At 37.3% G+C, this 53,839-nt stretch carries 52 protein-coding genes, 1 other RNA gene, 1 riboswitch and 1 other annotated feature; of the genes, 24 read left to right on the top strand and 29 right to left on the bottom strand.

Annotation, left to right across the window (positions count from 1 at the left end):
- The coding region (locus ACLIBH_RS09985) for a Ger(x)C family spore germination C-terminal domain-containing protein (RefSeq protein ID WP_439316567.1) at positions 1-302 on the top strand (302 nt) is incomplete at its 5' end.
- Positions 303-495: 193 nt separating this feature from the next.
- Here ACLIBH_RS09985 and ACLIBH_RS09990 read toward each other — a convergent pair.
- Positions 496-1,572, bottom strand: coding sequence for an undecaprenyldiphospho-muramoylpentapeptide beta-N-acetylglucosaminyltransferase (locus ACLIBH_RS09990; protein ID WP_439316568.1), 1,077 nt, complete (start codon positions 1,570-1,572; stop codon positions 496-498).
- Positions 1,573-1,653: 81 nt separating this feature from the next.
- Between ACLIBH_RS09990 and ACLIBH_RS09995 the strand changes: the two genes are divergently transcribed.
- Entirely contained in the window at positions 1,654-2,997 is a 1,344-nt protein-coding gene (locus ACLIBH_RS09995) for an MATE family efflux transporter (RefSeq protein WP_439316569.1), read from the top strand.
- Positions 2,998-3,492: 495 nt separating this feature from the next.
- On the opposite strand, the gene odhB is transcribed toward ACLIBH_RS09995, so the two are convergent.
- The 5 genes from odhB to queG all read right to left on the bottom strand — a co-directional run bounded on the left by odhB (position 3,493) and on the right by queG (position 10,675).
- Positions 3,493-4,716 (bottom strand): 2-oxoglutarate dehydrogenase complex dihydrolipoyllysine-residue succinyltransferase, encoded by a 1,224-nt coding sequence (gene odhB, locus ACLIBH_RS10000; protein ID WP_439316570.1) that lies wholly within the window; start codon positions 4,714-4,716, stop codon positions 3,493-3,495.
- Entirely contained in the window at positions 4,703-7,564 is a 2,862-nt protein-coding gene (locus ACLIBH_RS10005) for a 2-oxoglutarate dehydrogenase E1 component (protein WP_439316571.1), read from the bottom strand. Before ACLIBH_RS10005 ends, odhB begins: the two co-directional genes overlap by 14 nt.
- Positions 7,565-8,095: 531 nt before the next feature.
- Positions 8,096-8,569: a tRNA (uridine(34)/cytosine(34)/5-carboxymethylaminomethyluridine(34)-2'-O)-methyltransferase TrmL gene (gene trmL / locus ACLIBH_RS10010; protein ID WP_439316572.1), complete on the bottom strand. Its 474-nt coding sequence runs from the start codon at positions 8,567-8,569 to the stop codon at positions 8,096-8,098.
- Between the two features lie 51 nt (positions 8,570-8,620).
- Complete coding sequence (locus tag ACLIBH_RS10015; RefSeq protein WP_439316573.1) at positions 8,621-9,475, bottom strand: amidase domain-containing protein; 855 nt, start codon at positions 9,473-9,475, stop codon at positions 8,621-8,623.
- A gap of 63 nt (positions 9,476-9,538) precedes the next feature.
- Positions 9,539-10,675, bottom strand: a complete 1,137-nt coding sequence (gene queG / locus ACLIBH_RS10020) for a tRNA epoxyqueuosine(34) reductase QueG (protein WP_439316574.1) — start codon at positions 10,673-10,675, stop codon at positions 9,539-9,541.
- Positions 10,676-11,359: 684 nt separating this feature from the next.
- Here queG and dat point away from each other — a divergent pair.
- Positions 11,360-12,229, top strand: coding sequence for a D-amino-acid transaminase (gene dat, locus ACLIBH_RS10025; RefSeq protein ID WP_439316575.1), 870 nt, complete (start codon positions 11,360-11,362; stop codon positions 12,227-12,229).
- Positions 12,230-12,460: 231 nt separating this feature from the next.
- Entirely contained in the window at positions 12,461-12,667 is a 207-nt protein-coding gene (locus tag ACLIBH_RS10030) for a hypothetical protein (RefSeq protein WP_439316576.1), read from the top strand.
- 389 nt (positions 12,668-13,056) lie between these two features.
- Here the strand turns inward: ACLIBH_RS10030 and ACLIBH_RS10035 are convergent, their stop codons facing one another.
- From ACLIBH_RS10035 to ACLIBH_RS10050, 4 genes are all read right to left on the bottom strand, one after another.
- Entirely contained in the window at positions 13,057-14,013 is a 957-nt protein-coding gene (locus ACLIBH_RS10035) for an alpha/beta hydrolase (protein WP_439316577.1), read from the bottom strand.
- Positions 14,014-14,871: 858 nt separating this feature from the next.
- Complete coding sequence (locus ACLIBH_RS10040; protein ID WP_439316578.1) at positions 14,872-17,034, bottom strand: YhgE/Pip family protein; 2,163 nt, start codon at positions 17,032-17,034, stop codon at positions 14,872-14,874.
- A 434-nt stretch (positions 17,035-17,468) separates the two neighbouring features.
- Positions 17,469-18,764 carry a Zn-dependent hydrolase gene (locus ACLIBH_RS10045; RefSeq protein ID WP_439316579.1) on the bottom strand — a complete coding sequence of 432 codons (1,296 nt, stop codon included), beginning with the start codon at positions 18,762-18,764 and terminating at the stop codon, positions 17,469-17,471.
- A 162-nt stretch (positions 18,765-18,926) separates the two neighbouring features.
- Entirely contained in the window at positions 18,927-19,766 is an 840-nt protein-coding gene (locus ACLIBH_RS10050; protein ID WP_439316580.1) for an SAM hydrolase/SAM-dependent halogenase family protein, read from the bottom strand.
- A 116-nt stretch (positions 19,767-19,882) separates the two neighbouring features.
- Positions 19,883-20,149: a binding site (T-box leader), on the bottom strand.
- 443 nt (positions 20,150-20,592) lie between these two features.
- Between ACLIBH_RS10050 and ACLIBH_RS10055 the strand changes: the two genes are divergently transcribed.
- Entirely contained in the window at positions 20,593-21,543 is a 951-nt protein-coding gene (locus ACLIBH_RS10055) for a DMT family transporter (protein ID WP_439316581.1), read from the top strand.
- A 112-nt stretch (positions 21,544-21,655) separates the two neighbouring features.
- Here ACLIBH_RS10055 and ACLIBH_RS10060 read toward each other — a convergent pair whose 3' ends face one another.
- The gene (locus ACLIBH_RS10060; protein WP_439316582.1) at positions 21,656-22,594 is read right to left on the bottom strand and encodes a c-type cytochrome; all 939 of its coding nucleotides are present in this window, start codon (positions 22,592-22,594) and stop codon (positions 21,656-21,658) included.
- Positions 22,595-22,740: 146 nt separating this feature from the next.
- Positions 22,741-24,126, bottom strand: coding sequence for a DHA2 family efflux MFS transporter permease subunit (locus tag ACLIBH_RS10065; RefSeq protein ID WP_439316616.1), 1,386 nt, complete (start codon positions 24,124-24,126; stop codon positions 22,741-22,743).
- A 609-nt stretch (positions 24,127-24,735) separates the two neighbouring features.
- On the opposite strand from ACLIBH_RS10065, the gene ACLIBH_RS10070 reads away from it, so the two are divergent.
- Positions 24,736-24,861: a hypothetical protein gene (locus tag ACLIBH_RS10070; protein WP_439316617.1), complete on the top strand. Its 126-nt coding sequence runs from the start codon at positions 24,736-24,738 to the stop codon at positions 24,859-24,861.
- 94 nt (positions 24,862-24,955) lie between these two features.
- Here the strand turns inward: ACLIBH_RS10070 and ssrS are convergent.
- The 3 genes from ssrS to ACLIBH_RS10085 all read right to left on the bottom strand — a co-directional run bounded on the left by ssrS (position 24,956) and on the right by ACLIBH_RS10085 (position 25,732).
- Positions 24,956-25,137: non-coding RNA, 6S RNA (ssrS, locus tag ACLIBH_RS10075), on the bottom strand.
- A gap of 178 nt (positions 25,138-25,315) precedes the next feature.
- Positions 25,316-25,588 carry a sporulation protein gene (locus tag ACLIBH_RS10080; RefSeq protein WP_439316583.1) on the bottom strand — a complete coding sequence of 91 codons (273 nt, stop codon included), beginning with the start codon at positions 25,586-25,588 and terminating at the stop codon, positions 25,316-25,318.
- A 3-nt stretch (positions 25,589-25,591) separates the two neighbouring features.
- Positions 25,592-25,732 carry a small, acid-soluble spore protein L gene (locus ACLIBH_RS10085; protein WP_439316584.1) on the bottom strand — a complete coding sequence of 47 codons (141 nt, stop codon included), beginning with the start codon at positions 25,730-25,732 and terminating at the stop codon, positions 25,592-25,594.
- 150 nt (positions 25,733-25,882) lie between these two features.
- On the opposite strand from ACLIBH_RS10085, the gene ACLIBH_RS10090 reads away from it, so the two are divergent.
- Complete coding sequence (locus tag ACLIBH_RS10090) at positions 25,883-27,067, top strand: RtcB family protein (RefSeq protein ID WP_439316585.1); 1,185 nt, start codon at positions 25,883-25,885, stop codon at positions 27,065-27,067.
- 109 nt (positions 27,068-27,176) lie between these two features.
- The gene (locus ACLIBH_RS10095) at positions 27,177-27,572 is read left to right on the top strand and encodes a general stress protein (protein ID WP_439316586.1); all 396 of its coding nucleotides are present in this window, start codon (positions 27,177-27,179) and stop codon (positions 27,570-27,572) included.
- 90 nt (positions 27,573-27,662) lie between these two features.
- Here ACLIBH_RS10095 and ACLIBH_RS10100 read toward each other — a convergent pair whose 3' ends face one another.
- Complete coding sequence (locus ACLIBH_RS10100) at positions 27,663-29,030, bottom strand: hypothetical protein (protein ID WP_439316587.1); 1,368 nt, start codon at positions 29,028-29,030, stop codon at positions 27,663-27,665.
- Positions 29,031-29,779: 749 nt separating this feature from the next.
- A riboswitch (SAM riboswitch) is annotated at positions 29,780-29,887 on the top strand.
- Positions 29,888-30,001: 114 nt separating this feature from the next.
- On the opposite strand from ACLIBH_RS10100, the gene ACLIBH_RS10105 reads away from it, so the two are divergent.
- The 8 genes from ACLIBH_RS10105 to ACLIBH_RS10140 all read left to right on the top strand — a co-directional run bounded on the left by ACLIBH_RS10105 (position 30,002) and on the right by ACLIBH_RS10140 (position 38,060).
- Positions 30,002-30,817, top strand: a complete 816-nt coding sequence (locus ACLIBH_RS10105; RefSeq protein ID WP_439316588.1) for a MetQ/NlpA family ABC transporter substrate-binding protein — start codon at positions 30,002-30,004, stop codon at positions 30,815-30,817.
- A 57-nt stretch (positions 30,818-30,874) separates the two neighbouring features.
- Positions 30,875-31,891, top strand: coding sequence for a methionine ABC transporter ATP-binding protein (locus ACLIBH_RS10110; RefSeq protein WP_439316589.1), 1,017 nt, complete (start codon positions 30,875-30,877; stop codon positions 31,889-31,891).
- Positions 31,892-32,563: a methionine ABC transporter permease gene (locus ACLIBH_RS10115; protein ID WP_439316590.1), complete on the top strand. Its 672-nt coding sequence runs from the start codon at positions 31,892-31,894 to the stop codon at positions 32,561-32,563.
- Between the two features lie 12 nt (positions 32,564-32,575).
- Positions 32,576-33,352 carry an enoyl-CoA hydratase/isomerase family protein gene (locus tag ACLIBH_RS10120; RefSeq protein ID WP_439316591.1) on the top strand — a complete coding sequence of 259 codons (777 nt, stop codon included), beginning with the start codon at positions 32,576-32,578 and terminating at the stop codon, positions 33,350-33,352.
- Between the two features lie 13 nt (positions 33,353-33,365).
- Entirely contained in the window at positions 33,366-34,502 is a 1,137-nt protein-coding gene (locus tag ACLIBH_RS10125) for an alpha-hydroxy acid oxidase (protein WP_439316592.1), read from the top strand.
- A 73-nt stretch (positions 34,503-34,575) separates the two neighbouring features.
- A complete protein-coding gene (locus ACLIBH_RS10130; protein WP_439316593.1) occupies positions 34,576-35,766 on the top strand; it encodes a CaiB/BaiF CoA transferase family protein in 1,191 nt (396 codons plus the stop codon).
- A 410-nt stretch (positions 35,767-36,176) separates the two neighbouring features.
- Complete coding sequence (gene purU / locus ACLIBH_RS10135) at positions 36,177-37,070, top strand: formyltetrahydrofolate deformylase (RefSeq protein WP_439316594.1); 894 nt, start codon at positions 36,177-36,179, stop codon at positions 37,068-37,070.
- 441 nt (positions 37,071-37,511) lie between these two features.
- The gene (locus ACLIBH_RS10140; RefSeq protein WP_439316595.1) at positions 37,512-38,060 is read left to right on the top strand and encodes a shikimate kinase; all 549 of its coding nucleotides are present in this window, start codon (positions 37,512-37,514) and stop codon (positions 38,058-38,060) included.
- Positions 38,061-38,311: 251 nt separating this feature from the next.
- Here ACLIBH_RS10140 and ACLIBH_RS10145 read toward each other — a convergent pair whose 3' ends face one another.
- Positions 38,312-39,244, bottom strand: a complete 933-nt coding sequence (locus ACLIBH_RS10145) for a DMT family transporter (RefSeq protein ID WP_439316596.1) — start codon at positions 39,242-39,244, stop codon at positions 38,312-38,314.
- A gap of 225 nt (positions 39,245-39,469) precedes the next feature.
- Between ACLIBH_RS10145 and ACLIBH_RS10150 the strand changes: the two genes are divergently transcribed.
- Complete coding sequence (locus ACLIBH_RS10150) at positions 39,470-40,261, top strand: DUF2935 domain-containing protein (protein ID WP_439316618.1); 792 nt, start codon at positions 39,470-39,472, stop codon at positions 40,259-40,261.
- Between the two features lie 68 nt (positions 40,262-40,329).
- Here the strand turns inward: ACLIBH_RS10150 and rpoN are convergent, their stop codons facing one another.
- From rpoN to ACLIBH_RS10180, 6 genes are all read right to left on the bottom strand, one after another.
- The gene (gene rpoN / locus ACLIBH_RS10155) at positions 40,330-41,631 is read right to left on the bottom strand and encodes an RNA polymerase factor sigma-54 (protein ID WP_439316597.1); all 1,302 of its coding nucleotides are present in this window, start codon (positions 41,629-41,631) and stop codon (positions 40,330-40,332) included.
- Between the two features lie 456 nt (positions 41,632-42,087).
- Positions 42,088-42,402 carry a DMT family transporter gene (locus ACLIBH_RS10160; protein WP_439316598.1) on the bottom strand — a complete coding sequence of 105 codons (315 nt, stop codon included), beginning with the start codon at positions 42,400-42,402 and terminating at the stop codon, positions 42,088-42,090.
- Positions 42,402-42,755, bottom strand: coding sequence for a DMT family transporter (locus ACLIBH_RS10165; RefSeq protein ID WP_439316599.1), 354 nt, complete (start codon positions 42,753-42,755; stop codon positions 42,402-42,404). Before ACLIBH_RS10165 ends, ACLIBH_RS10160 begins: the two co-directional genes overlap by 1 nt.
- 541 nt (positions 42,756-43,296) lie before the next feature.
- Complete coding sequence (locus ACLIBH_RS10170) at positions 43,297-44,571, bottom strand: DUF4179 domain-containing protein (RefSeq protein ID WP_439316600.1); 1,275 nt, start codon at positions 44,569-44,571, stop codon at positions 43,297-43,299.
- Positions 44,564-45,088, bottom strand: coding sequence for a sigma-70 family RNA polymerase sigma factor (locus tag ACLIBH_RS10175; RefSeq protein WP_439316601.1), 525 nt, complete (start codon positions 45,086-45,088; stop codon positions 44,564-44,566). The genes ACLIBH_RS10170 and ACLIBH_RS10175 overlap by 8 nt, the downstream gene beginning before the upstream one ends.
- Positions 45,089-45,279: 191 nt before the next feature.
- Entirely contained in the window at positions 45,280-45,762 is a 483-nt protein-coding gene (locus ACLIBH_RS10180; protein WP_439316602.1) for a CotD family spore coat protein, read from the bottom strand.
- Positions 45,763-46,009: 247 nt separating this feature from the next.
- On the opposite strand from ACLIBH_RS10180, the gene ACLIBH_RS10185 reads away from it, so the two are divergent.
- The 7 genes from ACLIBH_RS10185 to ACLIBH_RS10215 all read left to right on the top strand — a co-directional run bounded on the left by ACLIBH_RS10185 (position 46,010) and on the right by ACLIBH_RS10215 (position 50,900).
- Complete coding sequence (locus ACLIBH_RS10185; RefSeq protein ID WP_439316603.1) at positions 46,010-46,594, top strand: DeoR family transcriptional regulator; 585 nt, start codon at positions 46,010-46,012, stop codon at positions 46,592-46,594.
- Between the two features lie 5 nt (positions 46,595-46,599).
- Complete coding sequence (locus ACLIBH_RS10190) at positions 46,600-47,175, top strand: SCO family protein (protein ID WP_439316604.1); 576 nt, start codon at positions 46,600-46,602, stop codon at positions 47,173-47,175.
- A 21-nt stretch (positions 47,176-47,196) separates the two neighbouring features.
- Entirely contained in the window at positions 47,197-47,964 is a 768-nt protein-coding gene (locus ACLIBH_RS10195) for a FixH family protein (RefSeq protein WP_439316605.1), read from the top strand.
- A 409-nt stretch (positions 47,965-48,373) separates the two neighbouring features.
- Positions 48,374-49,471 (top strand): nitric oxide synthase oxygenase, encoded by a 1,098-nt coding sequence (locus tag ACLIBH_RS10200; protein ID WP_439316606.1) that lies wholly within the window; start codon positions 48,374-48,376, stop codon positions 49,469-49,471.
- 536 nt (positions 49,472-50,007) lie between these two features.
- Positions 50,008-50,148 (top strand): hypothetical protein, encoded by a 141-nt coding sequence (locus ACLIBH_RS10205; RefSeq protein WP_439316607.1) that lies wholly within the window; start codon positions 50,008-50,010, stop codon positions 50,146-50,148.
- A gap of 331 nt (positions 50,149-50,479) precedes the next feature.
- Positions 50,480-50,686: a hypothetical protein gene (locus ACLIBH_RS10210; protein ID WP_439316608.1), complete on the top strand. Its 207-nt coding sequence runs from the start codon at positions 50,480-50,482 to the stop codon at positions 50,684-50,686.
- Between the two features lie 58 nt (positions 50,687-50,744).
- Positions 50,745-50,900 carry a hypothetical protein gene (locus tag ACLIBH_RS10215; protein ID WP_439316609.1) on the top strand — a complete coding sequence of 52 codons (156 nt, stop codon included), beginning with the start codon at positions 50,745-50,747 and terminating at the stop codon, positions 50,898-50,900.
- 60 nt (positions 50,901-50,960) lie between these two features.
- Here the strand turns inward: ACLIBH_RS10215 and ACLIBH_RS10220 are convergent, their stop codons facing one another.
- From ACLIBH_RS10220 to ACLIBH_RS10245, 6 genes are all read right to left on the bottom strand, one after another.
- Entirely contained in the window at positions 50,961-51,590 is a 630-nt protein-coding gene (locus ACLIBH_RS10220) for a hypothetical protein (protein WP_439316610.1), read from the bottom strand.
- Positions 51,538-52,020, bottom strand: a complete 483-nt coding sequence (locus ACLIBH_RS10225; RefSeq protein ID WP_439316611.1) for a Panacea domain-containing protein — start codon at positions 52,018-52,020, stop codon at positions 51,538-51,540. The genes ACLIBH_RS10220 and ACLIBH_RS10225 overlap by 53 nt, the downstream gene beginning before the upstream one ends.
- Positions 52,021-52,341: 321 nt before the next feature.
- Positions 52,342-52,908: a D-Ala-D-Ala carboxypeptidase family metallohydrolase gene (locus ACLIBH_RS10230; RefSeq protein ID WP_439316612.1), complete on the bottom strand. Its 567-nt coding sequence runs from the start codon at positions 52,906-52,908 to the stop codon at positions 52,342-52,344.
- A complete protein-coding gene (locus ACLIBH_RS10235) occupies positions 52,908-53,171 on the bottom strand; it encodes a phage holin (RefSeq protein WP_439316613.1) in 264 nt (87 codons plus the stop codon). Before ACLIBH_RS10235 ends, ACLIBH_RS10230 begins: the two co-directional genes overlap by 1 nt.
- Before the next feature lie 35 nt (positions 53,172-53,206).
- Positions 53,207-53,509, bottom strand: coding sequence for a hypothetical protein (locus ACLIBH_RS10240; protein ID WP_439316614.1), 303 nt, complete (start codon positions 53,507-53,509; stop codon positions 53,207-53,209).
- 35 nt (positions 53,510-53,544) lie between these two features.
- Positions 53,545-53,679, bottom strand: a complete 135-nt coding sequence (locus ACLIBH_RS10245; RefSeq protein ID WP_439316615.1) for a CD1375 family protein — start codon at positions 53,677-53,679, stop codon at positions 53,545-53,547.
- Positions 53,680-53,839: the final 160 nt, after the last annotated feature.

The following is a 53,839-nucleotide window of genomic DNA, read 5'->3' on the forward strand; positions in this document are numbered from 1 at the left end:
CGATATGCAAATCCTTAGAGTTAATACGTGATTTCTCTTCTAAAAACTCGGAAAATGGTTCAATCGGAACAGTTATTTCTCTTCTGGAGAAAGAAATTGAAAAGCAATTAACCGCACGATATGAAAAATTAGTAACACAATTACAATCGTTTGAAGCGGATTCATTAGGTTACGGTGCACATTATCGAATATATAAAAAAGATGGTTCATTAACTGAAAAAGAATGGCGAGAGAAATACCCAACAATGAAGGTTGATTTTAAAATAAATGTTAACATTCTTAACCATGGAGAACTGGAATAACTACGACAGCTTACAATGGTTAAATAAACTAATTGCGATCTCATAAATAACGTGAGCATTGAAAGGGGTTTAACGATATGAGCCATTCCAATGCTCCTTGCATTAAAATAGGGGAACTATGGAAAGCATTGTCACAAAATCATGAATGAAATCTGATCTTTTTATCGATCTATCTCTGTTTCCCTTTCTTGATTCATACGTGTTTGCTCGTATTTTTAATTATATCGATAACGTTTTCACGAACAGCTTTACTTTCGAATTTTTCCATTTTGTCAATAAGGACAGGTCCTGATTTCTTCAACCGATGAATTGAACGGAGGAGCGTCTCTTTAGTGAGCTTCTCTTCATCTAGCACATGTGCATAACCACTTTCTTTGAACGATTTTGCATTGACTATTTGGTCTCCTCTACTCGCAGCAAGCGACAGCGGAATAAGCAGCATAGGGATACGCAACGCTAAAAATTCAAAAATTGCATTCGAGCCTGCTCGTGAAATTACGTAGTCTGTTATAGCTAAAATATCTTTTAATTCTTCGTTCACGTATTCGAACTGTACATACCCTTTCCGTGTTGCGGAGCGATTAACATTTCCAAGACCACAAATATGTATAATTTGAAATTCGGTTAAAATTTCTTCTAAGTTGTCTGTAATTAACGTGTTAATCGTGCGTGAGCCACCACTTCCACCCATAATTAGTAAAATTGGTTTTTCTTTTGTAAGACCTGTCAAGGTTAGCCCAATTTCTTCATTCCCTTGAAAGAGCTCTTCTCGAATAACAGCGCCAATCGGAATCGCTTTATTTTCAGGCAAGTAATTTACCGTTTCAGGGAAAGTAGTTAACACTTGCTGGGCAAACCGGGATGCTATTTTATTGGCAAGCCCTGGCGTATAATCCGATTCATGAATTATGGTAGGAATTCGACAGAGCTTCGCAGCTATTACGACCGGTACAGACACAAATCCACCTTTTGAAAAAACTACTGCTGGCTTTTGCTTTTTAATAATACGCCACGCTTGAAAAACCCCTTTTATTACTTTAAAAGGGTCTTTGACGTTTTCCATAGACATATACCTACGTAATTTCCCGGTAGATATCGAATGGTAGGTAACGCCCTCCAATTCACTTATTAATTTACGCTCTATTCCTTCATAGGATCCTATATAATCGATGTTCCAGCCATCCTTTTGAAAGCTCGGTATAAGTGCTAAGTTAACGATGACATGGCCAGCGGTTCCTCCGCCTGTAAAGAGAATATTTTTCTTTTTCATTCTATGTAAAGTTCCTTTCTGCGTAAAATATATTTTCGCGGTATACTAAGAAAAGCCGCCCTATTATGAAGGAGAATTAATATGCATAAAACATCATCCTTAATCGAGAAGCTTTCCTTATTCTCAACCTTACTTTTTCCGATTCTTATTACACAAATTAGTTTATTTTTAATGAATTTTTTCGATACAGTAATGTCCGGCCGAGTAAGTGCTTCCGATTTAGCAGGCGTTGCTATCGGTTCTAGTCTTTGGGTTCCTATATTTACTGGAGTTAATGGAATATTATTAGCCATTACCCCTATCGTCTCGCATTTAATAGGTGCAAATAAGGAAAATGAAGCTGGTATGAAAGTACAACAAGCGATTTATTTATCAATCAGCCTCGCATTACTTATTTTAGTAAGTGGGACATTCGTATTAAACCCAATTCTGTCCGTCATGGATCTTGAACCAGTTGTGCGCCAAATTGCTCTGTACTATTTAATTGCGCTAGGTACTGGAATAATTCCACTTTGTATCTTTAATACGTTGCGATCCTTTATTGATGCGTTAGGAAAAACTCGTATTTCCATGTTAATTATATTACTTTCATTACCAATTAATATTTTCTTTAACTATATTTTTATCTTCGGTAAGCTTGGTCTACCTACTTTTGGCGGTGTAGGTGCTGGTATCGCAACGTCGGTAACGTATTGGTTCGTATGCTTACTTACGGTCGGTATCATTTATTATATCCAACCATTTACGAGCTACAATATATTTTCTACATGGCTTCGACCTGCTTTACTTGCGTGGTGGGAACAACTAAAAATAGGTATTCCAATTGGTTTTGCAATATTTTTTGAAACGAGTATTTTTTCAGCCATTACACTATTAATGAGTGTATACAGTACAAATACAATCGCAGCTCACCAAGCCGCATTAAATTTTGCCTCTTTATTATACATGATCCCGCTCAGTGTGGGAATGGCGTTAACAATAGCAATTAGTTATGAGGTCGGTGCAAAACGATTCCATGATGCAAGGCAGTATGGAAATATCGGAATTGCAAGCGGCGTTGGGATAGCAATTTTTTGTGGATGTATTCTATTTATTTTCAACGAACCAGTAGCAAAGCTATACAGTACGAACCCGGAAGTAATTAAGCAAATAAAGCACTTTATTTATTATGCAATCGTCTTTCAGCTTGCAGATGCTTTTGGTGCGCCGATTCAAGGAGCATTAAGAGGATACAAAGATGTGAATCTTACTTTAATATTAGCGTTTATATCGTACTGGATGATTGGTCTGCCGAGCGGATGGCTGCTCGCAAATTACACTTCATTCGGCCCATTTGGCTACTGGGGTGGTTTAATAATTGGATTAAGCTTTGGTGCATTTGCTCTGCTCTTTAGATTATTATATTTGCAAAGGAAAAGCCTTTGAATAATACTTAAATAATTATTCCAAAACTAAAATTAAAGTATTAAAGCTCATTAGTTTAATATAAAGCATTGGATCACGTATTTGTAGGTGGATATTTAGTATTTTAAACGACAACATCAAAGCTTGCGCTCAATTTCTTTGACTTGCACTTCAGCCGACGGGCTTTCCGCGGTTACTGCCTCAGCTTCTGTAGCTCCTCTGTCTGAGACGCTACAGTGATCTTCGGACGCGTTCTATTTCCGCAGGAGTCCGTCAACTTTTCGTTCCAGTCAGCTTAAAGAGGGGCAATAGCCTTATTGCACACACTTCAGTGCTGTTTAAGCGGTTCTTGGCAAATGACGTTGGTGAATTTTCTTCACATTTCCGTATCAAAAAGTAATGTGATTTTTCTTCACCAATGTCATAATTTTAGAGCCAATTTTACAACCAAGAAGGCAGGTAGCTCATCGTAAGATAAGAGCTACCTGCCTTCTTTTCATAGGGTTTCCCCGATTGTTAGCCTTGCAATAATAAATCGTATGGATCCTCTAGCAACTGCTTAATACGTACTAGGAATTGCACGGCATCTTTACCATCAACAATACGGTGATCGTATGAAAGTGCAAGATACATCATCGGGCGAACTTCGATTGAATCATCTGGCATTACTACTGCACGCTTTACAATATTATGCATGCCGAGAATACCGACTTGTGGTGTATTCAATATTGGCGTAGAAAGCATCGATCCAAAAATACCACCATTTGTTATTGTAAATGAACCGCCTTGCAGCTCACTAAGCTGAAGTTCTTTGTTTTTCGCTTTCGTGCCTAAGTTCACAATTTCTCTTTCAATCCCAGCAAAGTCCAACTTGTCCGCATCTCTTACAACTGGAACTACGAGACCGTCCTCTGTAGACACAGCGATACCGATATCGTAAAATTGCTTTTCAACAAGCTCATTCCCTTGAATTTCTGCATTTAGCAATGGGAATTCTTTTAGAGCTGCTACACTTGCTTTCGTAAAGAAAGACATAAAGCCTAATTTTATATCATTTTTCTTAAGAAAGTCATCTTTTCGTTCGCTACGCAACTTCATAACAGCGCTCATATCTACTTCGTTGAACGTTGTTAACATAGCTGCCGTTTGCTGTGCTTCAACTAAACGATTCGCAATCGTCATTCGACGACGGGACATTTTCGTCCGTTTTACTGGCTTTTCAAATTCCGTTTTATCTGCTTGTGGTGCTTCCTTTTTAGCAGAAGGAGCTGGCTTTGATTCATTCGCTTTAGCCGCTTCTACATCCTCTGGACGAATTCGACCAAGCGGGTCAACTGGCTGCACCTTGCTTAAGTCGATGTTCAATTCACGTGCACGTTTTCTGGCTGCGGGTGAAGCAATGACACCTTGCTTGTCTTCTGTAGCACTTTCTTCCTCCGCTGCTTTCGGCTCATCTTTCTTTTCTTCAGCCGCTGCTTCAGCAGGAGCGGAATTTCCAGCCTCGCCATTTTCATCTACTTTGGCAATAACGTCACCAACTGCAACGTCATCCCCTTCTTCGCTCATAATTTCAGTAATAACTCCTGCGAAATCCGAGTTTACTTCAACATTTACTTTATCTGTTTCCAATTCAACAACTGGATCCCCTTTTGCTATTTTGTCCCCTTTTTTCACTAACCACTCAGAAATTGTACCTTCTGTAATGGATTCTGCAAGCTCTGGAATCTTAATTTCCTTCACTAGTATTTCCTCCCTTGGACGGATTTATTGCTTTGTTAATAATTTTATTTTGTAACACTTTATGAATGTTTGGCTCTCCAACTGCAGGTGATGAACGATCCGGGCGTCCGATATAACGGAGTAATTGGCCTTCTTTTAATACATCGCGTAAATAATTAGCGACAAAATTCCAGCTGCCCATATTTTTCGGTTCTTCCTGGACCCACACAATTTCTTCTACATTCGGAAGTTCGCTTAATGCTTTTTCCAATTCCTTTTTCGGGAATGGATAAATTTGTTCAATTCGTAATGCACGCAACCAATCAAAATTTTCTTCAGAAGCTTCAATCGCTTCCTCAATATCAACCATCACTTTACCAGTCCCTAGTAATAAGCGCTTTGCCCGTTTTTTACTTACTTTTAAATTCGGTTGGTCACGTAACGGAAGAAACTTTCCTTCTGTAAATTCTTTTGCTTCAGATGCTACACGCTGGTTTCTTAGTAAACTTTTTGGCGACATTAAAATGAGCGGTCTTGCTTCATCGAGCCCACGCATTTTAGCTTGGCGACGTATTAAATGGAAAAACTGCGCAGAAGAAGTAACATTCGCTACAATCCAGTTATTTTCGGCTGCCATCTGTAAATAGCGTTCTAACCTTGCACTGGAGTGCTCAGGACCTTGCCCTTCGTACCCGTGCGGAAGGAGCATGACCATATTTGATTTTTCGCCCCACTTTGCACGTGCGGATGAAATAAATTGGTCAAAAATAACTTGAGCTGCATTTGCAAAATCACCAAATTGTGCTTCCCAAATTACGAGCGTATCTGGTGACTGCACACTATACCCATACTCAAAACCGAGAACACCTGATTCGGACAGTGGACTGTTTCGAATGTCAAAGGATGCCTTTGCTTCTTCAAGACCGTGCATCGGACAATAGGATTCAGCAGTATTCACATCATACAATACGAGGTGACGGTGTGCAAAAGTACCGCGTTCTGAATCTTGTCCTGTTAGTCGAATCGGAATTCCGTCGTGTAAAATAGATGCATAAGCTAATGCTTCTCCAGCGCCCCAGTCTGCTTTATTTCCTTCTTCTAATATATTTTCCCTTCTCTTGAACACTCTTTCCAATCGTTTAAATCCGTTAAAGCCTTCAGGCCGTTTTAATAAGCCTTTATTTAAACTTTTTAAAGTATCAAGTGAAACAGCCGTTTCATATTGTTCAAGACCGTTTGCTAATGATTTAGGCATTTCTTTTTCTTCTACAATCGATTCGTCTTCTTTCATACCATCATATATTTTTTGCAATTTTTGTTGGGCTGCTTGTTTCGCTTCTTCGAAAAAGTCTGGCTGTATAGCCTCTTCTTTTGTCAGCTGTTCTGCAAACAATGTTGCAACTGTTGGGTGGTTATCAATTTCTTTATATAATAACGGTTGGGTAGAACGTGGCTCATCCATTTCGTTATGTCCGTAACGGCGATAACCAACTAAGTCAATTAAAAAGTCTTTATGAAACTTTCGAGAGTAGTCGTACGCAAGCTTTACTGCAGTTATACAAGCGATCGGATCATCTGCATTTACGTGTACAACCGGAATTTCAAACCCTTTGGCCAAATCACTGGCATACCGTGTTGATCTTCCATCTTTTTGGTTCGTAGTATAGCCAACGAGGTTGTTCGCAATGATATGCAATGTTCCGCCTGTACGATAGCCTGGCAATCCGCTTAAATTCAATGTTTCCGCAACGACACCTTCGCCAATAAATGCTGCATCTCCGTGAATTAGCACGCCAATCGCTTTGCTTAAATCTTGTTCAGGATAGCCGCGCTCTGATCGATTATCCTGCGCTGCACGCTTGAAGCCTTCCACTACTGGATTAACAAACTCCAAGTGCGATGGATTGTGAGCCAATGTAATACGTGTAGTCGTTTCATCATTATATTTTACTTCTTTTGTCGCTCCGAAATGATATTTTACATCCCCCGTCCAGCCGTAATTAATACCCATAGAACCTTCCGATGGGACGAGCTCTTTATCTGGGGCATGATGGAATTCGGAAAATATTTTATCTAAAGGCTTTCCTAATACGTGAGCAAGCACACTTAAACGACCACGATGCGCCATACCCATCATAATATTATCTATTTTATCTCGATTCGCATGCTTAACTACTCGGTCTAGCATTGGAACCATCATTTCTAAACCTTCAATGGAAAAACGTTTTTGACCAACAAATGTTTTTTGCAAAAACTCTTCAAAGCCTTCAACAGCAACAAGACGCTCCAATAATTGCTTTTTTTCATCTGTAGAAACAGGCGTTTGGAATTCACCAGATTCAATGCGATTTAATAACCATTGACGCTCCTCGTCATTGTTTACGTGATCATATTCAAACGATATTTTTCCTGTATAAAGCTTTTTCAAGTAAGTAACAACATCTGCTCCAGTGTCCACTCCTTGAGGCGATTGCTCCCATAACCATGATGCAGGCATTTGCTCCAAATCTTTTTGTGTCAATCCATATGTATCCGGATCAACGAGTCCAGATTTTTGCTCATTGCCGCCTACAGCATAAATATCTGCCTCCAAATGGCCGTAACGACGAATAGCCTCAACAAGTTTCATCGCTGAGGTAAGTTTTTTTACATCAGTATCATTCGGTTTTTCAGATGTTGACTGTATTTGTACCGTTGATGATTGGTACATCCATTCAGGGGCCCCGTACTGATCAAACATTTCTTTTAAAGAAGCGTCAACAAGAGAAGCATCTTCTTTATAACGCTCGTATTGTTCTTCAATATAACCCATGTTAGGCCCATGAAATTTTTTCCAGAATCTTTCGTTGGATTCTTCACTCTGTGCCACGTCATATACCCCCATTAGATAGTAACTTTCCCCGCAACTACGGTTAATTTTCATTCAATCCTCATTATAGAACTGACAAGAAACTTCATCAACTAATATACCTTAAATTATAAAAACATTATAGCATAACATGAATACCTACAATAAAATATGACAATCTGTGAAACAAAACGGGTTGCAGTTCACTTTCTCCCCCTTATTATGTATAATAAAAAGTACCATTTAGAATACTACTGTAACAGAATGATTGTACGTATAAGGAGGCTGCGCAATATGAAACTAATACTGCTCTTTGGAGTTATTTTTTCTTTTCTAACGGCATGTTTCACATCTGCCTATGAATCAAAACCTGGTATTCCTAAAAACGATCAATAATAAGTCCGTCATGCGATCATACGTTGCATGACGGATTTTCATTTTTATGAATGTGTTACCAAGTGAATCTTAAAGAACTGTACATAAAGTGCTAATGTAGTAAACAAAAGCCTTTGTTACAGGTACACGTTTATGAACGAACAAATATCCTTCCTACTAAGCTAATCGTGGAAAGCCTTGCTGTCTTAACGCTTCGTAAATAATAATTGCAGCGGTATTCGATAAATTGAGGGAACGAACCTTCTCATTCATATGAATACGGAGACATTGTTCTTCCTTTCCTTCAATCAATTCTTTCGGAATCCCGTTCGTTTCCCTACCAAAAACAAAAAAGAGATCTTCCCTTTCATTACTAAAATCAAAATCGGTATAATGCTTCGTTCCAAAGTTTTCAATATAATAATACGTTGCGTTTGGATACGATTCATATAACTTTTCAATTGTTGCATGTTCTTTTATATCCACATGCTCCCAATAATCCAAGCCAGCTCTACGCAGCATTTTATCTTCTGTTGAAAAGCCAAGTGGGTGGACAAGATGTAGGGTAGTATCCGTCGCCAAGCACGTACGGGCAATGTTTCCTGTATTTGCTGGAATTTCTGGCTGAAATAATACGACGTGCAAACTCATGTGTCATTCTCCTTGCGCGAATCGCTTTTGTTGATGAACGAACTTATTATATCACGTTTTTCCAATTTGAAAAAATTTATATTTGATCGCCGGCGTCCATGCTGAGGAATCCTCATACGACCAATATCTATGGCGGCTATTATCTGTATGTGCATTAACTAATGGCATTCCATTTGCGTCAATAGCAGTAACAATTGTATTGTGATCCCATCTGCCATCCCCTTGGAAATCGTAACAAATAATATCACCAGGAAGAAGCTCCTCTGCCCGATCGACTTCTTTGCCTTTCAAGCCCATGCTCGAACCGCTTAAATACCATCTTAAAGCATGTGCAACTGACCAGCTAAAGCTCCAATTTTCTCCACTGTACCACCAGCCTTTATCTCGAACCGGTGTACCTCGCATTGGCGCACCCCCTGCACGTAGACATTGGGACACATAATTTGTACAATCAACTGTAAATGCCTTATAGTCAGGGTTGTAATTATTCCACCACCGCTCGGCATACTGTACAGCCGCATGACGATCATAATCAAACCGTTCATCTATTTTAGTACGTAAATAACTCGCTTGATTACGAGCGGCCACACGTTCAGCTTCTAGTAGATAGGGTCTATGCTCTTTATGTTCAATCATCTTTCCACCGATCACTTTATATTGATACACCATTGTTTGTTCCTCAATATAAAAGCAATCCTTTTGTTTTATAAAGAACGAGAGATACAGTATATAAAAATAGTCCGATTGCCGGTCGTACGATACCTTTTGAAACAGTCTCCCTTCTCCACGTATACGAACAATTTCAGCATTTCGCGTTCGGAATAGTTTTCGTTTTCGTGTCCACCAATTTTCCTCGCCATGCTCTTGCTGAAAAAATGCAAGCCACTCTTCTTTTATACGATTCATAAAACATCCCTCCATACTACGTATATGAAGGGACTCCTTGTACTTATTGGTATTTCTTTAAATTTAGGAGCTACGAATTACTTTTAATGCGTTTTCCATTTCAAATCGAACTTGTTCGTCTTTTTCTTGGTCGATTAATGTTTCTATAGCTTCATATGCTTCACTCGTACCTATCTTACCAAGCGCCCAAGCTGCGGTTCCACGAATGACCGGACGCGGGTCTTTGCTCATAATATCAACTAAATCCGGAACAGCTGTTTCATCCTTATAATGCGCTAAGCCAATAATTGCATTTCGCTGTAACGGTTTTTTACCACGCCAAAATCCGGAAAGATGTCCAAACTTCTCCTTAAACGCACGATTAGACATCGTTAGCATCGGTTTTAGTTGTGGCTTAGCAACTTCACCTTCTGGCTCGAACTCTGGATGGAGATGGAAATCAATTTGTTTATTCCGAGGACATACGGCCTGACACGTATCACATCCATATACACGTGTACCTACCTTCGTACGAAATTCCTCTGGTAAGAAATCCTTCGTTTGTGTTAAAAACGCTAAGCACTTTTGAGCATTTAATTGTCCTGCTTGGACGAGTGCCCCTGTCGGACATGCATTTAAGCACAATGTGCAGTCGCCACAGCTATCTTCAATAGGCGCATCCGGCTCAAATGGAATATTTGTTATTAATTCTCCTAAATAAACATATGAACCAAATTCCGGTGTTATTATTAATGTGTTTTTTCCGCTAAATCCAATACCAGCGCGTTCCGCCACTGCACGATCAGATAACTCTCCTGTATCGACCATTACTTTCCCGATAAAATCCGGGACGTGCTCTTGGATATATCGTGCCAACTTATCTAATCGACTCCGCAATACTTGGTGATAATCTTGGCCCCAAGATGCTCTGCAAAAAATACCCCTTCTGCTATCTTTCGTACTCCTCGGTGCATTTTCTATTCGAGAAGGGTATGCAAGTGCAATCGAAATAATTGATTGTGCTTCTGGCATTAGCCGTGACGGCTCTGTACGTTCCTCGACTGTGCCTTTCTCAAATCCAGATTGATAACCAAGCTCCTGCTGTCGCTTCAACCGTTCCTTTAATTCTGTAAAAACATCCGCAGAAGCAAAACCGATTTTATCAATCCCTATCTTTTTACTATAATTAATAATATCTTGTTTCAATTGTTCGGTGTACACGAGTTTCCCCTCCTTTATTTTTCGTCTTCCGTTTATATAGTATATAGCTATTAGCCAACTCCCGTCCAATTAGATAGCTATACCTCTAAGCTCTTTCAAGTTCGTATCTATTTTAGATTAAGTCAAGCATTTGTGGGTGTTATTTTAAGCAGTTAAAAAACCTCTCTTTGTATTCGTTAATTTTAGTATTGATTCCTACCGACCGCAGTAGATATACACGACGCTTTCCGTGCCCGCGGAAAGCATCCACCTGCAGTGAAAATCAACGGTGTTATTCATGTGTATATCGTTCGAAGTAAAATTGATCACATATTATCTACTTAGATTCGTGCATCTGTTCCCCCACAAACATTTTACTCATACTCTATTTTAGAAAGTGGACGGTTATTCTCTTTATATTATAGGCTAACAGCCGCTTCTAATCGCATGTTTCGTCGGTATTCCCTCAACTGGATCCAAAAAGTACAGAACACTTTTTTGAAGTGCTTTTTTCATGGAACTCGGAGTTGGTTCCCGACCGCTGAGGCAATTAGCACCCCCTTTTGATCGGAATCGCCTTTTTTAAAAAGCTTCTATGCAGCTTTCTATTCCAATAAATTATCAATAACAGTAAACTTGAAATAGGAACCATTTACAACGATTGACACAAGGAGTAAAATAATTAATATGTAGGGAGGAGATAGTATGTCTGTTTATCCAATTATGATGTCACAAGGTAAGTTTGTTCATCACGATAGCTTAAAATACCCTTTTGAAGAACGAGGTTTACAGTTTGGTGATGGGATTTATGAGGTTATTCGAATTTATAATGGCAAATACTATTTATTAAATGAACACGTCGATCGCTTATTCCGTTCACTTGATGCAATTAAAATTACGATTGACGAGTCTAAAGACGAAATTATTGATTTGTTAGAGCAATTGCTTCATAAAAACAACATGAAAAATGATGGCATGGTTTACTTGCAAATAACGAGAGGGTCTGCTCCGCGCGTGCATACATTCCCGAAAAATGTAAAGCCGAATATGTATGCATATATGGAGGATTTTCCTAGATTTACGAAAGAAATGGAATCAGGTGTAGCTGTAATTACACATAAAGATACACGTTGGGACTATTGCTTTATAAAAAGCTTAAACCTTTTGCCGAACATTTTAGCAAAGCAGGAAGCACTAGAACATGGTTGCTACGAAGCTATATTACATGAAAATGGTACTGTAACAGAATGCTGCTCTTCTAATATTTATTTAGTCAAAGACGGAAGCATTTATACGCACCCAGCGAACGAACGAATCTTACACGGCTGTGTACGAATGGCTGTGGAAAGATTAGCTAATGAGCTACAAATTCCATTTGTGGAGCAGGCGTTTAAACTAGAAGATATCGAAGCTTGTGACGAGTTATTTTTATCTAGCAGTATGTCTGAAGTAATGCCAGTTGTTCAAGTAGATGGAAAACAAATTCAAGACGGAAAACGAGGAAAAATAACAACATTGCTGCAAGAAGCATATGAAAAGGACGCAAATATTTCCTCTAAAAAAATAAACAGTTAAATAAGGCTAGGACAAAACATTACTAGATATGCAAAGGAACCGGGGACATAACTTAAAGGCACAACCAAAAAAACGAACAATGTGCTAATTCGCTTTGCGCACATAGGAACCCTGCTAGGCAACGGGCTTACTCAGCAAGCTCATTAGCTCGAGGAAGCATACCGAGCCACGCGCATATAGAAAGTGCCGTACCAACATAAGTTGGTCTTTGTCAAATGACGATGGTGATGTATGTTAAGTCGAGGTATACCTACGAATGAATTAGAACAAAAACATGAAAGCTTTCACTCTGATTTCGCTGACTTGTACTATACAGCCGACAGGCCTTCCGCGGTTACTGCCTCCGCTTCTGTAGCTCCTCTATCCGAGTCATTACGGGATCTTCGGACGCTTGCTATTTCCCCAGGTGTCCGTCGACTTTCGTTCCAATCAGCTTAAAGAGGACTAATAGTCTTATTGCACACACTTCCATGCTGTTTCATTTGCATTGGAGTGTGTTTCTTTATGTTTTTGTACTGTAATTTGATTCATTTTACAGGTTTTCGCTTGAGATAAAGCATGATTCGTGAAGTTTCTGTAACCATAAGCGAATCGATTAGTGATTTTGCTCAAAAAGCAGTAAATAAAGAGCACCTTTTAGTAGAATTAAAGTGCCACACAATAATCTACAGGGGTGCTCTTATGTTTAAACATCAACCGATTCAGAAGCGAAACATCGTACACAAAGAAGATTTTCCTCTTTTTCGTGGAGTCTGTATACACTTTAATACCTTAAGAAATCCTTTAAGCCTTTCCCTAATAAGATTTCAGTACTTATCATACGATGCTTAATTTATATATTTTTTAAGAAACTGTTCCAATGCGCGTACATATTTTTCCTTATCTAACACAAACCCTTCGCCATGCCCTGCCCCATCTATCGTAATCGATTCTTTTTCACTTTTCGTATTTTCATAAAGTAGCTGTGTCATATTTGTAGGCACAAACGTATCTGCATTTCCATGGATATAAAGGATCGGCGCCTTTGCTTTTTTTACTTGATCCAGTGCAGATGCTTGCGTCAGTGAATAACCTGCCTTCATTTTTGTGACAATGCTCGTCGTTGGTAAAATAGGAATCGCGGGTAAATGATACATACGTTTCATCTGATATGCAAACATATCGTACACACTTGTATACGGACTATCTGCTACAATTGCTTTTACATTTTTCGGAAGCTCCTCACCGCTTGCCATTAAAACGGTTGCCGCTCCCATCGAAAGTCCATGTAAAACAAACTGCATTTCATTCCCACGTTTGTTCATTAGAATATCAAGCCAGTCGATAACATCGAGTCGATCATGCCAGCCAAAACCAATATAGTCGCCTTCACTTTTTCCGTGTCCACGCATATCTGTAAAAAATATATTATAGCCTAGCTGTTCATAATAATACTGTCCATATAATCCCATATCGCTACCACGCCCGAGATATCCATGCGTAAAGACAACGGTTTTGTCTGTAGGTTTTTTCGCTTCTAGAAAATACCCTTGTAATTTCAATCCATCATAGGAAGTCATTTCCCATTGTTCAAAGGATTGACCTCGAACCCACGTCCGCCAATCTCCTTCTAAAAATACGTTCATCGCCTCTGCAGACACTTCTAAGTCAGCGTTCCCTTGCAAAAATTCTTTAACGTTTCTAGCAATTGCTAAATTATAAAAATAGAAGCTAGCAACAATATTTATAATTAATAGAGCGGTTACAATTCCTGCACCTATTTTCATCCACCTCTTATTTCTCATAAGCCCCTCCTCCATATACTTGTTATGTCTAGAGCTTTCAGTTGAGCATTATATTTTCGGGTTTCGGATTAGTTTGTGAAAAACTAGCAAAGCTCTCCGACAAAGGCAAATCGATAGGCGAAACTTCCTCAGAAAAAGTTCCCGCAGTGCGTATCGAGGAGGCTCACCATTCACCTGCGAAAAGCGAGTATATTTCATGAGCGGCAATGTGGCAATGTTCGAAGTTTTCTCCTTCGCCATTGTTCTCCGAATACCCATAATTCCAAGCACCTTAAAACAATAAATACCATTCTTATTATATATTAAAAAATACAGCCATTCCTATGGTAGTTCTTAGTAAATAAAATATCCTCTTTCGTTAGCCTGCGTGCTGCAATGATAATAGCTGTATCTACACACTATGTTGATTATAGATAATTTCCCAAGCTTTTGATCCCCGAGCTGGAGCTGTATATCTTCGGAGTCACGAGCCTCAAATGGGTTGCATCAATCGCGGCAGTATCATCAATGATATAGCCTTCTTTGATTGCTTGAAAAACAAGATTTTCTTGGACTTTCTCTAAAGTACCCGATTCACTCCCAGCTCGTCTGTGTGGAATCCGGATCCACGCAGACTCCTGCAGGAAAAGCAACAGCCGAAAATCCATTTTAAAAGTATGGAAAAAAACTTTTAAAATTAGTTGAGGCGTTGCCTGCGGAAAGCGGAGTCGATCCAGATGGGACACAGCAGAAACCAATCTAGCTTTAAGTGGATTTTAAAATTCTGTTCTTTTGTGATTTTTCTAAAATGGCAATTATGAAATTGATTCATATAAAAGAAGATTGGCATTATCGTATGCTCAATCTTCTTTCTAAAAACTAATGAAACAAGCCTGTTTCTTTCGATTTTTTCATTAATTTATTAGTTCGTTTATTTACTGGTGTTTTTAGTAGACCTCCTAAAATTAATGCCGCTACGCCAAACATTCCTAAAAAGGACAGATCATACAGCGCACGCTTCCATACAATTCCTCCAACCGCCTCACGCATTAAATCAACAGCATATGTGAACGGAAGAAATGGATGTACCATTTGAAAGAACTCCGGTAGTAGTACAACTGGGTACGTCCCGCCTGAACCAGCTATTTGTAAAACGAGCAAAATGATAGCTAACGCCTTTCCTACATCACCAAATACAGATACAAACGTGTAAACAATTGCCATAAATACGCCGCTTATAAATAAACCAAACAAGACAAACCATACTGGATCGCTCATATTTACTCCAATAATGAAATAATCGCCCAACGTAACGATAATTGTCTGTAGCATACCGATTGTTAAAAAGGTTAAGTACCGTCCGTAATACATCTGTGTACCTGTTAACCTTTCCGGTGAAGTCACATCGGTTGCAAGCAAGGAAATGAGCAACAAGGCACCTACCCATATTGCCAATACTGTATAAAAAGGTGTCATCCCTGTGCCATAATTTGCAATCGGAAATACTTTGTTTTCACTTAGTGTAACCGGTTCTTCAAAAAAACCGCGTTCAGCTTCTGGGTCGTTCTTCAACAGCTCTATTATTTCATTAATGTCTGTCTCAGCTTGAATGTCCCGTATTCGTTCGGCAAGTTCGTTTACTTTATGATTAACATACGGCATTTCATCCATTACGGTTTCTAAAGACCGCTTTCCAGTTGCTAAGTTCGTATCCGCGCGATTCAAAATTCGTTCGACTTGTGGCAAAGTAGTCTGAATATCTTTCAAAATTCCTCGTGCAGATCGTAAAGTTGTTTTTGCATTATTTACTTCTTCCAAAACTGCCGGCTCAATTTCTTCCTTATACGTTTTAACGAATTGATCTATTTGTACAGATGTTGTTTCCGCTTTTTGTTGTATTTCCTTTAACAACTCATCGATTTCTGTTTGCTTTTGCGTAATAAATGTTTCCATTTCAGCAGATTTATTTTGCACGAGCTGTAATTCTGCCTTTAAGCGTGCCAAATCTTTAAGTGCTTTATCAATTTCTTCAGCATTCTGTTCTTGGTCATTTTGTGCTTTTAATTGTTTAAGTGTTTTTTCAATTGCTTCAATAGTATCTAATGCGGCATCCACTCGTTTGTTTGATTGCTGTAAAATCGCTTGGGCATCCTCAGTAATATGAATCTTGTTTCCTTGAATTTCTTTCATAAATGCGTTTATGTCCTTCGCTGCGGATTGGACCTTTTCTAAATCCTGTTTTATTTTAGGTGCTATTTGGTTTAACTCGTTTTCCGCTTCTGTTAAAAAAGCAGTTGTTTCATCAATTGTCGTTAAACCATTATTCGTCAGTTGCTTCACTTGAGGCATCTTAGCTTTTGCTTTTCCAATAATCGTTTCCGCGTTTGAAGCATCCGTCAATGATTCATTTAATACGTTGTTAATTTCAGGTAGGCTTTGCTCTAGCTTAAACACATAGTTTTCAAATTGTTGAATATCCGGCAAATTACTTTCAATCTCCAAGCCAATCTCATTAAACATATCAAAAATAACGCCATTTACAGTAGCTATAAACTGATTGCTTATTTGATCTACGATAACAGACGCCCCTTTTCCTGTAATTTTAGGGGCAATCGCGTTAATTTTTTCATTTACATAATACTCGATAGTTGCCTTTTCAGGTCTGTCGGCTAATACAGAGCTTAGCTGTTCTGAAAAGTTCTCTGGGATGATGATAACTGCATAATAATCTCCGTATTCTATTTTTTCTATTGCTTGCTGACGATCTGTAAACTTCCAATCCAATGCATCGTTCTCACTCAATGTTTCAACTAATTCGTTACCTACATTTATTTCCTTATCTCGTACTGTCGCTCCCTTGTCCTCATTTACGACTCCTACAGGGACTTGGTCGGTTTGTCCATACGGATCCCACGATGCTTTAATGTTTAACCAAGCGTATAAGGATGGTAATAAAATCAAACCGCCAATTAATATAAGAGCGACCCAATTCTTACCAATATTTTTTATGTCATTATTATATATTTTCCAGCTATTTTTCATTTTTATCGTCCTAGTTTCATTCATGTGATGTAAATATATGTCAAGTATTATACCAGTAATAAATGACGGATACCAATAATTAGAAACGAACCGTTACATTCTTCGCATACCATATATCCCATTTTTTTATCTCGCAAACACTAGCGCACTTTCGTAGCTATATTGTTGACACGCTTTTGTTTATATATACCGACGTTCCACCGAATGAATACCGATTTCCCGTTAAGCTTCCACTCGTATAGAGAAGTACGCTAAACAATAAAACTCGTACCATTCCATATGTATGCGCACAACCTATAAACGGTTCCAATCATCAACTTTTGATAATTGGAACCGTTTGGACGTAGTTTAATAGTAGGTTCGTGCCTTAAGTTACCGGCGCTTAAACAATGCACCAATTTTAAACGAGTTTACATTTTTTCCAGAAGTACTAATTAATTCTCTTGGAGTTGTTCCAAAAATGACTTCAATACGTGTACACCTTGTACACAATGATCAAGCTCAGACCATTCTGCAGGATTGTGACTAACACCATCCTTACTTTGGACAAATAACATCGCGATCGGCACTTGTTCACCGATTATCATCGCGTCGTGCCCCGCCCCACTTGGAAGCTTAATATAATCCATTTGATTTAATTGAAAAGCTTCTGCAAGTAGCTGTTGGGTAGATGCTTCAATTGGAACTGGTGGTGTACGCATATTTTCTGTTGAAGTAACTTTAACGTCATATTTGGCAGCGATCTCTGTTGCAGCGATTACTACTCGTGAAATTAATTCGTCGCGCGTTTCTTCATATATATCACGAATATCTACGTACAGATTCACCTCGCCTGGTATGACGTTTACACCATTTGGTTTAATGTGCTGCTTTCCTACTGTTGCAACCGCACTTTCGCTTACTTGAGGAGCTAGCTTGTTTACTTCTAATATGAATTCACTAGCTGCCAACAGTGCATCTTTCCGGTCATTCATCGGTGTATTTCCAGCATGCCCTGCTTGACCGTGAAAGGTGAATTCTGTCCATGACGGACCAGCAATACCTGTTACAATTCCGCATGGTAAGTTTGCTTTTTCTAATCGTTTCCCTTGTTCAATATGCAACTCAACAAATAATTCAATATCTTTAAAATCACGCTTTGCTGCTTCATACCCTTCAACGGTTAATCCAATTTGATTGAGCACATCCTCAAAACTTTGTCCTGAAACGTCTTTTAAGTTTCGTTTATCTTTAATATTTCCCTTGCCGACAACGGCTTCACTGCCGTGGAATCCTCCATTGAATCGTGCTCCTTCTTCATCTGTAAATATTGCTACTTCAAAGGATTTTTCTGGTTCATATCCAATTTCGTTCCACGCATCTACAACTTCTAAGGCTGATAATACTCCTAAAGGGCCATCAAAATGTCCACCATTTGGAACACTGTCAACATGCGATCCGCTCAAAATCGTTTTTGCGTGCTTGTTTTTTCCTTCAAGCCTACCAAAAACATTCCCTGCTCCATCGCTCCACACTTTAAGTCCTGCTTCCTTCATCCATTTCCCAACTAATTCCTTCGCTTGCTTCTCCTCTTCGGAAAAACCAGGACGGTTTGAACCATGATCTGCAGTAAGACCTATTTTAGCCAGTTCACCGAGGCGATGCGCCAATCGTTCACCAGATACACCATTATAGTTATATTTTGAATCATAATTGCTTAGTAGCTTTTCTTGTAATGAAAACCGCGTCATATAAGCACTTCCTTTCTTCATATACATAATAATCATCTTTTCCCATAAAAACAAAAGTATAAATCATGCCTTATTAAAATCAACATCGTATCCTACTATGTTATTAGATTTTAACTTCACAAGTAGTACACGAAACTTATGTTAACTATTTATACGAACGATCTAACTTCGTTGAACCTTTATTTTCCAGTTTACACCGGTTGATATCCGATACGCTTTAGCGAAAGAGCCTTGATTAATCGCAACACCTATATTATCGACCGAATTTACATATAATAAAGGCTCACCTAAGTGACTATCAGCGAACGATCGACCAAATACAACCTTGTTTTTATACACTTCACGTCCGTTATTCTCTATCGTCACTTCTAAAAAATCACCATAATTAATTTGCGCCTGCTTAAAGAAATATCGGTCAATATTCGTCCACAAATTACCAAATCTTTCATCGAGAATATCGACATGTCCAACGATCTCCCCCTCGCTAATTTTTGGGTTCGGTCTTGGCAGTTCAATAATCTGGTTTACGTTCAGCTTCGGACCTACCTCATCAAAGGAAATAATTTCTGATGCTAATCGAGCTGCTGTATATGCATATACATCACGACCATGAAATGTATATGATTCTCCGGATCGAGGAAGTCTATTTACTTTTTCATCAATGAGCCGAACCGCTTCAATGCCGACACTTTCAATTAAATGCGTTAGCGTCCCATTATCTGGTGTAACAATATACTTATTATCGTTTGTTTTTGCGACAACACTTCGCCGATCTGAGCCTACTCCAGGATCCACAACCGATACAAATACAGTTTCCTCTGGCCAATAAATCGTAGTTTGAAACAATCGATAAGACGCTTCCCATATATTGTACTGTGGGATTTCATGAGTAAGGTCAAATATTCTTAACGATGGATTAACTGTCAGTGCCACACCGTACATTGCGCTTACTGCTCCATCACATCGTCCAAAATCAGTCTGAATAACTACATGTTTCGTCAATTAAAACCCCTCCAACATTTATTTAATCCGATTTAGCACTTGCAGCTAGATACGTACTGCTTCATACTATCGTTTCCCATTTTCAAGCTCAAAAAACCACGTCATTACCGAAATTCGATAAGGACGTGGTTTATATACGTGGTACCACCTTACTTTACTAAATGTTTACACATTTAGTCTCAACAAGTACTTAAGTCAAAAGACTGTTAATACTTTGGCGACGGATAACGAGCGCCATTTCTCGTCGACACCTACTAGTTATTACGTTCAGTACGAAACTCCGGGGCCATTGTTCCGATTTTGTATTTTTGCTTCCTTTCACCAAGTGGAGGCTCTCTGAAAAAAATACCGCAAATCATACTTTTCCCCATCACTGTTTATCTAATTCTATTAAACTACTCGTAGTATACAAAATATAAAAAAATAAAGCAAGTATTCAAAAATTCAAGATTGAGTCAAGTATTCGTTACTTTTAGTATTGATTCCTACCGACCGCAGTAGATATACACTACGCTTTCCGAGGAGGCTGATGCCGTGCCCGCGGAAAGCATCCACCTGCAGTGAAAATCAACGGTGTTATTCATGTGTATATCGTTCAAAGTAAAATTGATCACATATTATCTAGTTAGATTCGTGCATCTGTTCCCCCACAAACATTTTACTCATACAAAATTCAAGATTCAATTCCGTATTTGTAGGTTTCTATTAAACGTTTGCAACCCAACTACATGATGCTCCGCACGTTTGCTATGCTCTTACTTATATAAAATGTGTGCTATAATTAATACAATCTATTTTGGAATTTCATACGATAAGAGGTGACATCTTGCGACCAATTTTAATTGGCACATTAGGTGCTCTATTTTTTTCAGCAGCTTTTATTTTTAACCGATCGATGGAATTGGAAGGTGGGAGCTGGGCTTGGAGTGCATCGCTTCGGTTCTTTTTTATGTTACCAATGTTACTCTTGATCGTAGGGTATAAAAAGAACGTTAAGCCAGTCCTTTATCACTTAAAAAGCAATCCTTTGCAGTGGATCTTGTGGAGTACAATCGGTTTTGGATTATTTTATGCTCCAATTGCTTTCGGAACCGTATATGCACCTGGCTGGCTTGTCGCAGCCACATTTCAATTAAATATTATCGCCGGTTCCTTACTCGTGCCTTTTATTAATAAAGAAGATAATAGACATATTCCATTATCAAGTGTAATTATTTCAATTATTATTATTGTAGGTGTGTTCACGATGCAGATTGAACAAGCAAGTAAAGTAGCTCTATCTGCAGTATTCTTAAGTGTTATTCCATTACTTGTTTCATCTGTTTCTTACCCATTAGGGAATCGAAAAATGATGCAACTCGTTAATCAAGATTTAAATACGTTTCAACGTATATTAGGAATGACAATTGCTTCAATGCCCTTTTGGATTATTTTATCGATCTATGCGCTTATTACACACGGCTTACCATCTTCAAGTCAAGTAACACAAACTTTTATTGTCGCTGTATCTTCAGGAATTATTGGTACGGTATTGTTTTTTTATGCAACAGAGCTTGTTCGAAACGATAATCATAAGCTTGCTGGTGTCGAAGCAACTTCATCTGGTGAAGTCGTCTTCGCTTTAATTGGGGAAATGATTTTACTCGGTGCCGTTCTACCAGGATGGACATCTATTTTAGGAATGGCTTTAGTAATTATTGGGATCATTCTCCATAGCATGGTATCCGTACTGCTTGAACGAAAGCGGACAATCTTTTTAAAAAGAGCAGTAAAGTAAACGATTTTTTAAATATAACCGCATGAAATCAAGGTTACGTCTGATTACATGCGGTTATATTTTTTATTAGTAAACCATACACTCGTACACAACTAACAAATATACGGTCTCGTTATTCGTTTTCAGCTGGAATGACGTTTTCTATTTCTGTCCAATCAAACGTCCCTGCACGAATTGCTTCTCTTCGTTCTTTATCGATAATATCTGTCGGCTTCTTTATACCAGGAAAATCTGTCTCATGGCCTTCCCATTCAGGCCGCTCGCGTGAAAGGATAAATGCTGCCAAATCCGAAGCTTCTTGATCTGTTAATTCATATTCAGCTCCAATCGGCATATTGTTTTTAATATACCCTGCCATTTTAGTCATCCGACTCATACCAGCCCCGTCATTAAAAGAATTATCTCCCCAAAGTGCTGGACCAGTATTTGCGCCTGTACCTGCTCCATCTGTTGCATGACAAGCTAGACAGTTTTTCTCGGCATATAATTCCTCTCCTCGATCAACGCTAGGCTCAGGTATTTCATTCATTGTATTTAACATACGCCAAGGAATCTCTGCCCCTTGCTCAATACCCTTAGATATATACGTTAGGTAAGACATTAAAGCTCGCATTTCTTCACTATCGTGGGCGATCATTTCTCCATTCATACTTCGAACCATACAACCATTAATTCGGTCTTCTAACGTAAAAACAACACCTTCTCGTGGCCGATATTGCGGAAACTGGCTCGTAACACCAACCATTGAAGAACTCTGTGATAAGCCGCCATCTGCGTGACAGCTTTGACAAGATAATTCATTACCTACATTGTCTGGTAATACAACATTTGTTTCATTGAAAATTTCTTCTCCATATTTAATATATGGGGTCATTGGATCGTCAGGATCTAAATCATCCATAGATGGTGGATTATAAGCCAGTTCAACTGGTTTATCCGTCGCACCTTTGTCATCTTTTGTTTCTTCATTTGGTTCGTTATCGACTGTACATGCTGTTAATAAAACAACGAATACAATGAACGAAATGCAGTTTCTAGCTCGTTTAATCATTTTGTCTGCCCCTCTCATTGCGTTTAATAGTACAATTAGTTTCTATACTATAAGTATAGACGATGCTTTATAGAAAGCGTAGTGAATTTAAACAATCATTTAATTGTTCATCAGTACGTGCTTATTTCATCAATAATTTGTCATTATTAACGCATTGCAGACCGTTCTTCCTGAGGGGACGTTCCTTTAATATAAAAGGATAAAACCAAAGCAATAAATGCAATCGCAGAAGAAACATAGAATGATATATTTACCCCACGGATAACGAACTCGGGATCTTCAGCAAAAGTACCTATATCGACTGTCGAAGCAGTCATAATTGTAATAAGTACGGCCGTTCCAATTGAAGCAGCGACTTGACGCATCGTATTGTTCATTGCAGTACCATGCGGAATAAGATGCTCTGGCAATTGGTTAAGTCCAGCAGTTGTAGCAGGCATCATAACCATAGAGATGCCGAACATTCGAACTGCAAACACAACGGTTAAATAAGTAAGTGTCGTCGTAGCAGTTAAGTTTGTATATAGAAATGTGGTGACTGTCAATATCGTCAATCCGATTATAAGCAGCCAACGAGCACCAACACGGTCATAAATTCTACCGTTTATTGGTGACATAATCCCCATAACTAATGCTCCTGGTAAAATCATTAATCCGGACTCTAAAGTTGTAAAGCCTGCCATTGTCTGCATGTAAATCGGTAAAATTGTTTCAGCTGCAATTAAACTCATAAATGCGATCATTCCGATTATAGTAGTTATTGTAAACGTTTTGTATTTTAATACGCGAAACTCCAATACAGGATGCTTTAACTTCAACTGCCGACGAATAAAAACGATTAATGAACAAGCTCCAACGATAAGAGACAGCAAAACAATTACGCTTGACCACCCAACATTTCCAGCCATGCTAAAGCCATATAACAGGCCACCAAATCCTAAGGTAGATAAAACGATTGAAAGCACATCTACTTTAGGAAATGTCCTCTTAATAATATTTTTCATAACAAAATAGGCTACTAGTATATCAATGAGAACAAAAGGCAAGACAATAAAAAAAATCGCTCTCCAGGAAAAATATTGCAGTAACCATCCCGACAACGTTGGTCCAATTGCTGGCGCAAATGAAATAACAAGCCCAACTGTGCCCATCGCCGCTCCTCGTTTATCGATTGGAAAAATCAATATAAAAATAGTCATCATAAGCGGCAGCATAATGCCAGCACCGGCAGCTTGGATTATTCTCCCTATCATTAACACTGGAAAGCTGTATGCGACCCCGCATATCAATGTTCCGAACGCAAAGATCGACATTGCTACTAAAAACAACCTCCTCGTCGTAAATGTTTCCATTAAAAACGCCGATATTGGAATCATAATGCCATTTATTAGCATAAAAATAGTCGTCACCCATTGGGCGACGTTTTCTGTTAAATTTAAATCGTGCATTATAGGAGGGATCGCCGTGACGAGTAACGTTTGATTTAATATTGCGAGAAATGCACCTGCAAGCAAAACAGCAATTAATGGCATTTTATTTATTGAAGTACGCCTTATCGATTCATCGTGATTCACTTCATTCACTCCTTTTTCTTCCATAGCGTACAACATTCCTACTATTCCTCTAATACCTAGTTTACTACAAAACAGATTACCGGTATGATTAGTTGCTCAAAATGAAGAACGATAAAACACGAACAGGCTCATATAAAGGAGCAAAACCATGCAACAGCATATTAGTTAGGTGGTGATCACAATCACCTGCCTTCTCTATTAGTAGTAAATTGCGTTACTATACTTACAAGCAATAATGATCCCGATTCAACGAACGGCCTTTTAAGCTACGCATTTAATCGAATTAATAATTAATGAATATTCTTAAATAACCTGAAATAAATAATTTTAATAGAGTGATGACGAAATGCATTTAAAAGGATTAGAAGATATTTTTACTGTCATAAAAATTCCCTAATGAATGCAATACCCCTCGAGGATAAAAGTGCGAATGTATTTACAATTATGCGTACAGATGAGGAGCTTTCCATCGTATGTTCTTCGAATTCATAACTAGACAATAGAAGTTTTGAGGGCATTGAACCTAACTGGAGATGTGTAAAGATTGAAGGTGTTTTAGATTTGGGGGTGACCGGCTTACTAGCCTCCATAGCCAATTCATTGGCTAAAAATAATAATCGTATTTTTACGTTTTCCACCTTTAATACCAAATACATATTTATTAAATTAAATCTTTGGAGAAAGCGAAAATGATTTTAAAAAATAATGGACACTGCTTTAACGAAATTTGAACATTTAAAAAGCTAGCCTCTTTATATAAAAGAAGCTAGCTTACAGCATCACAAATAATTGAGCCACATTTGCCGTTAAAAATTAGTAAGTTTTAACCACCACTTTACTAAGTGGGTGTTCGCAGAAACATTCCTATCTTCCACTCAAAAGAGGCCTGATATTCCTGTTCCAATCGTAAAACTCCCTAATTACTGTTTAGAGGTTAAACTTAAATCATAACGAACAATGTAGCTTGTATATACATATTATCCTTTTTAGTTCGTAATATCAATGGAAAAGTATCCCTTTTTAAAAAGATATTTTCGGATTTATGTGTGGAAAATTAGGAAGGCTCTCCCTTCGCCCGACGATAGCACGTAGATTCCATGAGGGAAATAGCCGAAAACCTCTCCTTCTGCACTATTTCCCGGATACCCTAAAAAAGTAATACATATATTTCATTTAATTCTTTTTTCCGTTTGTCATCCTGTGCTTGTGCAGCATATTTTATTTCTTTTTTCAGAAGTGCATCTAAATATAGTATTTCTTCTTCTTCCAAATCCTCAATAAATGCTTCTTCTGTTTCATAGTTGTTTTGCTCAATTTTTTTATATATTTGTAAAGACATGTCATCTTCTTCGGTATGATTCGATAACGATTCCCATAAATAGCGAATAGAACTGTCGATATAAATCACCTTCTTATTCAACTGTTATATTTTTGTATTCTTTTTTTTGGCTTTTTGTTCTAGCTTGGATCGTGGTTGTTTTGATCGTTCCGATTCTGCTTCGCCTTGTGGGTTAACACTGTTATTTACTTGTTTATTACTCCATACATGTTTTGAATCGTCCATATTTCAACACCTCCATTCCTATTATTTCTTTTTTGAATAGAACTATGCTTATAATGAGGGGACAATCGGCAAACAATTCCATTGTATTGTATTGCGCTTCGTCAAGTAACGTATTATTTTCGAATGATAAACAATTTAGGGGGAAATGCTGTGCATCGTATTGTTTTTGGTAAACATGAAGATCGTACACTTAAACAATTTGACACTTGCTTGAAGTTTGGACGAACCATAGGGGGTGCTTTATGTGCAGATGGTCATTACGGATATAGCCAACCAGTCGGTGCTGTAATTGCATACGACAATCAAATCTCCCCTTCAGGCGTTGGCTATGACATCGCATGCGGAAATAAAGCAGTTCAAACCGATATAAAATATGACGAGATTAAACACGCCATCAGGAAAATTATGGATGATATTCAACGAGAAATCCCTTTTGGCTTTGGTAAAAACAGTAATGAAATCAGCGATCACGAATTATTTGATGATCCAAATTGGCACGCTTTAAAAACAATTAGTGTAAAAGTGTACGATCAGTTAAAGTCGTTAGCTAGAAAGCAACTAGGAACAGTCGGTTCAGGGAATCATTATGTTGATATCCTTATAGACGAGCAGACAACGAATATTTGGGCAGCAAATCATTTTGGTAGTCGAGGCTTTGGACACCGGATTGCCACTGGTTTTATAAATTTAGCAATGAATCGCGATTTTCTCGCAAAATCGACACAGCCGATGGGAGATCAGTCCCCTGTATTATTAGACTTTGACCGTGAGTTAGGACAATTGTACTTTAAAGCGATGACTTTAGCTGGACGCTATGCCTATGCGGGCCGCGATATCGTTATGGACAAAACATTAAAAATTCTCGGTGCGAGCGCACTTACAGAAGTTCATAATCATCATAATTATGCATGGATTGAAAAGCATTTTGGCAAAGAGTATGTCGTTATCCGAAAAGGGGCTACTCCCGCATTTCCAGGACAGCTCGGATTTGTAGGAGGAAGCATGGCGGATACTGCCGTTATACTGCAAGGTATTGATACAAACAAAAGCAAGAAGGCTTTTTACAGTACAATTCATGGAGCAGGCCGTATTATGAGCCGTACACAAGCTGCTGGTAAAATGAATTGGAAAAAACGAAAGCGAACAGGCGGGATAATTGAGCCGGAACAAATGAAAGAGGCAGTAAATAACTATGGGGTCGAATTGCGTGGAGGCGGTACAGATGAAAGTCCTTTTGTCTACCGAAAACTACGTGATGTATTAGCGGCTCATCAAGGCACTGTTGAAGTTCTACATACATTAAAACCAATTGGAGTATGTATGGCCAGTGATTAAAGCGTGTAAATTAAAAACAAAGGCTCGTCGACTCCTTAATTTTTTGTTATGTTTTTCTCGCGAATCAATTGGGTAGGTTTATATATAGAAGGAAAAAGGAGGTGGTTCTATGACGATCCAGCAAATCGGAGTCTTTTCAACAGAAGACAAAGCGATCCATGTTGCAAATAATCTAGAGTTAAAAGGATATAAAGCGGCGAATATTACAATCTTTACAAACAACAGCAGTCCAAATGAGTTAAATAAATATACGGATGTCAATATTAAAAGCGATCTTCCTAGCCCCAAAAAGGATCATACACTAATGGAGAAGATTAAAGCAATATTTTCTGACTCAAAAGATGACGACCAGGCGATTAATAATTACGAAATGCTCGTTCAGCTCGGCTTTTCAGAAGAGGAAGCTACGAAATGGATTACCGAGTTAGAAGCCGGTAATGTACTTGTCGTTGCAGATGATGATATTCGAATGGGACACCCCTCCCCTATCAATATAAAACAATAAAAATTAAAGCTGGGACATAACTATTGTCAATAACTCGCTGTACAAATTGGATTAATATATCAATCCATTCTTTTCATGTCCCAGCTAACTTCACACTAATAAATAGGCTATAAAAATCCCTGCTCCACCTAATAAGAAAGTGAACGGTAAGTTTAATAACGTAATTCGATACGGACTCTGCTTAGTATTAATCGAAGTCATTGTAACCGCAATTCCATACGTCCCCGAACCAGAAGTAGCAAGTGCCGCAACAATCAAAACTATTCCAATACTTACAGGATTTATTACACTAAAAAGCGGTGCAAGAACTTCTAGTAAAATACCAATTGTAGCAATTGGATGAACACCTAGCATTGCCATTATTAAATACGTAAATAGTATAAAAATAAAAATAACGATCGGATAATTCGCAGAAATTAAAAATGGCTGCTGAATAAAGTCTAGAACTGCTGTTTCATTTAAGCTATTTGAAAAAAATGCTAGAGCAATGAACAAGACGACAAAGTTCTGCATATGATTCATATGCTGTTTCCATACATTCCAGGCAAGCACACGAAAATAAAACCACCGTTTAATAATAATTGCCCATGCCGCAGAGAATGGAATAATAACGAGAGTAACAGTTAAAATAAAATTCCATTGAAAAAGATGGCTAACCGTTATTACGACTGTTAAAAACAATAAGAGTGCGATAAATAGCTTTATAATTTTTTGAAAAATACTGTATTGCGATAAGCTACTTTTAGTTAAGTGACTCGCGTCATAAGGGACAGCTTTATACTTAAGTTTTCCGATAAAACTATCAATTAGTAGCACGATCAGTGCAATGAGCAGTAACCACGGTAAATAAACTAAGTAACTAATTTGTGTATAGTCAACTATTATTGCGACTGCAATTTCCATCGGACTCCAAATTAGAGCGAGACAAAAAGCCCGTAACGTTGTCTTACTAATAAAAGCTTTACTTATTACGGAATCCACTTTCTTCAAGTTTTTCCCTAATATATTTTGTGATAGATTGATCGCTGATAAATTTAGAAATGTTACTAATGTAAACGACGTTAATAAACTACGCCCGTACAATTTTCCTAAATCAGAAACGTTTTCTTTGATAAATGCATTTACCCGTTGATCGTATTTCCCAACATGAACGGCACTGTTTATCCAAGGTAAGACAGAAAAGAATGCAAGCAATGACATATTCGTCGTTGTAAATAACGGCAGCTTGTATATCGGAACCTGAGCTTGAATGAATAATATTGCTCCGATGATTAGAAAAATACTGCCTAATATTTTAAATAATTTACTTGCATATACAAATGAAATAGCTAGCATAGCGATAGCACAAAATCCAATTATATATTCGATCGTTTGCTTTTGTAAAAACACGTTTATAATATGTAATGTTAACACGGTAGAATAAAATATGTATAAATGATTTCGCAAAGGTGTCTTCATTATATGTAATTCCTTTCTAGCTTCTGTCCTTTTCTATTAACCACTATATCATAAGTGAATACGTCAATTATCCGAAAGAGTCAAATAACATCCAGATTATACCCGTTACTTTCCACTATAGGCGGACGCTTTCCGCGGGCATGGCTTGAGCCTCCTCGGAAGAAAACCCACTTCCTGTAAGGTCTCAAGACGCATGCTTTTCCCGCAGGAGTCGCCGCCTTTCGTTCCAAGTAACTAATAAGTGCAAGCATTGATATAAGTGATTGAGTCCCTATCTGAATAATAGGTCAAACATCTTGGACGTTCCGTGATCTTCCTAGATAATGGTGTTAGGATCATTTGGGACAATTCTTATACGCAGACTGGGAAACAGTCTTCCTAATGTGTTTATGCCCACAAGGGGAACATACCCGATTATTGATAATAGAAACATTTCGAAACAATAGGCGGACGAATAATGCCTAAACATAATATACGAGGGGGAATAACTATGAAAAAAAGAAGGACACTTACTGAAAAATATATTACAATACGTAATTCCTATGCTTTTTCAAACATTTTGCTCTACGAATAGATAAAGTTGATTAAACAGTTAATTCTTTTAATCGTGTACATCGTATTCTTACAGGTTAATAATCTAAATTATTAGAATAAATACACTTTAAATATTTTCCATTTCACCGTTGACAAGTTTTAAATAGTAAGGTAAATTATATGCAGAAGTAACGAACGATAATTAAATAGCTTATCTCTTATCAAGAGTAGCTGAGGGACTGGCCCGATGAAGCTCGGCAACCATCTATCGTCGGATAGAAAGGTGCTAATTCCTGCAAAACAATTGTTTTGAAAGATAAGAGAGGGACTTTTGTAATCTTAAATTATATGTTACAAGCCTCTCTTTCTTTTGATAGAGAGGCTTTTTGTTTTTCGTAATGCTACTTCAAGAAACCATCATCCAGGAGGAGAAAAGAATGAGAAAAACAGCATTTATTTTAAGTATTATTTTATTGATTGGATTGCTTGCAGCTTGTGGCAGCGACAACGAAGAAAGCAGCACATTAAGTGAGGACAAGCTAGTAATTGGAACTACTTCCGGTCCACAGGAACAAATTTTAGAAGTAGCGAAAGAGGTTGCAGCTGAAGAAGGCTTAGAAATTGAACTAAAAGTATTCTCTGATTACATTTTACCAAATACTGCACTTGCAGAAGGTGAGCTTGATGTTAACTGTTATCAGCACGAACCGTTTTTAGCAGCATTTAACGAAGATCACGGCACAGACTTAACGACTGTTGGAAAAACTATTTTGAACCCAATGGGTGTTTACTCAGAAAAGTACGATAGCTTTGATGCAATTCCAGAAGGTGCTTTATTCGGCTTACCGAATGACCCGACAAACGGTGCTCGTGCATTGTTCATTTTAGAAGAAGCAGGCTATATTACGTTAGCTGATGACAATAAAGAAAATGCAACAATTCATGATATAAAAGAAAATCCGAAAAACTTAGAGTTTATTGAATTAGAAGCTTCTCAAATACCAAAACAGCTTCCAGAATTAGATGCGGCAGCAATTAATACGAACTATGCATTAGAGTCAGGACTCGTACCGACAGACGACTCAATCATTTTAGAATCAACAGACTCACCATATGTAAATTATATCGTTACACGTACTGAAAACAAAGACGACCCTGTCGTCGAAAAGCTAGTAAATGCATATCAATCGGACAAAGTAAAACAATTTATTGAAGAAGAATTTCAAGGATCTATGATTCCAAGCTGGGATTAATAAAGCATCGGGAACATTACGTAATCGTAATGTTCCCTTTTGAAAGGAAGGACATATATGATCGTTCTTGATAATGTAACGAAAGTTTTCCCATCAAAAAGTGGCGAAGTAAAAGCTGTATCAAATGTAAATCTAAAAGTTAAAAAAGGAGAAATCCATGGCGTTATTGGATATAGCGGCGCAGGTAAAAGTACTTTAATCCGTTGTGTCAATTTGCTTGAAAAACCGACGAGTGGCAACGTATATATCCAAGGTGTCGAAACGACAGCTCTTTCTGCTGATAAATTACGGGCTGTTCGTAAAAACATCGGAATGATTTTCCAAGGGTTTAATTTATTAAAAACAGCAACCGTATTTGATAACATTGCCATCCCACTAAAATTACTAGGCTTTACTAAGGAAGAAGTGCACGAGCGTGTAGAAAAGTATTTAACAATTGTAGATTTAGCAGATAAAAAGAGTGCTTATCCAAATCAACTATCCGGTGGTCAAAAACAACGGGTTGCGATTGCAAGAGCGTTAGCACAGGAACCAGATATTTTACTAAGCGATGAAGCAACGAGCGCTCTTGATCCTGAGACGACAGATGCAATTCTTGATTTGCTTTTAAAAATTAATGAAGAGCTAGGGATTACGATTTTATTAATTACGCATGAAATGAATGTGATCCAAAAAATTTGCGATAACGTAACCGTCTTGGAAAAAGGCGAAGTAATTGAGCAAGGAACGGCTGTGCAATTGTTCGCTAATCCGAAAAATAAAACGACACAGCGTTTTCTAAATACGATATCACAGCGAAGATTATCTCCTTCACTCATTTCTCAATTAAATCTAGATGGTACCGTTGTACGGTTAACATTTATTGGTGAAAATACTGGTCAACCTTTACTCGCTCAATTAACAAAACAGTTTGATGTTCAACCAAATATTTTAACTGCGAATATTATTGAACTTAAAAATGATATTATTGGCAACCTTGTTATTCATGTAACAGGAGATCAAGCTACAATCGAACAAGCTTTACAATTTTTACGTCAACAAAACGTAGGAATTGAACGTTTGGAGGGGAATTAAATGGATCGCTTCGACACTTTTGTGAATCAATGGGCACCAATCATAGGAAAATCAATTATTGAAACTTTTCAAATGGTTGGTGTTTCGCTTCTTTTTGCTATTGTAATCGGAATACCACTCGGCATTTTACTTGTTATTACACGACCTGGCCAAGCATTGCAAAATAATTTTTTATACCAGTGCTTAAATTTAATAATAAACGTCGTCCGTTCTGTTCCGTTCATCATTTTATTATTCTTTATCTTACCGTTTACGAAGATTATTGCTGGTACTACGATTGGGGTAAAAGGGGTAATTGTACCACTTGTTATTTATACCGCACCATATATTTCACGCTTAATGGAGACAGCTCTGTTAGAGGTTGAGCACGGAGTTGTAGAAGCATATACAGCAATGGGCATTAAGACCCGTCACATTATATGGCACGTAATGCTTAGAGAAGCGAGACCATCGATCATTCTTGGCTTAACGATTGCAACGGTCAGTTTAATTGGAGCTACTGCTATGGCTGGACTTGTCGGCGCTGGCGGTCTTGGTGATTTAGCATATCGCTATGGTCATTTACGCTACGAAGTAGATGTTATGTATGCAACGGTCTTTATTTTAATTATACTTGTACAGCTCATTCAATCTATTGGGAATCGTCTAGCAGCTCGGCTAAAGAAAGACTAATGGAGGAAAACAATGCAAAAGCATATTATCTTAGAAACAAATGGCGCCATTGCAACCATTTTTATTAATCGGCCAGAAAAGAAAAATTCGCTTACATTAGAAATGTTTAAACAGCTTTCCAACCTTTTAGAGCAATTAAAAAAAGACAATCAAATAAAATTACTTATCGTTCGTGGCATAGATGACACAGCATTTTCAGCTGGAGCAGATATAAGTGAATTTTTAGAAGTTCGCTTCGCTCCTGAGCAAGCAAAAAAATATAATGACACGGCTTTGAAAGCAATTGAAAAACTGTATCGCTTTCCAAAGCCAACGATTGCACTTATCCAAACTTTAGCCATTGGTGGTGGGCTCGAATTAGCAAATGCGTGTGATTTTCGTATTGCTACTCCCGACAGCAAACTCGGGATAACAGCTGCAAACATTGGCATTGTTTACAATTTAGCGAGTACGAAGCGACTATATAATTTAATCGGACCTTCAAAAACAAAAGAGCTGCTTTATACAGCTAAATTAATTAGCGCAAAAGAAGGTCAGGCCATAGGATTAATCGACTATATTCATCCTCACGAGGAAATAGAAGAAAAGTGCATCGATTTTGCACATTCCATTATTGCAAAATCGTCTGTTGCAAATTCGGGAATTAAACAAGTCATTCAAGCAATTATCGATGGTGAAAATGAAGAATCAGCTGAAATTTCCAATTTGATATTAGATTCATTTCAGTCTGAAGACTATAAAGAAGGCATCCAAGCTTTCCTGGAAAAAAGAAAACCACTATTCCCATAAGGAGTGAATCGTCTTGGTACACAACACAAAATCAGACTCCCTTATTAAATCGATGAATGAAACCAGTCATTTTCCTTGTATAGCTGAACGGTTGGAAGCAGAAGCAAAGAAAAAGCTTCCGGTTACACATTTTGATTATATCCAATCCGGAGCGAGCGGTGAAGAAACGTTACATAAAAACACCGCTGCTTTTGCATCCTATTCGATCGTTCCTAAGTTTTTAAACGATGTTTCTAATGTAGATACGACTGTTCAGCTATTCGGAAAAAAATACGCCCACCCTCTCCTACTCGCTCCGATTGGGATGCTTAAGCTTGCCCATGAACAAGCTGAGCTAGCAGTGGCTAAAGCGGCTGCAAAACATCATATTCCGTATATTCAAAGTACGGTGTCCAGTTATTCGATGGAAGAAGTAACTGAAGCAGCACCAAATAGTTCCAAATGGTTTCAACTTTATTGGTCAAATAATGAAGCTATTTCCTTCAGCATGGTAAAACGTGCGCAAGACCTTGGCTATGAAGCAATCGTGCTTACAATTGATACATTTATGTTTGGTTGGCGTGAAAAGGACATGCATAACCGCTTTTCCCCATTAAAATATGGCTTTGGTAAAGCGAATTACGTTACGGATAACGCCTTTCTGAATAGCTTATCGAGTAAAGACGACGATTCAATCATTCAAAGTATTCTTGAAAACATTTATCATCCAAGTTTAAATTGGGATCATATTAAACGATTAAAAGAACAAACAAATCTACCCATTTTATTAAAAGGCGTCGTCCATCCCGAAAATGCACAAGAAGCAGTTGACAATGGGATAGACGGAATTATCGTTTCAAACCATGGTGGGAGACAGTTAGACGGTGTAATCTCAAGCATCGATGCGTTGCCCGCAGTTGCAGCAGCTGTAAATCGCAAAATACCAATTTTACTTGATAGTGGTATTAGACGAGGAACTGACGTTATAAAAGCAATTGCTTTAGGTGCAGACGCTGTTCTAATAGGCAGACCATACACGTATGGGTTAGCACTTGATGGCCAGCTTGGCGTTGAAAAGGTGTTGGAGCAATTTATTCAACAAACGAATGTAGCAATTGCTCTAGCTGGCGCCACAACTATAAAAGAAGTACAAGACTTGACAATCGTATAAGCTTCTTACTTATCGTTTCACTGCACATTGATTAAACAATCCTTTTTACAAAGGCATAAAGGTGGATATTTAAATGAACCAAGCTCTAGCAGGTATGAAAGTTGTCGATCTCTCCCAAGTATTAGCTGGTCCTTACTGTACAATGGTGCTAGGAGATATGGGCGCAGACGTTATCAAAATAGAAAAGTACCCAAACGGGGATGATACACGAGCAATGGGGCCCTATGCGCATGATGAAAGTTATTTATATATGATGGTCAATCGCAACAAGCGAGGTATGTGTTTAAATTTAAAAACAGAAGATGGACGCCAAATCTTTTATGATCTAATCAAAGATGCCAATGTTTTCGTTGAGAATTTCCGACCAGGCATTACGAAAAAGCTCGGCATTGATTATGCTACGTTAAAGGAAATAAACCCTCAAATTATTTATTGTTCAATTTCCGGTTACGGACAAACCGGACCATACGCTCAAAAAGGCGGTTTCGACATTATGGCACAAGGAATGTCCGGATTAATGGACATGACCGGTGAAAAAGGTGGCAAACCTGTAAAAGTCGGTATTGCTATTCATGATATCGCTGCTGCCCAAACAGCAATCCAATCTATTTTAACCGCTTATATTCATCGGTTAAAAAGTGGAAACGGCCAATACATTGACGTTTCATTGGTTGATTCTGGATTAGCTTGGACAGTTTGGGAGGCTGCTGCATATTGGGGAAAAGGTCTTATTCCCCAAAAAACAGGAACGGCTCACCGTGCAGCTGCACCATACCAAGGGTATAAAACGAAAGACGGCTTTATTCTAATTGGAGCTGCCAATCAAAAGCTATGGGAAAAATTTTGCCAGCATGTAGCGAAAAAGGTGGAATGGATTAAAGATGAACGCTTTCTCACGAACAGCCTACGAGTAAAGCACGCTGACGAATTGGAAGCAGAAATCGAATTTGTGTTAGCTGAACAGCCCTCCACTTACTGGCTTGAGCTACTTGAAGCGCATGGCATTCCTTCAGGCCCAATCTATTCGTATGATGAAACATTATCCGATGCGCATATTATTGAGCGAGAAATGGTGTTAAACTATGAACATCCTATAGGCGGAAGCATGAAAACGTTAGGTTTTCCAGCGAAATATTCGAAAACACCTGGCCAAATCAAGAAGCCAGCTCCATTATTAGGTCAACATAATTCGGATGTTTTACAATCGCTTGGCTATACAGACGAAAAAATAAATGAGTTAAAAAAGAAAGAAGTGATCCGTTGATCGCTTCTTTCTTTTATTTATTAGCGAAAAAGAGCCAAATCCGTGACTGAATCTATATTTAAAAGTATGAGTAAAATGTTTGTGGGGGAACACATGCACGAATCTAACTAGATAATATGTGATCAATTTTACTTCGAACGATATACACATGAATAACACCGTTGATTTTCACTGCAGGTGGATGCTTTCCGCGGGCACGGCTTCAGCCTCCTCGGAAAGCGTAGTGTATATCTACTGCGGTCGGTAGGAATCAATACTAAAATTAACGAATACAAAGAGAGAGTTTTTAACTTCTTAAAATAACACCCACAAATACGTGACTCAATCTATATAAAATTAACATTTCAAAATGAATCGAAATTCGTATATAATAGATAAGATTACGAAATGCAATAGGAGATGTAGATAAAATGACTTTACAAGGAAAAAATATATGTGCAAATAAAAATAATGACCGTGGGCGCTTACTAGTTAAATGTCCCGACAAACCTGGAATAGTTGCCACCCTTTCCAAATTTTTATATGAACATAATTCAAACATTATCGAGTCAAGCCAATATTCCAGCGATCCTGAAGGTGGAACATTTTTCATACGAATTGAATTTCACTGCGACAATTTGCAGGACAAGCGTGAAGAATTAGAACGAGACTTTAAAAGGTTAGCCTCTGCCTTTTTTATGGAGTATCGGTTTACGTACGGAAACAATCGCAAACGAACGGCAATCTACGTTTCTAAAGAAATACATTGCTTAATGGAACTACTATGGGAATGGCAAAGTGGAGATTTAGATACAGATATTGCAGTTGTAATTAGTAACCACGAAAATGCACGAAATATTGTCGAATCACTCGGTATCCCTTTTTACTATATCCCGGCAAATAAAAACATTCGTCACGAAGTAGAAGAAAAACAAATTCAACTTATGCAAAAATATAACGTCGATTTACTTATCCTTGCTCGCTATATGCAAATATTAACACCGAACTTTGTTAGCAAGTTCCCAAATCGGATTATTAATATCCACCATTCTTTTTTACCCGCATTTATCGGTGCAAGGCCTTATGAACGAGCCTATGACCGAGGGGTAAAATTGATTGGTGCGACCTCTCATTATGTAACAAATGACTTAGATGAAGGACCAATTATCGAACAAGATATCGAACGCGTTGATCATAGAGATCACATTAACGATTTAAAAAAGATTGGTCAGCAAGTTGAGCGCCGTGTCCTTGCACGTGCCGTTAAGTGGCATCTTGAAGACCGCATTATCGTTCAAAATAACAAAACAATCGTATTTCGCTAATGGTAGTTTTTATACGAATCCAACAAAAGAAGCATTGGAAGCAACCTTGTTGAAGGTCATTCCGATGCTTTTTTCTTTGTTTAATAACGTTGACGATGAATTTTAAATCCACTAATTATTTAAATAAGGCTCGTATATAAACAAGAGCCGTTGACATATACGAAGACTCTTGTAGGAAAAGCAACAGCCGAAAATCCATGTAAGAAGTTTGAATAAACGTCTTACATTAGTTGAGGCGTTGCCCACAGAAAGCGAGGTATAGGACAACGGCGGCATCCGCACAGCATAGTAAAAAACATCACTTCTATACAAAAGAGGGTTTTCAAAATTCTTACTATCCACTCTCACATATATGTAACTAATTCTAAATTTTCGAAAGCATATACAGAAGCAAGCAAATATATTATAATATAGTCGATAATGGGATGAGGGTGCGTATAAATGATTAATAGTAAAACTTCCTTACGAGAGAAAAGCATTGTCTTTATTGGCTTTATGGGTGTTGGCAAAACTACGGTAGCAAAGCTTGTAGCAGAAAAACTCTATCGAAGCTTTATTGACATTGACCAAGAAATAGAGAAAGAGTTTCAAATGCCTACAACCGAAATATTCAAGACATTTGGCGAGCAAACATTTAGACAAAAAGAAAAAGAATACATTTTAAAATATACATCACAACGGTTAAAAGTAATATCCTTAGGTGGAGGAGCCTTTTTACAGGAGGATGTTCGGAAGGCATGCATGGAAAATGCAATCGTATTTTATTTAGATATTTCCTGGGAATCTTGGAAAGATCGGCTGAACATGTTAATTGACAGTAGACCCGTATTGCAAAATCGTTCAATTAAAGATATTGAATCGTTGTTTCATGAACGGAAAGAAATTTACTCCGATCACAATTCCAAACTATCTACCGACACCTTTAACGAAAACGAAGTAGCCGCGTATATAATCGATTCTTTAAAACTTGCTTGGGAACTGTATGATTAATGATACAAGAAAACACGGAAATCTCCTTGTTTTCTTGTTTTTTTCATTCACCAACATTCCATACTATCTGTCCTCGAAAGATACGCTCTAAAGTAATGTAGGTTTTTCCCTCTTGTCCTAAAGTAAATCTAAAGCGAAACGTGTGATGAATCGTGTAATTACAGCCCAACATTTGAATGTGCCAAGAGTTCATCTCACGATTATTCCATAAAACCTAATAATTGCTGTCATTGCAAACACGCCTTCTGCCTTTACTTATCTTTCAAGTTCTTCATCATATGCATCCTTGCTTTTTTCCTTTTATCCCACATATATTCAAGTGTTCCTGAGCCTATAAATACACCACATAAAATTAATATCAACCCATAAAAATGATTTAATAATATCGGTTCTCCCAAAAAAATTGCCGCTCCAGCCAATGAAAAAAAAGTATTTAAGTTAATGAAAATAGTCGTTTCAGCAGGCCCAACGTTTTTCACTGCAAAGTTGTAGGTCATATGTCCAAAAGCTGTACATAATACAGCACTGAACAAAAAGATAAGACCGAGCTTCCATGAAAAAAGCGCAGTAATTTGGTTTACGTTCGATTCCACAATTAAACTAAATACGAAGATAAAAACAGAGCCGAGTACGAGCATATATCCAGTAAGCAATCTTGGATCAAAGTCTGGATTTAATTTGCTAATTAATATAAAGCTAAACGCCTGTAAAAGCATGGACAAAAATATCCATAGATCCCCAATAGAAACGGTTGATAGACCCCCTGTACCCGAAAGTGACGTGACGACAATTCCGATAAATCCAAGGATAAAACCTAATACGCGCATTCGAGTGACACGATCATTTAGTAATAATATAGATAACACCATCGTTACGAGCGGTGCAGTGCCTAAAATTAACCCGGCATTTACTCCGGAAGTGCGCGTCAAGCCAATTGCTAGCAGTGAATGATGAAATACAACATTAAAAATCGTAATGTAAGCAATCGTTACAAGCTCCTTCTTTGTTGGCAAGCGAAATATTTTCATGAAATATGAAATAATAAGAACCGATATTCCAGCAGTAAAAATTCGAACAGAAGTTAAAAAAATCGGATCAATCGTTGTAACAAGTACCTTTAAGGCAGATACGTTAAATCCCCAAAACATCATGACAAGTAATAAAAGTGCATATATTTTACCCAAAGCTCCACCTGATTTCATTAAGTAATCATTTTATTCAAATAGATCTCTCTTCAGTATAGCAGGCAAAGCGCTCACACTTCCAATTAATAACTTCTTCTGACTTTCAACTAAAACGAAATGTCCTTTAAAGATGAAAAACTTGTCAAATAATTTAAGCATAGGACGAAATGAGCAGTAATAAGATGATAGTATTACTCGATTTTTTTACATAAAGGAGGTGCTTTTATAAATAAGTTTGTTACTTATTCATTAGATGAAATTCAATTTTGGTCAAGAATAATGAAAGAACATGCATTGTTTCTTAGTCTCGGATTTAGTTATAATGATGAAAAACTCATTAAAGAAGCACAGCAATTTATTGATCTATTTGAACGAGTCGAACAAGAAATGAGCTCTTTTTCCAAGAATGCCGATCCTACTGAAATAGCAACGTTTAATTTACGAGTATATGAAGCAGCTACAGCTATTTGGGCATACAAACGTAAAGTACTTGGTTTAACGTTGCGATGTGAAGTACATTCTAATAACTACCCTTTGTTATTGGATCATACGAGCAGAGAAGCAGCTTATTTTGCGCAACGATTGAAGGATTTGAATGATGGAAAATTACAGCCGATGCCAGAAACAATTATTAGAGAGAACGTTTTCTTTTTGAAGACGATGGCGGATCATTCCAAATTTATTGGACATCTTCTTGATCCTTCTGAGCGAAAGCTAGTTGATCAAGCAAAAGAATTCAGTCACGACTTTGATCAACTGTTATATCAAGCGATTGACCTTGAATCGATGCGTCCACACTCCGAAACAACACCAATACTTGAGCAATTTCTCGACCAAAATCGGGTCTCGGTAAAATCGTTGCGTACGTTTAAGAAAACAGCGGCAGAATTAATTGAGAGCTGCAAAATTAAAAGTAATATTCATCCGCTTCTTGCCGATCACGTTTTTAGAGAAGCAGATCGTTTTTTAACAATTATTGACATGTTTGAAGAAAGTCTCACTACGAACAATAACTAAAAAACTACTTAAATATGTACTCATTAAAAATGAAAATGCTACATAGTACATCACTCTATGCAGCATTTTCATATTTTAAATTCCTTTCTTTTACTCGAAGAAGGGATGTTTAGCTCTTCCCTATATTTTGCGACCGTTCTTCTCGACAAGGTAATTCTTTTCGTTTGTTGGAAGTACTCTACTATTTTTTGATCAGACAATGGTTTGTATTTATTTTCATTATTTATTATTTCTTGCAATAGCATCTTCACTTTCGTTTGTGAGGCTCCTTGTCCTTGGTCACTATTTAGTTTTGTAGAAAAAAGCAATCGTAAATCAAACGAACCTTTTGGTGTTTGGATTACTTTATTAGCTGTGGCACGACTTACAGTAGATTCATGCATGTTAATTTCTTCTGCTACATCCTTTAAGGTTAGTGGTTGCAAGGCAGAAAAACCGTTTTGAAAAAATCCGAGTTGCTTTTTTATAATTACTTTCATTATTTTTATTATTGTACGTTTACGTTGTTCTAAACTGTTTTTCAGCCACTGATAATTTTTATACTGATTTTGAACATAGCTAGGCAACTTATCTGTAATTAAATTAGAATAATTCGTATTAAAACGAATTTCTGGTAAAAATCGATCATTAAAATATACGTTAAAAATTCCACTTGTTTGTTCTACTATTAAATCAGGATTTGAATATTCAATTGAAGGAAAAGCAAGATCTATACCTGGTCTCGGATCCAATGTTTGAATAAATGTGTGTATTTCCTTTACATCTAAAAGCGTAATATTTAAATGCTTGGCAATTACCTGCCATTTTTTATCGGCAAGCTGTTCCAAATAATTAGAAATAACTTGCTGAACAATCGTCTTTTGCGGAAATTCTCGTTTCACTTGTAACAGCAGACATTCCTGTAAACTCCGAGCACCTATCCCTGCTGGTTCAAGCTGCTGGAGCAATTGTATCCCCCGCTCAAGCTCCATTTCATTTATAGTAAACTCCTGCATTATTTCTTCATCACTTAGTGGCAAGTACCCATTTTCATCCAAGTTTAAAATAAGATAGGTTACTACGTCCCTTTCCGAAGAAGATAACTCCAACCATTTTGTTTGATCAATTAATGATTCGCGCATTCCTTGCTCATCACTTGCAACAAATTCAACGGGTTCGACTACATCCCTTGATGACGTTAGTGTCTGATGACTTTTTTCAAAAGGCTCCTGCTCTTTTTCAACGAGTTCGATTAATGGATTTTCAAGCGATTTCTCTTGCAAAAATTGATACAATTCATAGTTTGAATATTGTAGAAGCTCAATCGCCTGCCTTAATTCAGTTGTCATAACAAGGTTTAACGATTGCTTTTGCTCTAGCACTAATTCCATGCTTCGTCCCTCCTTGAGCAATTAGATGAAACCGCCTTCATTCTATTATAATATGAAAAATTGAAATTATCGAGCTTGATTTTTGCAGCAGATTGAGTCACGTATTTGTGGGTGTTATTTTAAGAAGTTAAAAAACCTCTCTTTGTATTCGTTAATTTTAGTATTGATTCCTACCGACCGCAGTAGATATACACTACGCTTTCCGAGGAGGCTGAAGCCGTGCCCGCGGAAAGCATCCACCTGCAGTGAACATCAATGGTGTTATTCATGTGTATATCGTTCGAAGTAAAATTGATCACATATTATCTACTTAGATTCGTGCATCTGTTCCCCCACAAACATTTTACGCATACTTTTGCAGCATATTGTCAATTACATGCTACAAGAAGCATTACTTTCATGTATCACACCTTCATTAATTGAACTTTTACTTATAACTATTCCTACATCGCTCTTTTATTCAAAATACTTTAATCCTACTGCCCCCGCAATAATGCACGTTAGAAACAACATGCGCTTCCAGCCTGCTGATTCTTTAAAAAACAATATTCCCATAATAACTGCACCAGCAGCCCCGAGACCTGTCCATATGGCATAAGCGGTTCCTAATGGTATGGATTGCATCGCCAAAGATAAAAATACAAAGCCTAGACCCATCGATACGATAATCATCACTAAATGAAAATACGATTTACTGCGGACAAACATATTAATATACATGACGCCAAAAATTTCACCGAAGCTTGCTATAATTAAAAAAAACCAAGCCATTATGCTTCCCCTGCCTTTTTCGTCTCATTTACATTCGGCTCATTTGTATCTGTCGTTACTTTAATACCTACAACGCCTAAAATAATGAGCCCAATAAAAAACGCCTTAGGAAGCGAAAACACAGCATCAAATAACGTAAAATCAATACATGCTATTACTGCTGCACCTGACCCGGTAAAAACGGCATAAACCGTTCCCGATGGTAGTGTCTCACATGCTTTAATGATGAAGTAAAAACTGAAAATAATCGCAATAACGGTTCCTGTCCATTCGATCAAATTGTCCGAGTACTTCAAGCCAATTACCCAAAACACTTCAACAACTGCTGCAAATAAAACGTAAAGCCAAGCCAATTTGGATAGCCCCCTCTAATATGTATTGACCAATAAATAATACGTGTTAATAATCAAATACTATCGTTCATTTTATCACACTTTTCCAAACGGGCTAATTCGTAGCTTCACGTATTTGTCGGTAAATATTAAGTTTGTTAAAAAGCGTTCTTTTTGTAGCAATTATTCTATTTTTGAATACGATCGTATACCACCGCTGACATATACTCCGCCTTCTGTGTACAATGCCTCAACTAATTTAAGAAGTTTTTGCAACTTATTAAATGGATTTTCGACTGTTGGTTTTCCCACGAGAACTTCTCTGTGGGAGTCTTCGCATATGTCAGCGGCTATTGATAATATAAGGACGATAGGTAAAATTCCTCCTAAACTTTTCTGTATCTAAAGCTTATACAATAAAAGTGGATTACAATTAATCGTTCACCTATACTCCCACAAACACTCACTTATACTTTCTAATCAAAAGATTATTCAAATCACTTAGCTCAACAATTTAACTTATCAAGGTACAAGTTGCTTGAAGCGAAAATCGGCGACTCCTTCATTTAATACGTAACTGTATATCCTCATCTATCCATATCCATTTAGGATAAAATTCCAATTCTAATGTAATCGGTGATTGCAACACGGATAACCCTTCGATTGTCACCGAATATTTATTTACCTTTTCTTCTGTATTAAAATGATACCCCATGGAACGTACATTTAATTCCTTATTGTTTGAGTCCATAACTTTTCCAAACAAACCAAATGGAAATTCATCTTGCGGCCCCATCGTAAATAGGAGCTCATTACCAATAACTTGAAATTCACTAAACTTATTTCCGCTCGGCTGCTTTATTACTTTTTCTTCTTTTAAGTCAACAACAACACTGCTTTCCGATTTATTTATAGCTTGTATTCTTTTAAAAGACAAATACAGCTTTTCTGGATCTTTAAAATAGTTACTTTGTAAATATATAATTTTTTCGTGTTCATCAATATGCCTAGTCGTTAATCCATTAACTAGCTTTCCCCAAATTTCACCATCTTCATTAACAAGATGAAGATCAGGAAAGTCAACTAGTTTTTTCGTGTTTTCAGGATCATATTTCATATGGACGGCAGCACGTAAAGGCGAAATAACGACCTTTGAGATTGTAATTTTTTGACCATTTGTTTCAACCACTTTATTCATCGCATATACAACGTCTTTTTTTAACTCATTGTGCAGCGAAAATGGGATGTGAAACGTATCCTTTCGCCCCTGTCCAACAATTTCAAAATGAAGATTAAAATCAGTAGTACTCAATTTATCAGTAAAAAAGTACTCAATCTTTCCACGGTATTTCTTTTGACCTTTCTCCGAATAATGCGGTTCGCCATAACTAACTGACGCCTCTTGCAATTGTTCTCCCTGCCCATTTCTTAGCTGCACGTTTTCCATAAATAGTTCTTTTTCTTTTGTGTCCGATTTTATCGTATAAAACAACACAATTCCATTTGTATCTGCAATCGCTCCATCAATTGTTACTCTTAATCCGTTCTTCTTTTCACTAGCTCCAATTTCCTCAAAATAGTCGTGTTCTATGGCTGACATCAACCCTTTATTTTCTTTTGTTAGTTCATAAAACGTTATAGAAGCAACACAGCCGATAAGTACAATTGCAACGATGGCAAATCCAACAAGCAGTTTATTCCTTCCAGTTAAAGATTTTTGTTGCTTTGCTTTCTTAAATCCTTTCTGTATCGCTTGATCTAAAGAATTGTTTGGAATGTTCAACCGTTCAATTTGTTCCTTATATTTTTTTAACTGCTCTTCTTCTCTTTCATACATGAACATCCCCACCTTTCTCTAGCCATTCTTTTCGAAGAGCTTTCAATGCTTTATGCAGCCACGTTTTTATTGTTCCTTCCGACCGATTCATAACTACTGCTATTTCTTTAATTTTAAGATCATGCAAATATTTTAAAGCTAAGACTTCTCGCGAGCGTGCATTTATCCGTAACATAGCATCCTCTATTTCAAGCTTTACATTATTGTCCTCGTGCGCTATAACTTCCATTAAAGCTTCATTTTGCAATTGCTTTTTACTTATTTTTAGCTGATCATTGCAATAATTAATTCCTATACGGATTACCCATGTTTTAAAATAGGACGGGTCTCGTAGCGTATGTAACGTTTTATATGCACGAAACGTTACTTCTTGCACAGCTTCCAAAGCATCATGATCACTCTTCAAAAATGCCCGAGCCGTACGGTATATATCCGCTTTGTATTGATTCATCACTTGTAAAAAAGCATCGTCATCGCCATTTATCGCTTGTTTCACAAGCTGTGTAGACTCTTCCAAAATTCTTTCCCCCTTTTCTCTCTATCTATTAGACGGAATAAATCGTAAAAAGTTTTAATTATTTTATATTATACGTAATCGACAGTGATAATGGCTTCAAAACCGAAAAGCTACAAATACAAAAGTAACGCTACGTCTTTCCAATCAAAAAAAGAACAGGGTAAATATTTCCCTGCTCTTCGGTACTAACACTACTTATAGTGTGTAGGTTTTTTACAATGGTGCATTCCCGTCATTCCTGGGCCCATACCCGGATACCCCGGACCCATTGCTCCAGCGACTTGACCTCCTGCACCCATACCTGGATAACTCGGATTCATTGCTCCAGCGACTTGACCTCCTGGACCCATACCCGGATAACCTGGACTCATTGCTCCTGCGACTTGACCTCCTGGACCCATACCTGGATAACCTGGACTCATTGCTCCGGCCACCTGACTTCCTGGACCCATACCGGTTATATCAACTTCATTCACAGTATTTCCATATGAAGTCGTATGCGGGTATACGTGTTCATTTTTTACTAAATGGTGGTTCATAACTGTCGTATGCATTGGATGAACGTGTTTTATCGTTTCTTCGGAGCAACAGTGCACCATATTTTGCTTAACTGGATAAACAACTTCCTTTACTGGTTTTTGACAACCCCAGTTCGGCTTTCGATGACGTCTCATTTTTCTTATCCCCTTTCCTTAAGTTCTCTACTATCCTATGACATTTAGCCACTACGTGTATAAGACATGTACCTACATCCAGCAAATATACAAGGTGTTTACATATTTTATGATTTTTTAGATCCAGCAAATCATTTGTCACATACATTTCACAGAACGTTCAAGCATTAATCCCTTAATATGCGCGTATAATGTTATGATATGTTATAGGTTGTTTAATTGAAACACTAGGAGAAGGAGGGGAATTATGCTACCCGCAGCTCGACTAAATCGAATTAAAGAACTTATTTTCGAAAAGGAAAATATGAAGATTTCAGAGCTTAGTAAAGAACTTGATGTATCTGAAATGACCATCCATCGTGATCTAAAGCCTTTGGTAGAAGAAGGTATTATCGTAAAAACCTTTGGTGGTATTAGCCTCATACATAAAAAACAAGAACAACCTCAAACAGATACGTGTATACTATGCAATCGTGCAAATCATATTAAAATGACGTACCGTCTCATTTTTCCAGGCAATAAAATTGAAGTCGCTTGCTGTGCCCATTGTGGCTTGCTACGGCACAGGCAATTTAGAGAAGAACCTATTCAAGCAATTTGCCTTGACTTTATTAGACAAACGACAATTAATGCCTCCATGGCTTGGTTTGTCACAGACAATTCGATCGATATAGGGTGCTGTCAACCCCAAGTACTTACTTTCGAATGGGAACAACATGCACGCAAGTTTGTAAAAGGATTTGGTGGTAACGTATATTCATTCCATGAAGCAATGGATGTTGTCTTTAATAAAATGAACGATCATTGCTGTCCTAGGAAACAGAAAGGTTGATAATTATGAAAAAACTTATTGCAAGCTTATCTCTAATATTTATATTGTTACTCGCCGCCTGCGGAAATCAGGAAATAGAATCAAATATGTCGGAGTCTATCCCTAACTTTGAAGCGACTACTCAGGATAATGAACAAATAAACTTACAAGATTTTGAAGGGGAATGGTGGATCGCCGATCTTATTTTCACAAACTGTACAACGGTCTGCCTACCAATGACTAGCAATATGAAAAAGCTCCAAGACAAATTAAATGAAAACGATCTCGAAGCGCATTTTGTTTCTTTAACAGTTGATCCAGAAAACGACAGCCCGGAAGTATTAACAGACTATGCAAATGAATACGGGGCAGATTTGAGCAATTGGACCTTTTTAACTGGTTACAACTTTAATGCAATTAAAGAGCTATCAATTAAAACATTTAAATCAATGCTCCAAGAGCCGCTTCCTGATGATGATCAAGTAACACACGGCACAAAATTTTTCTTAATCGATCCATCTGGAAAGGTCATTAAACATTATAGTGGGATGGAAGCAGAAACGATAGATGCAATTGTAGAGGATTTAAAGCGGGTACAATAATCTATTTAACAGGAGGAAAAAATGAAAAAGATCTTAAGTTTCGCATTTATTTTAATGGTTGCTTTATTAACAGCTTGCGGTGGAGAATCTGAAAATGAATCAACAGACACTGAAGAAGAGCTAGCTACATTAGAAGTAGACTTTGACTTGCCCGAATCAGCTGAAAAAGGAGAACCAGTAGAGTTAAAAGCAACCGTTACTTATGGGGATACGCTTGTAGAAGATGCGAATGAAGTAGATTTTGAATACTGGTTAGGCGATGACGAAGATAATAGTACGACTATCGCGTCTACAAATAATGAGGATGGCACGTATACAGCAGAAGTAATATTTGAAAAAGATGGCGTGTATTCTATCTTTGCCCACACGACAGCAAGAGACATGCATACGATGCCTAAAAAACAAATTACTATTGGTACGGGAGAAGCACATGATCATGAGCAGGATGCAGGAGGACATGAAGGCCATGATGATGAGGATCATGCGCATACAAACGGCTTCCACATGCATTTTATGGCGCCTGAAGACGTTACTACTGCTGAAGATACGGAACTAATGGTTCACCTCCAAATGGATGATGCTCCTTTGGCAGGTGCAGCGGTTCGGTATGAAATATGGCACGAAAATTCGGAAAGGCATAATTGGACAGATGCCAACGAAACAAAAGCAGGAGAATATGTAGCAAGCTACAAATTTGAGCAAGCAGGAACGTATCACATTCAAATTCATGTTGAGGACGATGAAGATTTACACGAGCATAAAGAGGTTAAAGTTGAAGTAGTCGAGTAATACAACTATACAATGGCTCAAATGGAATCACTAAGAATAAGCAGTTCAATTTAGGAGTACAAATCAGCATTCCTAATTGAACTGCTTTTTTGGGATCGAATAAAAGAGCATCAACGGTACATCGTTTTTACATGGAATCGGTTTATTAATGTGTACTTTGTAATTTTGGCCTCATATACGAGTTTTTATTGTCATAGATACGACAATTCAATTATCTGCATCAAGCTATTATCAATAGGTTGCTTTGCTTACTTCAGCTAATCTGAGTGATCTACTGATAAAGTTTTTCACTCCAGTCCTAACGAGTATGAACTTTTCAAAAAATCGCCATTAAACAGTCATGAAATTTACATTCTTTTTTAACTTTCGTTGATTCATTTATGATAATGTTAATGTGGAGTTGATGCTAATGAGTATATCAATTAAAACTAATAATTTACTGATGGAAGCAACACATTTTATAAAAAAATGTTACGATGAATTAGGTATATCAAAAGATAAACAAGAGAAACGAATTGAAGATATAAAAAGTGAAATATATAGAACAAAAACGTATTCTCACAAATCTTTTGAATTATCATATGGTGCAAAAATGGCTTGGCGTAATAATAATCGTTGTATTGGCCGCTTACTATGGAATACATTACATGTTTTTGATGCACGAAATATATTTACGGCTGAAGCGGCCTATGAAAAATTAATAGAACATATTGATTTTGCTTATAACGATGGTAAAGTGCGCTCTACAATAACGATTTTTCCGCCTCGAATAAACGGAGTAGACCCAATTAGAATCTGGAATCATCAATTATTACGCTATGCTGGGTACAAAAATGACGATGCCGTAATCGGAGACTCGACATCTATTAAATTGACAAATATGTGTGAAAGAATGGGATGGCAAGGGAAACGTACACCTTTTGATATTCTCCCTCTAGTTATCCAAGAATTTGAAAAAAGCCCTAAATTATTTGAGCTCCCAAACGAACTTGTTAAAGAGGTTCCTATAACTCATCCACACTTAAATGATGTTAGCAAGCTTGGAGTCAAATGGTATGCTGTTCCAATTATTTCTGACATGTGTTTAGAGATAGGTGGAATTGAGTACCCTATGGCTCCGTTTAATGGCTGGTATATGGGCACTGAGATTGGAGCGAGAAACCTTGCAGACCAAGACCGCTATAATTTATTACCAAAGATTGCTGAGATTATGGGATTAGACATTAATTCAAGCCGGTCGCTGTGGATCGACAAAGCATTGATTGAATTGAATATTGCTGTTTTACATTCTTATCAAGAAGCTGGTGTTACCCTCATTGACCATCACACTGCAGCAAAGCAGTTTAAGAAATTTGAAGAAAACGAAATAAAAAGCGGCCGGAATGTCACTGGGAACTGGGTCTGGCTTATCCCACCAATATCACCTGCAACAACACACATTTATCATAAACCATATAAAAATAATCTAGAAACGCCTAATTATTTTTATCAGTCAGATCCTAGTTAAGTACTATTGTTTTGTGGGGGGATCATTCTCCCTCTATTACGTATTATCGGATCCTCTACATATTGCAACTAAAATCTGTCTATCGAGTAACTGGATTCATCGTCATAAAATACAAAGTACTATGGAAAGTTATATCCTCCTATATTTCCAAACTTACAAAAACAGAAAAGCAAGAATAAGATGGAAACCCATTGTAACCAAACCACCTTTTTATAAAAAAATAGCAAAGGAACAAAAAAACTGTACCCTTGCTACGTATAATGTATAAGCGCGCCCGGGAGGATTTGAACCCCCGACTCTTGGTACCGGAAACCAGCTAAGGTCATTTCGGTACCTTTATTTTCATTTCAAATGATCAATAATAATAGATTTATCCTGTTAAAATATTGTTTTGTTTTTAATTCATGTCAATCTATTTCGATTGGGTCGTTACCAATTTTGTGACCATATGTATATCGACCTGTTATATTAATTTTACCTCAATCACATTATCTATTTCACTTATTTTATAATTTTACCAAAAAGGAATTGATCATATGTTTAAAGAGCAACTTGTTAAAGAGTTAATCCACATTATTGCAAAATTAGAATTAGAAGAAGATTACACAGCAGAACAAGCGATAAAAGAGTTGAAAAACCTTGAAAATATAAAAAATCATCATAAAACAGTTGATTAATACGGTAATCCGTAGTATAATATAAGTAACAAGTCAAGGAGGTGAACAGGTGGAATACTTGGGAAAGGGAATAGCCTTAGCAATATCAATTCTCACGCTTCGTCAACTTTGGCTCACCAACCGAAAGACGAAACTAGAAATTGAAAAGCTAAGGCTAGAAAACAAAAGGTTGAGACGAGGGGGTTAGCCCCTCCCTCTCTCTTCTCTAAGTATACCACAAAATTATGGATTGGATAACCAAACTTATTATAATTATATGGGTCATCATCGGCTTGCTTGGCATTCGATATTTATTTTTAAGAAGAGTGAAACGAAAGTTGGAGGATGAGCAATGAATATTAAAGAAAACATACAAAAATTACTCGAAAGTAAGGAAATTAGTAACTATAAAATCAGCAAAGATACTGGTATCGCTCCAATGACTTTAAGCGATTATGCTACCGGTAAATCGATAATAGGAAACATGAAGCTGGATCATGCTATCAAGTTGAATGAATACTACTTAAAAAACAAAGATATTCTAGAAAAAAATATTTAATATCAGATGCCACCTAATCCCTTCCTTTTTCGATTGTATTTATAGGAGGGGATTTTATATGAAAAAAGTAATGCCTGGTCATTTAGTAAATTTTGGTGATGCTTATGAATTGGAGCAGTATGAGGATTATGTTTATTTTGGTGGAGCTATGGTCCATGCGGAAGAAAAGTTTGTGTATGAGTTTAATTTGGTTACAGAAGTATGGTGTTATTAAGGAGTAGGCCACCGAAAGGTGGTCTTATTTGGGTAAAAAGAAAAATCCTCATTTCGAGGATTAATTAAACGACTCAACAGGGCACCAGTGTTTTCTCTTGTAATCATTATGTTTAATTTGACTTCTTTTATCTCCGCTTACTGGATGGATTAAATGATGATAGTCAACAAATAAGGGGTAGAATGTCTTGCTACTAGACATATAATAAACTATTAATCTAACAGCACCTTGGTGACCTAACTGCCACAAAACTTTACTTTTATCATTTTCGATCATTGGTTCTAAATCCACCGAATGTGTTTTGTTAATAATTTCTTTTACTTTATGTAGTTTTTCTGGAACTACAGGATGACAATGATGACCACTACCAGGATAGGCATTTTTTTCTATCCAATGCCAGTGCTCGGTTATATAAGGTATCAATTTATTCATCACTGTGTAAATTAATTTGGCGAATTCGTTCGATCCCTTTAACTTGTTTGTGAATTCACCATGTTTGATAGTTTTTAGCCATTCAGTATACGAAAAATCGAACGTTACATCATTAGATTTTGGAGATGTCTTTGTTTTAACTTTATAGGTAGGTCTTATTTCATCAGAAACAACCGTTTTTTTTCTAGCGTTTTTGGTTTTACTTTTAGAGTCTCGCACCATAGCACTCGAAAATATCTTCATCTTTGATTGTTTCATTGCATCTGTCTAACGGCTTATATCCTGATCTTGCATTCAACCACGGCGATTCTTGATGAGTGATGCTCTCAAGTTCATCTCCAGTATAATCTCCATAAACTTCCCATACTTGATTTAATATAGATTCAATGTCTTCTTGGAAAACAGGTATATCCCCTTCGATTCTCGGAATGTTGTTATATCCAAGAAAACTATACTCACGATAAACCTTAGGAATAACCGGACCATGAACCCAAGCTTCAAATCTTTCGTCAAATAATTTGTTATCTAATGATTCGGTATCCTCGTTTTCCAAAGTCAATGTCCATGAATAGGCATAGTATAATAACTTCTGAAGTTTTTTAGGTGACATGGAACCTTTTGATAAAAACCAGTCGATCACATCGTCAACGCTGTAATAGCCATTTTCATTTCTTTCAGCTTGTCTCAATGCGGTCAACCTCCTTTTATTATATAAAAAATAGAATTTGTTCATGTATAAAACCACCTTTTCCGCATAATCATTCCCTTATATTGAAAAGTTTATGCTAAAAACGGTGGTATATTGCATTAGATTACATATATACATATTTGTAATGTAAATACATACTATCACTCATTGATACCAATTGTCACGAAAATGATACTTTTGTTATATAATTGTAACATCGAGCGGATAATTTAACGCAAATTGAAAAGACTATTAAAAGGCAGGTTCCCCCTGCTTTTAGATAGATGAGCCTCGCTACATAGAACGAGACTCTTTATTTAATTAAAATCTAACTTTCCAAGTCCGCGTATCAACGTGCGTAAATGTATTGTATTTTCCGACTCCATTAAATAACTTATCCGCAACAGCATAAACCTTACTAGCAATTACACCTTTTACAACAATATCCGCTGCCTTACCATACAAATGCTGTGATTTACTAGCACCGCCAACCGCTCGATTGTGTGCCGGTGTACGATAACCGGAATTGATGATAACAGCATGTCCACCAAGCTTGAAACGTAATTCTTCGAGTTTTGTAATAAGACTACTGTCCATACCATTTTTGGGAAGTTTATGGCTACCTTTGCAACGAAACTCGTTAATGTTAAAGTTTTTAGTGCCTTTTATGCCTGCTTGGCTAATAGCATGGTCGAGCGCCTTATCCGTTTGTGGACCTGGTAAACCGTCCTCTGTAATATTTTTATTAAAAATACGATTATAATCAATTTGGAATTGCTTGGTTGCTCTTTTGGTTTTAGCACCTAATTTGTTATCAGCACCGTATGGACGCATGACCTCACCATAACCGAGTTTAATAAGTTTAACTTGTTTTACTTTAACATTCATTATAAATCACTCCTAGGCTTTTTATATTTTCTAGCTTGTTTACTATCGCTAGTTCCTTTTGTTGTTGGATCAACTACAATACCTAATATAACGAGCACACTAAATACAGCATTTATAAACTTTGTAACTTCTTGTTTTATTAGATCAGCTGCTATGTCATACCCAAACCACCCACTAACAATTTGCGCAATCAATAATATTGCAGGAATTAGCGCCAACCAAAATGTTTTATTTTTAATACGTACCATCCAGTTTATTTTCAATGTTAAAACCTCCTATTCAAAAATAAAAAATAGCCCTATTTATCAGGACTATCCAATACATCTATTCTTTTATGTGCCTGTTTACTAGATTCTTCTACTCTGGTAACCCTTTCTGATAAATGAGCAATGTTCTTTTCGTTCGCTTTTAAATCGATCCGAATGTCATCAACTCCCTTTCGAATATAGCCGAGTTCAGCTTTTACCTCTGCACCACTTTGACTTTCCGATCGTATCTCCTTTTGCTCTATTAATTGATGCTTTTGTCTGTTTAGCTGATAACCTAACACACCCATTAATAAAGACAGTGCTGCTATTAATACTCCTATTTCAATTGTCATCCCCAACCCCCTGTTTTCCGACATAAAAATAACGCCTATTGGGCGTTTATTAAATCCTCTCTACCTTCTGCTATTAACAATTGTTTTACATCCTCTTTTAATAAATCCGGCACATCTGCATAAGCCCATTTTCCTCGAATAATATAAGTTGCAAATAACATAGCCAACATTTACTTGCCTCCATTCAATATTGTTTGTGATAATTCTAAGACAGCCATAGCAAGCATGTCATTGTCTTGTTTCAATTTCTCCATGTCGCTTAACTTTTGATTTACCGTTTCTTCTTCTCGCTGTTGTAATTCTGATGCAGTTAATCCTTCTATCCATTCA

The organism is Virgibacillus sp. W0430, from assembly GCF_051846935.1.
In the GTDB taxonomy this organism is placed as follows: domain Bacteria; phylum Bacillota; class Bacilli; order Bacillales; family Amphibacillaceae; genus JBPYCR01.

Bases quoted from the DNA above. Each gene is read 5' to 3' on its own strand.
- ACLIBH_RS09990 (WP_439316568.1), bottom strand. From the start codon at position 1,572: ATGAAAAAGAAAAATATTCTCTTTACAGGCGGAGGAACCGCTGGCCAT.
- ACLIBH_RS09995 (WP_439316569.1), top strand. From the start codon at position 1,654: ATGCATAAAACATCATCCTTAATCGAGAAGCTTTCCTTATTCTCAACC.
- trmL (WP_439316572.1), bottom strand. From the start codon at position 8,569: ATGAGTTTGCACGTCGTATTATTTCAGCCAGAAATTCCAGCAAATACA.
- ACLIBH_RS10015 (WP_439316573.1), bottom strand. From the start codon at position 9,475: ATGAATCGTATAAAAGAAGAGTGGCTTGCATTTTTTCAGCAAGAGCAT.
- dat (WP_439316575.1), top strand. From the start codon at position 11,360: ATGTCTGTTTATCCAATTATGATGTCACAAGGTAAGTTTGTTCATCAC.
- ACLIBH_RS10030 (WP_439316576.1), top strand. From the start codon at position 12,461: ATGTTAAGTCGAGGTATACCTACGAATGAATTAGAACAAAAACATGAA.
- ACLIBH_RS10035 (WP_439316577.1), bottom strand. From the start codon at position 14,013: ATGAGAAATAAGAGGTGGATGAAAATAGGTGCAGGAATTGTAACCGCT.
- ACLIBH_RS10040 (WP_439316578.1), bottom strand. From the start codon at position 17,034: ATGAAAAATAGCTGGAAAATATATAATAATGACATAAAAAATATTGGT.
- ACLIBH_RS10045 (WP_439316579.1), bottom strand. From the start codon at position 18,764: ATGACGCGGTTTTCATTACAAGAAAAGCTACTAAGCAATTATGATTCA.
- ACLIBH_RS10060 (WP_439316582.1), bottom strand. From the start codon at position 22,594: ATGATTAAACGAGCTAGAAACTGCATTTCGTTCATTGTATTCGTTGTT.
- ACLIBH_RS10065 (WP_439316616.1), bottom strand. From the start codon at position 24,126: ATGCCATTAATTGCTGTTTTGCTTGCAGGTGCATTTCTCGCAATATTA.
- ACLIBH_RS10085 (WP_439316584.1), bottom strand. From the start codon at position 25,732: ATGGACGATTCAAAACATGTATGGAGTAATAAACAAGTAAATAACAGT.
- ACLIBH_RS10095 (WP_439316586.1), top strand. From the start codon at position 27,177: ATGACGATCCAGCAAATCGGAGTCTTTTCAACAGAAGACAAAGCGATC.
- ACLIBH_RS10100 (WP_439316587.1), bottom strand. From the start codon at position 29,030: ATGAAGACACCTTTGCGAAATCATTTATACATATTTTATTCTACCGTG.
- ACLIBH_RS10105 (WP_439316588.1), top strand. From the start codon at position 30,002: ATGAGAAAAACAGCATTTATTTTAAGTATTATTTTATTGATTGGATTG.
- ACLIBH_RS10110 (WP_439316589.1), top strand. From the start codon at position 30,875: ATGATCGTTCTTGATAATGTAACGAAAGTTTTCCCATCAAAAAGTGGC.
- ACLIBH_RS10115 (WP_439316590.1), top strand. From the start codon at position 31,892: ATGGATCGCTTCGACACTTTTGTGAATCAATGGGCACCAATCATAGGA.
- ACLIBH_RS10120 (WP_439316591.1), top strand. From the start codon at position 32,576: ATGCAAAAGCATATTATCTTAGAAACAAATGGCGCCATTGCAACCATT.
- ACLIBH_RS10130 (WP_439316593.1), top strand. From the start codon at position 34,576: ATGAACCAAGCTCTAGCAGGTATGAAAGTTGTCGATCTCTCCCAAGTA.
- purU (WP_439316594.1), top strand. From the start codon at position 36,177: ATGACTTTACAAGGAAAAAATATATGTGCAAATAAAAATAATGACCGT.
- ACLIBH_RS10140 (WP_439316595.1), top strand. From the start codon at position 37,512: ATGATTAATAGTAAAACTTCCTTACGAGAGAAAAGCATTGTCTTTATT.
- rpoN (WP_439316597.1), bottom strand. From the start codon at position 41,631: ATGGAATTAGTGCTAGAGCAAAAGCAATCGTTAAACCTTGTTATGACA.
- ACLIBH_RS10160 (WP_439316598.1), bottom strand. From the start codon at position 42,402: ATGGCTTGGTTTTTTTTAATTATAGCAAGCTTCGGTGAAATTTTTGGC.
- ACLIBH_RS10170 (WP_439316600.1), bottom strand. From the start codon at position 44,571: ATGTATGAAAGAGAAGAAGAGCAGTTAAAAAAATATAAGGAACAAATT.
- ACLIBH_RS10180 (WP_439316602.1), bottom strand. From the start codon at position 45,762: ATGAGACGTCATCGAAAGCCGAACTGGGGTTGTCAAAAACCAGTAAAG.
- ACLIBH_RS10185 (WP_439316603.1), top strand. From the start codon at position 46,010: ATGCTACCCGCAGCTCGACTAAATCGAATTAAAGAACTTATTTTCGAA.
- ACLIBH_RS10190 (WP_439316604.1), top strand. From the start codon at position 46,600: ATGAAAAAACTTATTGCAAGCTTATCTCTAATATTTATATTGTTACTC.
- ACLIBH_RS10195 (WP_439316605.1), top strand. From the start codon at position 47,197: ATGAAAAAGATCTTAAGTTTCGCATTTATTTTAATGGTTGCTTTATTA.
- ACLIBH_RS10200 (WP_439316606.1), top strand. From the start codon at position 48,374: ATGAGTATATCAATTAAAACTAATAATTTACTGATGGAAGCAACACAT.
- ACLIBH_RS10205 (WP_439316607.1), top strand. From the start codon at position 50,008: ATGTTTAAAGAGCAACTTGTTAAAGAGTTAATCCACATTATTGCAAAA.
- ACLIBH_RS10210 (WP_439316608.1), top strand. From the start codon at position 50,480: ATGAATATTAAAGAAAACATACAAAAATTACTCGAAAGTAAGGAAATT.
- ACLIBH_RS10215 (WP_439316609.1), top strand. From the start codon at position 50,745: ATGAAAAAAGTAATGCCTGGTCATTTAGTAAATTTTGGTGATGCTTAT.
- ACLIBH_RS10220 (WP_439316610.1), bottom strand. From the start codon at position 51,590: ATGAAACAATCAAAGATGAAGATATTTTCGAGTGCTATGGTGCGAGAC.
- ACLIBH_RS10230 (WP_439316612.1), bottom strand. From the start codon at position 52,908: ATGAATGTTAAAGTAAAACAAGTTAAACTTATTAAACTCGGTTATGGT.
- ACLIBH_RS10240 (WP_439316614.1), bottom strand. From the start codon at position 53,509: ATGACAATTGAAATAGGAGTATTAATAGCAGCACTGTCTTTATTAATG.
- ACLIBH_RS10245 (WP_439316615.1), bottom strand. From the start codon at position 53,679: ATGTTGGCTATGTTATTTGCAACTTATATTATTCGAGGAAAATGGGCT.